The organism is Cohnella sp. GCM10027633, assembly GCF_042675445.1.
In the GTDB taxonomy this organism is placed as follows: Bacteria; Bacillota; Bacilli; order Paenibacillales; family Paenibacillaceae; genus Cohnella.
This window is the reverse complement of sequence record NZ_JBHTGV010000014.1, coordinates 1-57,671: the sequence shown is the minus strand read 5'-3', so window position 1 is coordinate 57,671 and position 57,671 is coordinate 1. Positions and strand designations below refer to the sequence as shown.

The following is a 57,671-nucleotide window of genomic DNA, read 5'->3' as shown; positions in this document are numbered from 1 at the left end:
GCCAAAGAAAAACTTCATCATATCGCACATACATCTATGAAACTTTTAGAGAGGTAATGGTTTTTTTTAACTAAATTAGAACGATCGTTCTCAAATGCGAACCGAAACAACTAACTTTAAAACAAACCTTGCTAAGGAGCGATTAATCATGAGAATTTCTGAACAAGTAGCTTTTGTCACCGGCGCGAACCGAGGTTTTGGCCGCCATCTGGCTCTTGAACTTGTATCCAGAGGAGCTAAGGTGTATGCCGCGGCTAGAAAGCCGGAATCCATTGACATCCCGGGCGTAATTCCAGTCAAACTGGATATCACTAACCCTCAAGAAGTAGCTGAAGCAGCTGTTACCGCGAAAGATGTAACGATTCTGATCAACAATGCAGGCGTATCTACAGGCGCTTCCTTGCTTGACGGCGATCTCGATCACATCCATCTGGAATTCAATACGCACTTTTTCGGCACCCTATCCATGATTCGTTCTTTCGCACCTATCCTTGCGAATAACGGGGGAGGGTCAATACTGAATATTCTCTCCGCCTTATCTTGGTTAAGCATGGGAAGCATAGGAGCATATTCGGCTGCGAAGGCGGCAGAGTGGGCACTGACGAACGATTTGCGCATCAGTCTGTATCCTCAAAAGATTCGAATTACTGGCCTGCATGTTGGATACATGGAGACAGATATGACCTCAAGCGTAAATGCTCCAAAGTCCAACCCTGCGGAGATCGCAAAAATCGCTATTGATGGAATCGAATCCGGAAGCTTGGAAATTATTGCCGATGATACGAGTCGCATGATCCAGAGCGCGTTGGCCGGAGGTGTAGCTGCGATTTATCCGAATTTGGCATAACGGAAGAATGAAATTGTCTAACCTCTTAGCGATGGCGCCCATGATACGCGGCAGAGCGCAAGAGGAAGGGGCAGACCGAACAGGTTTCCGGATCTCTCCGGGGACAACGTTTGGAAAGATAGGCATTCCGCGTAACTTTGTACTTTGGTAAAGGAAGCGAGGGTTATTCCGATTACCCTACGATGGAAGAATTAAAATCTCTGAAGGTGTAATTATATTTGTAGACATTGAATAATCCCTAGACAGCAAGGTGACGTCGGTGCTCCAACCGGCGTCACCTTGTTCCAGTTTACCGTTCTGCTTCTTGAGGGACATCTGCTACTGTCGGGTGCCAGCAAAGGATGGCCTTAAAAGTTTATGTTGAGTTTATATGGAATGATTATAATGGAATTCGCAACAGGCTAGGTTTATTCCGAGAAATGAATCTACATTCCAGGAGGAACAATAGATGAAGTATGTATTACAGCCGCTTACAGACTGGGTTTCAACAAAGCGCGGCATGAGGATCACCATTATTGCTTGGCTTGTCCTTATGATCGTATTAAGTGCTGGACCCAAGCTTAGCGACTACAAAGTGACGAACTTTCAGTCGTTGCCGAACGAAGCGCATTCCATCATTGCCAACGATAAGCTCGAGCAATATTTTCCGAACGATCAGGGTACGCCTGGGATTCTCGTCTTTCATAATGCCAACGGGGAAGTTAATGTAGACGAAGCAACGGCAATAATGGATGCCATTATAGCTGCCGATGTAACTAACGTAGACGAAATCGTTAATATTGCCAACCTGCCGCCGCAAGCGTTAGAATCGTTCAAATCGGAAGATAAATCGACCATGATTGTTCCGATGACTCTAGACCCTGATGCTGACAGTCGTCAGATCGGCGAAACCGTCGATAAAGTCGCGGAGATCGGAAACCTAGCAGCGCAAGGCTTCACGGATACTCTATTCCGCATAACGGGACCTGCCGGAATTGCGGGCGATACGTTAAAGCTATTCGAGCAAGCGGACTTCGTGTTGATCATGGCGACGATCGGAATTATTCTCGTCCTGCTGATCGTCATTTACCGTTCGCCTTTATTAGCGCTCATTCCATTATTAGCAACAGCGATCGTATACCAAGTTGCGAATCAGGTCGTTGGCCTCATGGGGGCAGGCGGGTTAGAGATTAATAACTCGACCACCTCGATTATGAGTATCCTGCTGTTCGCAGCTGTAATCGACTATTCCCTGTTCGTATTCTCGCGCTTCCGCGAGGAGTTGAATCATCACGAGAGCAAATACGATGCGATGAAGCATGCGATGCGCGCGACAGGCACTCCGGTATTCCTCGCAGGCGGCACGATCTTCGCGGCGATGCTCATTCTCTTTTTCGCAAGCTTCCGCGACTACCAGAATTTCGCGCCGATCTTCGGCGTGACGATGGCCATTATCATGCTCGCCTCGATCACGCTATTGCCGGCATTGTTCACGATGTTCGGGCGCAAAGCGTTCTGGCCTAAGGTGCCTAAGTTCGGTACAACGACAGAGGTGAAGCATCGCTTCTGGGGTCCTGTGGCGAAGTTTGTCGTGAACAAGCCAGGTCTGTCGGGCGGACTTGTAGGGATCATCATGCTGGCGACGGCACTCAATATCTTCAGCTTGAATTACGAGTTCGATACCGTCAAGTCGTTCCCGAAGGACTTGCCGTCTCGTGAAGGCTACGAGATTGTCGAGGCTCGTTATGACAAAGGGGAATTAGCTCCTACCTCGATCCTGGTCACGAGCAATGAAACGTTAGCAGAGGATCAGATCGAAGCGCTAAGATCGAGAATGCTTGACGAGAACGGCGTGGCATCGGTCAGACTGGCAGGTGTAACGGAGGATGCCAAGGCGCTCAAATACAGCTTGACGCTTAGCGTTAACCCTTATTCCGTAGAAGCGATCAATGTGATCGAAGAGCTGCGTAAGGACAGCAGTGACATGCTAGCCGACGTTAAGCTGTCCGGAGAAGTTTATTACGGCGGCGTTACGCCGAAGCTTGTCGATGAACGGGACGTGAACAACCGAGACATCCGGGTGATCGTCGTGCTTGAGACGCTGCTTATCCTCGTCTTACTGTACGTATTGACCCGGTCGGTTAAAATGTCGGCTTACATGATGGCGACGATTCTGATCTCCTTCGTCTCGGCATTAGGAATCGGTTTATTCCTAATCGACGTCTTATTCGGATTCGATGCGGTAAGTACTCGCGTTCCTATATATTCCTTCATTTTCTTAGTCGCTCTTGGAATCGACTACAACATCATTCTCGTGTCGCGTTTCCTGGAGGAACGCAAAGTGAGAAAAGCGAAGGAAGCATTAGAGGTTGCGATTCGCAACACAGGCGGTGTCATCTCATCGGCCGGTTTAATCTTAGCGGCAACGTTCTCTGCATTAATGACGATGCCCATCGCGGATTTGTTCGTGTTCGGCTTCATTGTCGCGGTCGGTATTCTGATGGATACTTTCTTGGTTCGCGGGATACTGTTGCCGGCGGTAATATTATTGTTCGAGAAGGATAAGGCGAAGTAAGCTAACAAATGCAGAGACAACCGGCTATTGTCTCGTCAGTTGTATCGCAAGAGGGGGGATCGAGCTGAGGAGAATCATCGTCGTTGATGACGACAAGAACATCCTGCAGCTTGTGGGCATTCATCTCGCACGTCAAGGCTACCGGGTGTTAGAAGCAAGCAACGCCGAAGAAGCGTTGGACTTGATGGAGAAGGAAGTGCCGGATCTGGCAGTCGTCGACGTCATGATGCCCGGTATGGATGGCATCGAATTAACCAAAATCTTAAGTCAAGACTACGGGATTCCCGTAATTCTCTTAACGGCAAGAGGCGAACTGGAAGACAAAACGAAGGGATTCCTGGCGGGCTCGGAGGATTATGTGGTAAAACCGTTCGAACCGAAGGAATTACTGTTTCGCATCGCTGTCATCTTAAGAAGGTTCGAGAAGGAATACCAATCGATCATTCAGGTAGGCAACGTAACCATTGATCGTAAACTATTCGAAGTGTCGACCGGCGATCGTTCCGTTGTCATGCCATTAAAGGAATTTGAACTGCTGGCCTTATTGGCAAGCCGTCCCGGCCATATCATTGAACGCAGTACGATTATGGAACAAATATGGGGCCACGATTATGAAGGAGATGATTATACGTTGAACACGCATATGACGCGAGTACGCGAACGCATAGCGAATCTAGGTGCTTACGTAGAGATCAGTACGATTCGCGGCGTTGGCTACAAGCTGGAAGTTCAACAACCGTGAAGACCCTTTATCGACAATTTATCGTTACGACTCTTCTCAGTATGCTGATAAGTACGATTACCGCTTTCTTCTTGACGAATATGTATTATCAGCGGGTATCCGTTAAGCTGAACGATGAGCAGCACGTAGCGATTGCACAAGAAATTACGCAATACATCGAATCGACTGACCGTCTAGAGCTAGAAAGTTATTTAACTACGCTGGGTCGGATCGGTTATCAGATCTATGTTGCGGGTGAATCGGGCTACTCCCGATTCATCGGTGGTGAGTTTGCGGATAAGGATTTGCCGGAAGACATTAAGTTATCCGTATTCAAGGGGAATGTCTACCACGGGATTAAGGATTTCCCAGGTCATACCTTCATGAGCGGCATGTTCGCTAATAAGTTGGCGAATACGGTCGGACTGCCTTTTCGATATCAGGATGAGAACTTCGGTTTATTCCTTCGACCTGATGTGGATTCGCTCGCTACAGATGTACATGTTATTTTCGCCGGGATGATTATAACTATTGCATTGATTAGTCTTGTTGCAATGCTCGTTGTGGCCAAGCGACTCATTCGTCCGATTACGCAGCTGACAGAAGCGACGAAACAGATCTCGCAGGAGAAGTACGATCATATGCTCGAGATTGACCGGAAAGACGAAATCGGACAACTTGCCAAGAGCTTTAACGAAATGACGCTGCAATTGCAAGAAAACGATCGGTCAAGAAAAGAATTCATTAGCAACGTGTCGCATGACTTTCAGTCTCCTCTCCTCAACATCCAAGGCTATGCGGAGCTCTTGAGAGTTCAATCCCCGACGGAGGAAGAGAGGGCGGCGTATGCTTCCATCATTGAAGCGGAAGCCAAGCGGTTATCCATATTAACAAAGCAACTACTGCTTCTTACGTCATTGGATCAGTCTAACCGTAGATTATCTCGTTCCCTCTATTCGTTGGATCAGCAGCTGAAGAGTTTGTCTCACAAGTATTTGTGGCGTATCGAAGAGAAGGGGATCGAACTCTATTATCGAACTACGCCGGTACAGTTCTTTGGCGACGAGAGTCTATTGGAGACGGTGTGGGACAATTTGTTCACTAATGCTTTGAAGTATAATAAGCTGAATGGATCCATTCGAATCGAGCTGGAAGAACATCATGATGCTGTTACGGTCGTCTTCAGGGATACCGGAATCGGTATGAAGGAGGGTGAACTGCCCCGCGTATTCGAGCGGTTCTATCGAGCAGATGCATCTCGAAGCTTAGAAGGAACAGGTCTTGGCTTGACGATCGTGAAGCAAATCGTGGAATTGCACGGCGGAAGCATTCGGGTAGCTAGCGAACTAGGAGCAGGGACGCAAATCTTCATTACGTTGCCTAAATCAGAACAGAGGAGTGTGCAATGACATGGCTGCTTATCGTAAATGGTTTCTTCGTATAGCTGCAATTTATGCATTGATTGGCGCGATGATCGGTTCCGACATGGCGGGAAGAGAAGATTATGAGTTGGTTCCCGGGCATGCTCATATCCTTGTCGTCGGGTGGTTAACCTTGTTCGCATACGGGATTTTCTACCATGTGTTTAAGGAAATCGGCATGATTAGAATAGCGAAATGGCATGCTTGGTCCAGTTTGATAGGCGGTGGACTGATGCCAATCAGCATGCTCTTCTACTATAAGGTGGAGAACACGTTTACCTTGCTCAGCTTCATATCGACAGCATCTGTCCTGTTGTTAGGTATGATTCTGTTCGTCATCCTTCTGTTCTTCGATAAGAAGATATTTCAAGATAAGGCTAAGAAGAGTCCGGTTCACGGAAACTAAGAAACTGAATTTCCTGCATTACTATGGAGGTAATTGCATGAGTATTTACCATCTGCTCGAAATCGAGTTTGAGTATAACGGACAAAAACAGGTCATTACCCCGATCCTTCTTCAAGATGAGAGCGAAATGATTCTCGTCGACTGCGGCTATCCTGATTTTATTCCTCTCCTCGAAGAAGCGGCTAGCCGTCACGACGTTACTCTTGATTCCGTTACGAGACTGATCGTGACGCATCACGATATGGATCATATCGGATCGCTCGCTGCTTTGAAGCGGACGTATCCTCACATCGAAATCATCGCGCACGAGCTGGAAGCGCCGTACATTGAAGGGGCGAAGAAGTCGTTGCGACTTGAACAGGCGGAGTCAACGATTAACGCGTTGCCGGTTGAAGCCAAGCCGCATGCGGAACAATTCATTCGCTTCTTGCAGTCGATCGAGCCGGTTGCCGTAGATCGGACGGTATCCAATGGAGAAAGGCTTCCTTGGTGCGACGGGATTGAGATTGTCCTCACGCCCGGTCATATGCCGGGGCATATCTCCTTATATTTGCCCGCCACCAAAACACTGATAGCGGCAGATGCCGTCGTCATCGAGGAAGGCAAGCTCGCCATCGCTAATCCCCAATACACGCTGGATCTGGATGAGGCAATCCGCTCCGTACGGCGCTTGCTCGACTACGATATCGAGCAGTTGATTTGCTATCATGGAGGTCTATATCAGGGCGATGTTAAGCAAGCGCTCCAACAACTCATTGATACAATGAGTCGCGTCTCATGATCTCTTCCAAAGCGGAAAACATTCTGCTACAGATCAATAGCAAGACGAAGCTAGGCGACTTACGAACAATCGCGAAGGACATTAAAATCGATCACGAACTCGCGATGGAACTTTGGTCAACCGAAGCGTTTATGCCCAGACTATTGGCGATTTTAACGATGGACAAAAAACTTCTTTCAGAAGATGTGCTGAATCAGCTTGATAAGGATATGCGGATTCACGCATTCGATGAGCGAAACTACTTAATGGATTGGTTACTGGCTAATCAGCTCGCCAAGGACAAGAAGAACATTGCATTAATGAAGTTATGGGAAAATAGTCCTTCTGCCCTTCAAAGGCGAGCTTTCTGGGTATTGAACTTGGCGAGAAAACAGGTCTCTATAAAGATGAGATGGTATCAAAGGGCTGTACTCCCCATTATTTGCCGGAGTTCATTGCGATTGAAGGTAACAAACGAAACAATAATAGTCACCGCTGAAAAGGCAGGAGGTTGCGATGGTAGTAGAAAAAAACGGAGCTGACGGAGAACATTTTCAAGAAGAGCTCATGAATTTGATGGTGCCGATAGAAGGCGGGACTGTTGAATTGCGCGATTATAGGAATCCGAATAAATGGCTTAGTTCCGATTACACCTTATCGGACCCGGGAAGAGGAACGGATCGGAAAGTGATTACGTGGACGGAAACCATCGAACCCTTTTGCGTAATGAAGTATCCGGTCACACGGCGTTTATATCATTTTGTCATGCATGAGGAACTTGCGGCACTTAATGAGAATAACCTGCCCATCACGGAAGTTTCATGGCTGGACGCGATCGTCTTTTGTAACAAGTTGTCCAGATTATTCGATAGGAATGAATGCTACGCAATCACGAATGAAAGCGAGAATACGATATATAACAAAAAAGCGGACGGCTTTCGACTACTAACGGACGCCGAATGGCAGTATGCGTGCAAAGCGGGAACAAAGGGATATCGTTATGACAGCATTGATAAGATTGCATGGTACCAAGAAAACGCCAATGGATCGACTCAACAAGTCGGAAAGCTGCTTCCGAATCCATGGGGACTTTATGATATGGTCGGGAACGTATGGGAATGGTGTTGGGATCTATACGATACTGAACGGTATGGGAACTATAGAATCTTCAGGGGAGGCAGTTGGGCTGAAGTCGAGAACAACTGCGGTTCTACGGTAAGAAGAAAGAGCATGCCGGAATTCAAGATAGACGACCTTGGCTTTAGAATAGCATGCGGGCCGAGCGGTCGGGTCGGCTTCAAATAGGAGGCGGCAGAAGAAACAAAATCACATCAATCGCGTCTAATAAAGATACATTAGATATCGCGTAGGGGAACAACATGAAGCTTAAGCCATCGATTAGACTAACCTCAAGCTTATTAGGCGCATCTTTCATTTGGGCCGGATCCGTCGCCGCACAAGAGCGGTTTACCGATCTCAAGTACTCGCAATGGGCCGCGGACAGCATTGCATACATGGCCGATCGCGGCACGGTTTCCGGGTACGGCAACGGATTGTTCGGACCGTCCCATGCCATTACGCGGGCGCAGGCCGTCGCCTTCCTCGTCCGCGAACTGTATCCGCAGACGAAGGCGGGCACTAAGCCGAATTTCAAGGACGTTACGCCGGCGCACCCGTTCTACGATGTCATCTCAGTCGCTTCGGAGAAAGGGCTTGCCCGCGGATTCACGGACGGCGCCTTCCATCCCGACGAACCGATCTCGCGCGCGGAGACGGCGGCGTTCCTTAATCGCGCTTATGAGCTGACTAACGGAACGCAAGCGGCGCCCCTATCGGATATCGGAGACAGCTGGGCCGCGGATCCGATCCGGACGATGAGCTCCAACGGACTGGTCGGAGGATATTCGGACGGCACCTATCGCCCCGAACGATCGGTTACGAGGGCGGAATTCGCGGTATTCCTATCGCGTGTAATCCGATTCGAACGCAACGCGGCCATCGAGGCGCAGGATTGGGACAAGCTGATGTCTTACATGACGGTTAACGAGCAGGTCGGACAAATGCTCATGCCGTATTTCAAGCAATGGAACGGCAAATCGACCACCTCAATGAACGCGGGGATCGAGATGACCCTGCGCGATCAGAATCCCGGCGGGTTCATTTTGTTCGAGAACAATATTGTTAATGCCAAGCAGGTCGCTACGTTCACTCACGATGTGCAGACGAGGGCGGGAGACATTCCGTTGTTCTTTGGCGTCGATCAAGAGGGCGGCGTCGTCAACCGGTTACCGGGCGGCACGAATCTGCCGGGACAGATGGCGCTAGGCGCTACGGGCGATGCCGATCTTGCAGTGGCCGCAGGCAAGCTTACAGGAGAGGAAATGAAAGCTCTCGGGCTGCAAGTGAATTTCGCGCCCTCGTTGGACGTGAACAGCAATCCGGATAATCCGATTATCGGTATACGATCGTTCGGCTCGGATCCGGACCTGGTGTCGAGTCTGGGCCTGGCGACCATGAAGGGGCTGCGGCAGGCCGGCGTGATCGCGGCGGTGAAGCACTTCCCCGGACACGGGGACACCAACGTCGATTCCCACCTGGGCCTGCCGGTGTTGAATCACGACCGCTCGCGGCTCGACGCGGTGGAGCTTAAGCCGTTCCGTGCCGCGATTGAAGCCGGAGCAGACATGATCATGACGGCTCATATCGCGTTTCCCGCCATAGACAACCAGCATGTGATCTCCCTTAAGGACGGCAGCAGCGTTCCGATTCCGGCTACGTTGTCCAAGAAAGTTCTAACCGGCCTGCTTAGGGAAGAGCTCGGGTTCAAAGGCGTTATCATTACCGATGCATTCACGATGAAGGGAATCGCCGAGCATTTCGGGGAGAAGGATGCCGTGGTTCGGGCCGTCTCCGCCGGCGTGGATATTGTTCTAATGCCCCAAGACTTGGAGACCGCGCACGATACGCTGGTGAAAGCGGTCAAGAACGGGACGATCTCGTCGGACCGAATCCGGGATTCCGTGAGGCGCATTCTGGAGCTCAAATCCAAGTACGGTTTGTTCGATCGCGACTACGACGATTTCCCGACCCGGTTAGCCTCACTGCCGACCGTCATCGGTTCCGCCGCGCACCGCCAAGTCGAACGGACAATCGCGGAACGCGCGGTAACGACGTTGGCCGGACCGATCGAATCGATTCGTCAAGGCGACCATGTCGTAATCGCGGCCGCCGATGAAGACACGGGCAAGCAGCTCGAGAAGCAACTCGTCGCGGCAAGCACTACGCAGCGTCTAACGACGGAAGTCGTCGTGCTCGGTCAGACGAAGACGACGCAAGCGATCGACAAGGCCGATTACGTCATCCTTGCCTCCTATCAATTCCGCAACGTAGCGAGCGAATTCGGCTGGGCGGGTTACCAAGCGATCCTCGACCTGATGAATAAGAAGCGCCAGCGCTATACGCTGCTCTCTCTTGGCAACCCGTACGAGATGCTCTATCTGCAGAACGCGAAATCCGCGCTTGCGGTATACGGGAAGCAGCAGCCTAACCTGGCGGCAAGCGCCAAGGCGTTGTTAGGAACAATAATGGCGCAAGGCGTATTGCCCGTGCAGTTGAAATAACGAATAAGCCGGCACTCTCTTTCCAGAAAAGAACAGCAATCGGGAAAATACTGACATGCGAATAAAGAGAGCGTATACTTAGTATCAAATCGCAATAACATTCTTGAATAATAGGTAGATAACCATGTTGAAACCTTTGGCAAAAGTGGTAGGAGCGGCTTTCATTCTGTTCGCGATGAACGGTTTGATTAACTATGAGCTCATGAAACCGCTTGCCGGCGGGTCGGATGCGTTCAACCGTTTTCGCTACCATATCGACGATGCTGCCTTTATTTTGCTTTTTGCGTTCGTCGCGATCGTGTTCTGGGCAATGTTCGCCGTTCTCCCTCTGGAGCGCGGCTTTCTTTATCTTGGCGTGATCTCGTTAATGACATCGCTTCAGCTGTTCTGGGATTGGGACGAAAAAGCGTTGTTGTTCGGGTCATTTCCGGATATTCCGTACGGGACGTTGGTCATCAAGTGCGGAATGGTGTTCCTGCTCTTCTCGTTAATTGCTTACCTGCTAGGAACGGCAAAACGACCGGTCACCCGCATGCTCCTCTGGGCGCTAGGAGTGCTCTGGACGGCGATTGCGGCAGCCTTGATGATATCGGCCGGGGAATCTTCGTTCGTTGTCCTAAACCGGCTATTCCTGCTTCTCGTTTTTTTGAACATGGCGCTGTGCATATCGCAATTCGTAACGTTGTTACGCCGCGAAGAGCATCGCTCGGAGCTTCGTTTGATCGCGGGCGGATTCGTCGTGTTCGCGCTCGTTCTGCTGCCTGATCCGGTCAAAGATTTGTTGGAGGATATCGAGGGGCGCGGCCTCGGGTATCGCAGGGTATTGTGGGAGCAAGGTTTGGAGGATACGTTCCCATGGGCGTTGCTTGCTTTGTTAACGGCGTTCGGCGTGGTGTTCTTCCGCCGGTTCGTTCAGACGTTGAAGGACAACAGGGCCGTTACCGAAGAGCTCCGATCGAATAACGCGGCGCTTGAGCAGGAAGTCGATACCCGGCTGCGATTGGATCGATTGTTGTCCGAGATGCTTCGGACCTACCGGGTCGCCGATTGGGAGAAATGCGTTATCCGCGAAGGACAACGACATTTCCAGCCGCACGCGTTTGCGTTGGTAAAGTACGATGAAGCGACTCGTTCCGTCGGATTCGAAGGAGCAGCCGGGTCTACTCCTCCTGGGAAGGACATTGGCGAGATGCTGCTATCGAAGCGAAACTCGCTTTCGCCCGGAGAGGCGATGATTACTTCTTCAATGGCGTTAGGTGCGGCGGGAGGCACGGAGGAAACAAGGCTTTTCTTGGCGGTATATGCCATGGATGGCGGACGGATTGCAATTGAAGAACGGGACAAGTTCGCGTTATCGATCATGTCGAAGTACGTGTCGATCTTCTACGAATACTTTCAACTGCTTGAGGGCCGGTTAGCGGAAATGGAGCTGAAGCAAGCCGACCGGGCGCCTTGGTTGTCCAAGTTGTTCATGCAGATGGCGGAGAAGGAAAGGAAACGGCTGGCCTCCGATCTCCACGACGAGGTGCTGCAAGAATTGCTCCATATCCGCCGAGTATTGGATCGAACGCCGACCGGGCAGTGGCTGGATGAAGAGAGGGAGCACATACGTATCGGGTTGGATAATGCCGAGTTTATGATTCGAGAAACATGCCGGGAGCTAATGCCGTCTTTTTTGTCCGATCAAGGCGTGCTGCATGCGGTTTCCAAGCTGGTGGAGAGGACGCGGTTGCGGGCTGATTTTCAACTCGTATTCCAGCCTTGGCCGATCACCGCTTCTCTCAGCGACGAACAGACGACGACGATCTTCCGGGTCGTGCAAGAGCTCATCCATAATGCGATGAAGCATTCGGAAGCGAACCGGGTGACGCTGGCGGTCGGGCAACAAGGAGGGGAACTGCATATCCGGTATACGGACGACGGGAAAGGGATGGAGACGGATGTCGATTTCTCGTACACGAACCGGTTCGGATTAAGAGGCATTACGGAGCGGCTTCGCATGGTCGGAGGGGAAATTGCGGTACAGTCGGCGCCGGGTCAAGGGGTTGCGATCCGATGTTCCGTACCGCTGTAGCCGCCGGACGGGCTATACGTCCAGGTTCAGCCATTTCAGCTCGATCCCTTTCATGACCGCCTCCTGACGGGAGGACGCATTCAGCTTCTCGAACAGATGGGAGATTACGTATTCGACATTGCGCTGGCTCATGAATAGCCGGTCCGCGATGTCTTTATTTTTATGTCCTTGAGCGATCAGCTTCAAGACGGCCACTTCTTTATCCGTTAACGTTCTGTTCGCGGTTCCGGTATCCGGGCTTGGGCTGAACAATCGGTTTTCTTTGGTTCGCAGTTGCTTGGCGAGGTGAAGGGGAAGAACCGTTAATTGTTGCATGGCTAATCGGAGACTGCTTATAAATTCCTGTTCGCCGAGCGATTTCTCCAGGATGCCGGTTACCCCGATCTCGATCAACCGGTCATAATGCTCTGCGATGTCCTCGCCGGTCAATATGACGATCGTCGCCTCCGGACGGCGCTGCAGCGTTGTTTCCGTCAACTCGAAGCCGTTCATTCCCGGCAGCTTCAAGTCGAGCACGAACAGATCGAACAAAGCCTGCTCCATCTGCTCCAATGCTTCCGGCCCGCTTGACGCGACCGTAACGCGGAAGCCGTGCTTCTCCAATAGGATGGCGGTTCCGGCCAAAAACGTCCGGTGATCGTCCACCAATAAAATATGTTTCATACAGGCCTCCCCACGCGATGCTCCTTGGCGATCGATTTAAGTATAGCATGGCGGATTCGTTGCAACACCGCAACAGTGCGAGCGGGACCGAAATAGTCGCCGACCCTAACCGAAGTTCGATTTGCGCGCTTTCCCTTCATCGTTTCGGTGAGCCTCCCATGGATGCCGTGTTACCGTATAAGCATGAACTCTTGGAGGGGATCCGAATATGGAAAAGCGGCTGATCTATCTGGATCGGTTAAAGGTACTCTTGACGGTGCTGGTGGTGCTCCATCATACCGCGATCACTTATGGTGGATCGGGAGGCTGGTTTTATTACGAGCATCGGGACAATGTCGTCGTTAACACGCTGCTGACGATGTTTACGGCCGTTAACCAATCGTTTTTCATGGGATTGTTTTTCTTTATTTCCGGATTCGTAACGCCCGCTTCCTATGATCGGAACGGGGCTGTAAGTTTCCTCAAGGCACGCCTGTTCCGGTTCGGCATTCCGCTGTTGTTCTACATGCTGGTCATCGCTCCTCTTCTGCAATATGTCGCCTCCGGATACGAAGGTTCGTTGGGCACGTTCATACACAAAGAAATCGTTACCGAACCGTTTCAAGGCGTTCTTGCATTCGCGGTAGGGCCGCTGTGGTATCTAGAGGCGTTGCTGCTGTTCTTCGCAGGGTATGCCGGGTTTCGTCGGCTGACCGCCGGCAAAGTACGGGGCAAACGCATCGCTATGACGCCGCGCTTGATAACCGGATATGTCATAATCGTCGCTGCGGCGAATTTCGCGATACGTCTGGTATACCCTGTCGGAGAAGAAGCGTTGAATTTACAGTTGGCTTATTTTCCGGCCTATATCGGCCTGTTCATGGCGGGTATTGCGGCATACCGCGGGCAATGGCTCGAGCAGCTTACCCAAGAGGCGGCGCGGAAATGGAAGCGGGCGGCGCTGTCGCTGATCGTCTTGATGGCTGCAGGGATGGCTTTCGGGGGCGCAATGGATGGCGATGTCTCCGCGTTTATGGGGGGAGCGAGCTGGCAATCGGCTTTCTATGCAACGATCGACCCGTTAATGGGAGTCGGCATTTCCTACGCGCTGCTGGTAGGGTTCCGCAATCGATGGAACGGCGGGGCAACGAAAGTTACCGGATGGCTGTCCGCGAACGCCTTCCTTGTATATATCCTCCATGCGCTTGTAGTCACCTACGTCTCCTTCGCGCTTCGCGGTCTGGATTGGAATCCGATGATGAAATTCGCGATGGTAGGCTGTTCGGCCGTCTTCCTCTCTTACACGGCAGCCTCGTTCATCCGGCGAATCCCCGGCGTGAAGAGGGTGGTTTGAACGTTGCAACCGTGTACAATAAGGGGACAGGGGAACGAATAGTACGAAAAAGGGGGAGTACCGTGCAATTCGAGGAAATATTCACGGTTCATGTGCAAATAGGCAACGTGTCCGAGCTGCGCAATCGTGACGGGGATTCCGTCGTCATGATTCTATTCACGGGTCATGCGACCGGTAAATATTTCGAAGGAATCATACTTGATGGAGGGGTGGATACGCAAGTCATCGGAAAGCACGGCGACAGGCATACCTTATCCGCAAGGTACATTCTTAAGGGAAGAGACCACGCCGGGCAGTCCTGCGAGATCTACATCGAGAATAACGGCAACTTCGACAAGAACCTGAACAATGCGTTGTTCCGAACCTCCCCTAAGATCATTACGAATAGCGAGGCTTTGTCTTTCTTGCATCATGCGTTGCTTGTCGGAGAAGGGCTGTCTACGGAATCAGGAGTAGACATCAAGATTTCCATGGCCGTGCAATAGCCTCGTAGACATAGAACAGCGACGGCCTCCGACGAGAAATCAACGTCGGAGACCTTCGCTGTTTTTTGGCTCGCGAGCGCCTGTCGGGCGTCACTCCGCATCCGGAGCATCGTCCCGTACCACGGACCTCCAAGAGGAGCGGATGACCTCGCGTATCATATCGTTGGATAATTCGAAGATGCCTTGCAGATGGGATTTAAGAATATAAACCAACGATCCGTAATGCATCTGCACCATAACGTGCGGATTGAGCGCGATAAACAACTGTCGTTGAACGGCTTCTTCATACAGCTTGTCCATGGGTCCGCACCAACCGACAGTATAGACAGCCTGCTTCACCTCATCGTATATATAAGGCGAGAATGAATATTGCTCTATAAATTGAAAGCCCTGAGGATATTTGATACCCAGCTCGACTACGCGCATCCAGCCCGATTCGAACTTTTCGCGCACCGTCCGACCTTGCGCTAGGCCTTCGCGCACGTATTCGCCGTTGAACGTGACGATGGCCTTGTACAACTCGTTAACGATGTCTTCCTTGCTCTTGAAGTAATGATAGATGTTCCCGGTCGACACGCCGGATTCCTTCGCCAATAAAGCCATGGAGGTCGCCTGGATCTCTTTCCTTATGATGATGGCGAGCGTGGTTTCGAGGACGGCCCGCTGCACCTTATTGTAGCTATCGAACATGCGCAATCCCCCTTGCCTGTCATTGAATCGAACGTTCGTTCTAAGACAAGCGTACATGTAAAAGGCCTCTTCGTCAAATCGCGGATCGACGGATCGATGTCGGACGGCGAGATGGGGGATTCGGATGCGGTTACCTATCGTTACTTGAAATTTCGGGCTATGGTCTCTAAATATTGTTCGATCGGCATGGCGCTCCTCATTTCCATCAGACCGTTGCCTACCGCCCCGACAACCGTACGGAACTTCTTGCTCTCTCCCGTTGCCTGAGCGACGATGGCATCCACGATGGTCTGGGGATCGTCCAATTGATCGCCGATGTTCCGGCTATCCATCGCATCTAGCAATTTACCCATCATCTCGTCGTAAACCTTGATGTCGTTATCTTGGTTCCAAGTAATGTTGTTCTTGAAGTTGTTGCCCGTGGAGCCGCCCTGTTCGATCAATCTCAGCTCGATATTGAAAGGCTGGAGCTCGTAATACAGACCTTCCGTCAATCCCTCCAAAGCAAACTTGGACATGTTGTAGAGAGACCCTAGCGGCACCGCGGTCGTGATTCCCATGAAGGAGCTGATATTGATGAACATCCCCCCTCCGTTCGCTCTGAAATGCGGCAAAAATCCGCGAATGACATTAATGGGTCCCCTTGTATTAACGGCGAACTGCCAATCTATGGCCTCCTCCGTAGCCAGCTCCAACGGGCCATAAGTGCCCATGCCGGCGTTATTCACGACGACATCGATTTTACCGAAGGCAGCAATGGCTTGTCGCGCGGCTTCTCGGACTTGCTCCGTATCCGTGACATCCAGTTTGAAGATTCGAATATTGTCATAAGAAGTAAGCTCCGTTTCATTCTCCGGCGTGCGCATGGTAGCGGCAACGTTCCAACCCATCCGAGCGAATCGGATGGCGGTTAGTTTACCCAATCCCGAGCTTGTGCCCGTGATAAATACGGTTTTGTTCATCATAAACCCTCCACATGATTAGATTGAACGTTCATTCTATTGTATCGATAATAGATCGAATGTTCATTCTAATTGTAGGGGGCGCGAAGCGACGTGTCAAGCGCAAGGTCATTCGCCATTCCCCAGACGCGTAAACGAAGAATAACGATTCAACTTCGTTCGGCTTTATTCGCGCTCAAGTATTTCCTATGTTGGACGCCCCACTCGTTTAATTGCCTCAGGATGAGCTCCAACGTTCTTCCGTGTTCCGTGATGCTGTATTCCACTCTCGGCGGAACTTCGGGATAGGCCACTCGTTGAATCAGTTCCTCTTGCTCCAATTCCTTTAACTGGGCAGTCAGCATTTTCTGCGTAATCCCCGGAATCCACCTTTTCAAGTCGCTGAAGCGTTTCGTTCCCTCCAACTGCAAGTGGAGCAAGATGATCGGTTTCCATTTCCCGGCGATGATATGTAAACACTCTTCAATGCCGATATTGCAATGATGCGGTTCTAATTTGTCCAATGTTTACGCCTCCGTCGCGATCTTAATGGTGATTATACATACCAACAGGAGTGTCGTCTATTGGATCAGCCTTGCGGCGAAGCGCGTCCCGCCCAAAAGGTTCGTCCATGTAACTATACCACTCTGAAGTGCCTTCTTCCGCAAGCATCGCTCCTATCCCATAATGGAGTCGTTGGGTAACGCGACAACTTGACAGGGGGGATTAGGATGATCGAAGTCAACAAAGCCCATACGCGATACCTGATGGAATATGAGCGCAGCCGGGCTATCATGAGCTTCTCCGCGAATCGGCGATTCGGACCGCTGGTCATATTCAACGACGATGTTATCGGGGCCCGAGACGGAATCGGGATGCACCCGCACAAGAACATGGAGATCGTGACCTACATGGTATCGGGACAAAATTATCACAAGGACAGCACCGGCGCGGAATCGCTGCTGCTGCCCGGCATGGTTCAGGTCATATCGGCGGGCACCGGCATTGTTCATGAGGGCATGAATCCGTCGGAGAGCGAGGAAGAAAACCATCTTCAAATATGGTTTCAACCCGATCGACTCGATATTCCGCCGCAACACCACGAATTCTCTTACGATCAGGGTAAAATGAAAAACCGGCTCTTGCCGATCGTGTCGAACCGAGCCTGGGCCGATGACCGGGTGCTTCCCATTCATCAAGACGTCACCGTCTTCGTCTCCAGGCTGGAGGAAGGCCGCGAGCTTACGTTCACTCAGGCGGCCGGTCGTAACGTCTACGTATTCAATCTTGAAGGCGAACTTGTTCTGAACGACGAGACGCTGTTGGAAAGAAGGGACGCGGCCCAAATTACCGGTCTGCAACGGTTGAACGTATCGGCTGCCAAAGAAGCGCATTTTATGCTCATCGACTTGCCGTAATCGGAGGACGTCCAGGCGGCAAGGATTATTCTAAAGTCCCAACCTGATTTACTCCGAAGATAGAGGATACTTCTCCCGAATGTAGGCCAAGAAAACTTCTGACACCGGCGTCGACTGCTGTCCCTTCTTCCAAACGACTCCGACCGTAAGCTTGCTTGCTGGATCATCCACTTTAACCCATGCCATCGGATAACCGCTGATGCCCAACGTCTTGGGCAGCAAGGAAACTCCGTAGCCCGCCGATACCAATCCGGCGACCATGTCTAATTCGTCCGCGCGATAAACGGTGTTCGGTTCGACGCCGGAACGGGACAGTAGACCCTCTACCGTATAACTTAACGCGCAAGACGGCTTTAAGCCGACATAGAGCACCTCGTGTAGCTCTTCCAAGCGAATGCTATTCTTGTTAGCCCAAGGATGAGATATAGGCATAGCCAGATAAAGCTCGGTCTGTCCTATTAAATGCCAATGAAACGCATCGTTAACGGATTCCAAAGTCGTTATTCCGAAGTCGCAGTCGTTATTAAGGATCCGCAACACCAATTCGTCGATCGTGCATTGATTGAGATTGAAGCGGATACTTGCGTATTGTTCGCGGAACGCGCCAAGCATGACAGGAAAAAGCTCGGCCCCAAGGATATGGGGGAAACATAGCGACAGCATTCCCGACGAGGGATGGATTTGATTCGCGATTTCTTGTTTGGCCTTCTCGATCTCTCCCAGCGCTGTCCGGGCTCGCCCCAACAGAATTTGGCCATAGCGATTCAACACCAAATTGCGTCCACGGCGCTCGAACAGCTCCACGCCGAATTCTTTCTCGAGCGTAGCGATGGAACGGCTTAAAGCAGGCTGCGTGACGGACAGTTCTTTGGCCGCATTCGTCATATGCTGCGACTTGGCTATGGCGATAAAATATTCAAGTTGTTGCCATTCCATTTCTCAACGCCCCTCTCTCATAACAAAAAATCATCGTTTAAATGAGAATTATAAATTAGACGCATTGATAAAACAAGATTAGGATTACAGCTATAACGATCAGTAAGGAGAGAATTCGAATGACAACTTATCGTGCGCTTACGGTGGATTGGCAAGAGTCAAGCTTAAGGTCGGATATCCGCGAATACTCGATGGCCGACCTTCCGAATGGCGAAGTAACGATCCGGGTTTCCTATTCCGGCGTTAATTACAAGGACGGACTAAGTACGATACCGGGAGCCGGCATCGTCAGTCGGTATCCGCACGTACCCGGCATTGATCTTGCCGGCATCGTGATCGATTCGTCCGACCCTTCCTTCAAAGAAGGAGACGAGGTGCTCATTACCGGATACGGACTCGGGGCATCCCATCCCGGCGGATTTAGCGAATATGCGCGCGTCCCCGCGGCATGGGTCGTGCCTATGCCGTCCGGGTTGAGCGCTAAGGCCGCGATGGCGATAGGGACTGCCGGGTTTACGGCCGCGTTATCCGTGCATCGCATGGAGGAGAACGGACTGAAGCCGGGACAAGGTCCCGTCCTGGTGAGCGGCGCTACCGGAGGCGTTGGAAGCTGGGCCGTTTCGATGCTGGCGAAGTCGGGGTATGAGGTGACGGCAAGCACTCGCAAGAGCTCCGAGGTTGAATATTTACGAGCATTGGGAGCGAACGAGACGATCTCGCCGTCGGAGCTGGAAGTACCGGAGGCGAAGTCGCCGGACAAGCAGCGCTGGGCGGGGGCCGTTGATCCCGTCGGAGGACCTTTCTTGACGCACGTCTTGAACTCGGTGCAATACGGCGGCTCCGTAGCGCTTAGCGGCTTCACGGGAGGGGCGGGACTGGCCTCCACGGTTTACCCTTTTATTCTGAGGGGCGTTAATCTGCTCGGCATCGATTCGGTCTTATGTCCGATGGACGTTCGGCGTACGGTGTGGAACCGGATTGCCGCCGAATGGAGGCCGGACGAGACGTTACTGAACGCTGTCGCGAACGAGATTTCGTTATCCGACCTTCCCGCCGCGATCGCTCGAGTGTTGCAAGGAGGCATGCGCGGACGCTCGATCGTAGCGCTGTCCTGACCGGAACAATGAGGGTTAGTACGGAGATTAACTTGACGACAAGGAGAGGATTTAATTGCCGACCGTTCGAAAAGATACTTTCATTAACGTTCCTCCCGAACAAGTTTGGGATGCGGTTAGAGATGTAGGTGCCTTCCATCAGCGGCTCGTTCCGGGTTTTACGGAGAATACGCTTGTGAATGGATATGAAAGAACGCTGATCCTGGCTGACGGTAGCTCGGTAAAAGAATTAATTGTTTCCGTAGACGATCGAGAGCGGCGCATGGCATTCGCCGTCAAGGAAGGACGATTGCCGCTTCTTCATCATCATGCTTCGTTCCAAGTATTCCCTAGTGACCAAGGCGGCAGCATTTTTGTTTGGACAACCGATTTTCTTCCCGCGGAGCTAACGGAAGCTATTCAAGCGCAGGCAGATCGCGTTTCGGAGGTCATTAAACATACAGTCGAAGCAGGTTATAAACACGTCTGACCTTTACTTCGGGGGCAGGATTCGGCGGATCGGTCTATGCTCCGCGTAATAAGCAGTAGAAATTTACCGATTCTCCCTGTATAGTGGAAAATGATGCCAAGGCATACATTCTATTGTCGGAGAGGGATCGGCGCATGAATCCAAGATATCGCAAACGTAACACGGGGGCTTTTACGCTTGTATCGTACTTTGCATTGGCTGCCGGTTTGTTCTTATTCTGTTTGGGCGTATACAACGCCGATTGGGAATTGAACGTGAAAGGGTATTATCTGCTGTGCATGGTGTTGATCACCATTACTTGTATCACGGTGCAGAAGGTCGTTCGCGACAATACGGAGGATAAAGACATCCGGTTGGATAATCCGAAGCACCGGATGAGGAATACGCAAGCCTTCACGGGCATGGCGTTCGCGGGGATGATTATCGGTTATGCCATGTTCTTCATCGGCCTGTACAACGCCCCGTTCGAATTGAATGTCAAAGGCTACTACATCGCCGTTATCTTGTTGATATCCTACAGCGCGATCAGCGTTCAGAAAGTAACGAGGGATAACGCGGAGGACAACGAAATCATCGCCGAGCAAAACGCTAGTAGGGATGTTAGGGGCTAGCGCTCGAACGGTAACATTCATAAGCTGCAAAGCAAGGGCCATCCCGTAGGGATGGCCCTTAAACATGCCTTTGGGTTTCCACAAAAAGGTTGCCACAGCAAACCGAACGGTTTATAATTCTAATTATATATCTTAAAGATATATATGGACCATTAGAGGAGGAATACACCTGAAACGAATAAACACGACCCATTTCGCCATCCTCGGCCTATTGCGGATCCATCCGATGAGCGCTTATGAACTCGTTAAGTTTTCGAAGGAAAGCATCGGGCTATTTTGGAATGAATCCTATGGCCATATCCATAAGAGCATTAAGCAGTTGGAACAAGAAGGATCCGTAACGATCGTGGAAGAGAACGAGACGGGCAGACGCAAAATCGTGTATGGCGTCACCGAGCAAGGCCGTAGACAGCTGGATTCTTGGCTAGCCCAGACACCCGAAGAGTCCGTTATGCGGAACGAATTGCTGATGAAGATTTTCGTGGCCGATGAAGGTCATATCCCGCAGCTTGTCATTCACATCGAGCAGGAGCTGGAAGCGAGTCGAAAGTACGTTCAATTACTAGAAGGCATTCGAACAAGTATTCCTCAGGACAAAGGGATGCAAGCGAAGCTCTGGTTGCTCACCCTCGATTACGGCGAACGCTACCTGCGGATGACGATCGAATGGTGCGAGCACGCTTTGGAACTGTTAAACCGATCGGACAGGAGAGAACGGAATGGATAATCGGCGTCTCCCCCTATGGCCCGTCGCGTTGATTACTCTTATCGTGATCGGGATCGCCCCTCTGTTGTTATGGATTCGAAAAAGCCGACCGCTCGATTTGCAGTTGTTCGAAAGAGACCTCTACAATCAAGAAATCAGCTATCAATTGGCTGTAATTGCACTAGTCATCATTCTAATCGGAATCGTGTACGGGCTGACCGGCAGAACGGGCTTAGCCTATCTGAACTTGAAGAAGCGGGATGGAACCATCCGGCCTGAACCCTGGATCGGCATCCGGCCGAAGGCAACCGAAACCTGGCGTCATCTCGGCTTGAACTTTTCCATCGTTATAACCGCCGTTACGGCCATTGTCATCTACTTTCAAGTCATACATGGCGAGCCTATTCGATTGGATTGGTTTCCGGGTATTTTGTTTGTCCTCGTATTTGCGCTTGCCAATGCCTTCGCCGAAGAAATCATCTTTCGTTTCTCGTTCGTCGCTGTAGTCGCCAAGTATGGATGGTCGCCGTTTGTCGCGCAGGGACTGGCTGCCGCAACCTTTGGTTTGATTCATTATTTCGGCACGCCTGGCGGGATACCGGGCATGCTGATGGCGGGCTTCATCGGTTGGTTCTTGGCCAAGTCGATGCTCGAGACCAGAGGCTTCTTCTGGGCGTTAACGATCCACTTCCTGCAGGATGTCGTCATCTTCTTTGCTTTGTTCATGAAGTAGCTTTCGGCAATGGAGATTCGGGATTATGCAAATCATGAACAGCAAAACACCCGTCGCCGGGTGTTTTTTGTTGTCGTTTTGCCTTCTTTTACCGCCATTTTACCTCGGGCTGTTACGTTGAATTCAACCAGCTCTGGAAGGGGATATCACTCGTGAAATATCGCAATGAACGGAAGTTCCCGAAATGGCTCTTATGCATGCTTATCGTATTGGCTCCTATAACGGGAGTCTTCCAACCTGTCGGATCCGCGTACGCCAACGATGGCTTCGCCGGAGGCACCGGCACGACTGGCGACCCTTATCTCATTGCAACCCCGGCTCAATTCGACTTGATCAGAAGCAAGCCGACGTCGGCCTTCAAGCTGGTCGACGACATCGATCTTGGAGACTATGCGAGCGGCGCCGGTTGGGTGCCGATCGGGAGCCTTACGCTCGCCACCAGGTTCAAAGGCACGCTGGACGGCGACGGCTACACCATCACGAATTTGAGGATAAACAGGCCCGCTACGAACTATATCGGATTGTTCGGGTATGTGTACGGAGGTACGATCAAGAATTTGAACATCGCCGGCGCCGGCATTATTGGCGGCGATAACGTAGGCGTATTAGCGGGATACAGCGAAGGGATCTTCGAGGGCCAACAATCCGCGATCAGCAACAGCGGCGTTTCCGGAGGAAGCGTGACGGGGAAGGGAACGTTAGGCGGCTTGGTCGGTAATAGTTCCCGAGGTACGATTGAATCTAGTTATTCTTCGGCAAGCGTGACGGGATCGGGTTACTCGCTAGGCGGGTTAGTCGGATTCAATGGCTCGTCCTCAACGATCCGTCATTCTTACGCCACGGGGAATGTAGCCATGACCGCCTCCCCGTCTTCAACGCCTGCGCCAACGACTTACGGCTTGGCGATAGGCGGATTGGTGGGGACTAATGCGGCCCTGAACGGTATGACAACCACGATCAGCAATAGCTACGCTACCGGAGAAGCGAAAGGACTCAAGCATGTAGGCGGCTTGGTCGGGCGTAGTTCCGCGGATGCGAATTCCAATACGACGATTAGCAACAGCTACGCCACCGGACGAGCGATCGGAACGGAACGGATAGGCGGCTTGGTCGGGTACAACGATTACGGCAAGATCGACAAGAGCTACGCCATCGGAATCGTCGAAGGCACGGATCAAACGGGCGGCCTGGTCGGAGGCGCGATCAACGAACAGATCAGCTCCAGTTACTACGATAGGGAAAAGACGGGGATAACGGTCGTCAGCGATTATTCCAAGTCTACCGAAGAGATGAAGAGCTTCAACACTTACGCGGGGTGGGATCTCTCCAACGCGTGGAGGATGGCGGAAGGAATTAACGGCGGCTATCCGTATTTGCCGGCTCAGGCTCTCAACGCAGTTACCTCGCTTGGACAAGGGGCCGGGACGACGAAAGCGACGGCGGCCACGCTGCCAGGCCACCGACTGGTTGTTCAGGTGTCTTCGGACGGCAGAGCAACGCCCCGATTAGGCGAATCCGTTCCCGCAACGGATGTGATCGACCCGTACGTATCCGGTTCGGACATCGGCGGAGTGGATGCGACCACGAACAAGTACGTCAATCTCTATGAGACGAATGCCGGCAACAAGGTATTGAAATTCGCCAATATCATGCTGACGAGCGCCGACATACTCACTTATACGATCAACGAGTTGGAAGGCCAGACCTTGTCGTCCTTGACGGTCGGGTATGCGTCGGGATCGCAGCAAGCGAAGACGATCACCGTGACCCGTACCGGCACGGGAGATTTGACGAATCTGTCCGCGACCGTGAGCGGCAACGATTTCCTCTTAACGCCGACGCCGCTGGCCGATACGACGTTGAACGCTGCGACGCCTTCGACGGATTTGACGGTGACGGCGAAGGACGGATTGCCGGTGGGGACGCATACCGCAACGGTTACCGTATCGGCAGACGGCATGGCGGATGAGACGTTCGAAGTCACCCAAGTCGTCGTTGAGCCGGGAGCTCCTGCGCTGCTGACGCCCATTGCGGGCAATGCGCGAGTAACGCTTCAGTGGGACGCGGTAGCCGCGGCAACGGGTTACGAAATCTTCGCAAGCGCGACTTCGGGAAGCTATGATGACGCCGTTGCGGCGGTAGGTTCTAACGAACGGAGCTACGATGTGACGGGGCTGTCCAATGGGGTAACCTATTATTTTACCGTTAAAGCGATGGTTGACGACACGGCAAGCGCCGCTTCCAATGAAGTAAGCGCAACGCCGAAGACGGTTCCGGGGGCTCCGACCGACGTAACGGCAACGGCGGGAAGCGGGCAAGCAACCGTCAGCTTTACCGCTCCCTCGGATGATGGGGGCAGTCCGATTACAAGCTATACGGTTAAGGCATCGCCAGGCAACAGAACAGCCTCGGGATCGGGAAGCTCGATCGTCGTGACGGGTCTGTCGAACGGCACGGCCTATACGTTCACGGTGATAGCCAGCAACGGCGAAGGCGACGGCCCGGCGTCGGAAGCGTCGAGCTCCGTGACGCATCCCATCGGGGTGCCGGTTCTTGAGACTCCCGTAGCAGGCAATAAGCAGATTACGCTCCAATGGGATGCGGTAGACGACGTGACCGGCTACAGAATATACAAGAGCACGGTTCCCGGCACCTACGGAATACCAGCGGATACGTTAAGCAATGCCGCGGACCGGTACGTTTTTACCGGATTAACCAACGGCATATCCTACTATTTTACGATTAGAGCGGTGAATGACGGGGTGGAAGGCGCCGCTTCGGCAGAAGTTAGCGCGATTCCGACCAGAGGCCCCGGAGCTCCGGCAGGCACGTTCGCGGGAGGCGCCGGCACCGATGAAGATCCGTACCGGATCGCAACGGCCGCTCAACTGAATGCGGTCCGAGATTATGCGGCGTATGCTTACAAGCTGACGGCGGATATCTCGCTAAGCGGCTATGCCGACGGCGAAGGCTGGTTGCCGATCGGGGACGTCGATTCGTCTTTCGGAGGCAATATGGACGGAGACGGCCACGCCATCACGGGGCTGACCATTCATAGACCGAATGCCGACTACGTGGGGTTATTCGGATATGTCAGAGGAAAGATCGCGAATCTGAAGCTGGACAATGTCGATATCGAAGGCAAAGACTATGTAGGCGGGTTGGCCGGATACGTCAAGAACGGAACGATCAGCAATAGCGATGCATCCGGGACGGTCGTGGGCCTCAACGATGTTGGCGGCCTGGTCGGGCATGTTGAACGTGGAACGATCGGCAATAGCTATAGCGCGGGGAGCGTAACGGGATTGTATCGGGTAGGCGGCTTGGCCGGATACAATGTGCTGGGAACGATCGGCGATTGCTACTCGGAAGGAAACGTAACGGGAATCGCGGATTCCTTCTACATCGGCGGGTTGGTCGGAAGGAATGAAGGCGTGTTATCCGGAGAGCAGGGAACGATCATTAACAGTTATGCAACCGGAAACGCGGCGGGAGATAATCAAGTAGGCGGCTTGGTCGGCCAGAACCATGCGGCGACGATCCAAGCAAGCTATGCCACGGGAGAAGTGGCGGCAATCTGGTATGCCGGCGGATTGGCAGGCATGAATCAGTACGGAATCATTCGCGACAGTTATACGAAATCGCGGGTGACCGTACAAGAGGGTATATTAGGCGGCTTCACGGGCTATCAGGCGGGAACGACGGTGAACCGCAACTATGCCGCGGGAAGCGTGACGGGCGGAACGACCGATCGGGGCGGCTTCGCGGGCTCGTACGTAGGCGCGATTCCCGGCAGCAACTATTATGATCAAGGAAGAATCGGGTTGGAGGACACCTTCGCGTCACCCGTATCCACGACGTTAATGAAGGCAATGGATACGTACGCGGATTGGGACCTCGACCAGACTTGGGGTATGGATTCGGTTATCAACGACGGCTATCCGTACTTGCGGTACTTGGCTCCCGACCTGCAGGCAACGGCGGCACCGGGGGATATCGGAGGGACGACGACAATATCGGCGACGCCGGACTTCGGCAATCACCTGGTCGTTCGCGTATCTTCGAGCCCGATATCCGTTCCGGGCGTACGCGCTTCCGTTCCCGCAGCGGGTCTGTCGGGCGTGACGAATCCGTACATTGCCGGCTCGAATATAAGCGGCGTCGATGCGTCTACGAATAAGTACGTAGGGGTATACGAGGCGGATGACGAGAACCAGGTCGTGAGATTCACGATCCTTACGCTCACGAGCGAGGACATCCGTCCCCGGACGAGCACGCCGACCGGGCCGGGAACGCCGACCGGACCGCCCGTTACGCCAACCCCGTCAACGTTCGATCTTGGGGATGCGAATACGGGTGCGATACTGCGGGTGATAGCGGATGTACGAACATCGGCGAGCGGGACGACGTTCGCGGATATAGAGGTGGATACGCAGCAGTTGACGCAACTGCTGGATGCGTTGAACGGCAAGAACGCCGCGGCCCGAACCGCCACCATTGCCGTCGAGGGCGGAGCCGATCAAGTGGAAGTGAACTTGCCGACTGCCGCTTTGCTGGGTGCATCGGCGGCGAATGCGCAAGGAACCCTTATTATAGCAACGGATGCGGCCACGTATGAGGTTCCGTTAAGCCTGCTTCGGGAATTATCCGGAAAGTTTACGGGGAGTCATATCTCGATCGCCATTAACAAGCCGGCCGGACAATCTCGGGAGAGAATCATAGCGGCCGCGGAATCTCAAGGACTGCTGCTTGCGAGCAACCCGGTCGAATTCAAGGTGACGGCCGGGGATCAAGAGGTAACCGAATTCGATGGCGTATACGTGGAACGGACGGTCGGCGCGGAGTCCCGTATCGATCCTTCCAAGGCGACCGCGGCGTGGTTCGATCCGATCTCGGACACCTTCCACTTCGTGCCGTCCTTGTTCGAGATCGTCGACGGCAAGACGGTAGTCGTCATGAAGTCGCCGCATAACAGCACGTACACCGTAATCCGGACGGCGAAGACATTCACGGATCTGAACGGACATTGGGCGAAGGCGGATGTCGAATCGTTGGCATCCAAGCTGATCGTAAGCGGAGTGTCGGGCACGAGCTTCGCTCCGAACGGCAATATCACCCGTGCCGAATTCGTAGCCTTGCTGGTTCGCTCTTTGGGGTTGTCATTGGATACGGGGGCGACGGATGCGCCATTCGCGGACGTTACACCCGGCGACTGGTATGCCGGGGCCATCCAAGCAGCCGTTAGAGCGAAGCTGGTCGACGGCTTCGCGGACAATCGATTCAAGCCGAACGACAAGATCACAAGGGAGCAGATGGCGATCATGGTAGCCAGAGCGCTTGCCTTGGCGGGCCGAACGATCGATGTTGCAAGTGAGCAGGACGAGCTGTTGGCCAAGTTCCAAGATCAAGCCTCGATCAGCGGCTGGGCGCGGACCGCTGTCGCGCAATCCGTAGAAGCCGACATCATTGCCGGGATGACGGACAAGACGTTCGTCCCTTCGGCGAACGCCAGCCGGGCTCAAGCGGTTGTCATGTTGAGGCGGTTCCTGCAATACGTCGAATTCATAGACTAAGCTCCCGTTAAGTAAATTGAACCCTGTAACCCGCCAATAGGCGCGGGCTACAGGGTTCAATGCATGACGCCGTGCTTGTCGTTCCGGCAGACGGAATCAGTCAAGCGTAAGGGAAGATAGACTGCCGTTCGTAGCGAAGTCTTTCCCGAACGCGACGGTAGCCGTCGCGGTAACGGCGCCGTTAGGACCCTTGATCGTTACGGTCGGAGCCGAAGAATACCCCGATCCGGGATCGGTCACGGTTACGCCGGTTACGACTCCGTCCTTAACGATCGGGATTGCGGTCGCCAGCGTCCGCTTCCATACGCCTCCGTTCTTCCCGTTATAGCGATAGTAGTTGGATACCTCGTCCAAGCGGTCGTTCGTAATGCCGTAAGGGGCAAGCACTTTCATGAGGGCCGCCTTATTGCTTTGGGCTTCCTCGGCGGTCGGCCCCCGGTCCAAGCCTGCGGGAGTCACGCCGCTGAACGCTTCACGGAACACTTCCGTAGGCACGCCCAGGGCAGCGGCAATGAGTACCACCGGTCTTCCGTGATCTGCCGGATCGGTGTCGAATCCGCCGGAGATGAGGACGGTATAGTCGCCTTGCACGGTTTCGCTAGTACTGTTCGCGGAATTCTTTCCTCTTGGGGCCGAAGCTTCGGGGCGGCATTTTCCGTCCTGTTGCGGCTTCTGCTTCTGCTTGGATGCTTGCGGTGTGGCTGATGTTGCCGGCGAAGCGTTCGTTGCAGTCTGTGCCGCGGCCGTCTCGTTGCTCTGGAGCAACGCGATCAGACCGCTTCCTGCCAGGACGGTTGCCAGCATGCCGGCGATGACGATTTTTTTCATGTTCATCTTCCTTTCAAGGGGGAGGATTATTTGTTTCTTGAGCTCATCGTATCCGAATATGGTGAAAAAACGGTGAAAGCGGGAAACGTTTCGAATATACTGATTTCACGTAGAAGAAAATGGGAATGAGGCTGCGCGATGAAAATCTTGCTGGCTGAGGACGATGTCCGTCTGGGCGAATTGACCGCCCACATGCTGAGGAAAAAAACGGGCGGCCTCGTAGACTGGGTGACGACGGGCAACGGCGCGTTCGATTATGCGACCGCTTCCAGTTACGACGTCGTGGTGCTCGACTGGATGATGCCGGAAGGGGACGGCCGTGCCACTTGCGTAAAGCTGCGCAAGATCGGCTATCGCGGCGCGATATTGATGCTGACGGCGAAGGATGCGTTGCAGGATCGGGTCGAAGGTCTCGATGCGGGGGCCGACGATTACTTGGTGAAGCCGTTCGAGATGGACGAGCTGCTTGCGCGCTTGCGGGCGCTGTTGCGCAGAAGCTTCGTTCCCATGCAGGATGATATCATCCGGATCGGCGATATAGAGCTGCAGCGGACGAATCAGGTCGTCATGCAAGGAGACCGGGCAGTTCAGCTGTCGCCGCGCGAATTCCAGATACTAGACCTCCTGCTGCAGAACAAAGGGCGTACGCTGTCCCGTGAAATCATTTTGGACAAAATATGGGGCCTGGACGCCGACGTGAACCTGAAGGCCATCGACGCGATCGTCAAACTCATCCGAAAGAAGCTCGAGCCTTCCGCTTCGCGGGAGCTTATTCAAAGCGTGAGAGGCATAGGGTACAAAGTCGATGCCTAACGCAAGCTCGTTAAGTTTGTTCGACCGGATGCGTCGCAAGCTGACGCTGCAATACAGCGGCGTGCTGATCGTTTTCCTGACGCTGTTCGTCGTGATCGTATACGTGCTGCTGTATTGGTTGATTTGGAACGACCAGCGCTCTCGTCTGTCCGAGTTGGCAGACGGCGAGATTCGCGTCTTGCAAGACTGGGCGGATCATGACGACAATCCGAACCGGCTGCCACCGCGATCCGTCGAGGACGCCTTCGCGATAAGCGCGGACCAGTCGTTCTATTATTTGATCGCGGAGAACGGCAACGTGCAGCTGGGAGGCGAGACGCAGCCGAAGCTTCGTTCGCAGGTAATGGAACTCATCGGTCAAGGCCGTTTCCTGGAGCAGCGTATAGAGAAGGTAACGCTTCGAACGTTCGACGATCCGTCCGCGAATGAACTTGTTGGCGCTACGGCCGGCGGTAACGCGAAATTTCTCGTGACCGACCGGGATTTATTATGGAACGGAGAACGGATCGGCAAGCTGTACGTGGGCAAGGAAGTTACGTTTCAGCACGACTTGTTCCGCTATTTGCTCGTCCTATTGATCGGGCTGGCACTGGCGTTCTTCGCGCTGGCATTATGGCTTAGCCATTACATGTCGCGCAAAGCGACCGTTCCCGTGGCGCGCTCTTACGATAGGCAGCGGGAATTCGTAGCGGACGCTTCCCATGAGCTGCGCACGCCGCTGAGCGTATTGCTGACCTCGATCGAGGCGCTGCAGCTAGAGTTGGACACGGAGAAGGGCGAGTTTGTCGCGAGAGTACTCGACGGCATGAAAGAGGAGGTTCAATCGATTACGAAGCTGACCGGGAATCTGATGCGCCTGGCGCGTTCCGATTCGGGCGATTCCGCGCTCGAGTATGCCTCGTTCGATGTAAGGCAAGCGGCTATTAGCGTCGTCGATAAGCTGCGGCCGTTGGCCCTGGCTAGAGGAATCGATGTCGAAGCGCACGTTCCCGATGAACTGAAGGTGGAATGGGATGAGGAGAAAATCGTTCAACTGCTCGTGCTGCTGATTGAAAACGCCATTAAATATACGTCCAGCGGCGGATCGGTCGTCGTAACGCTGGCTGACGTCAGGGCAAAAGGAGAACGATCGCTTACGATCGAGGTCAAGGATAACGGGATGGGCATTTCTCAGGAGGCTCTTCCGCGCATTTTCGATCGGTTCTACCGCCAAGACAAAGCTAGAACGCGGCAAACCGGCGGTCATGGTCTCGGCCTGGCGATTGCCAAGGATATCGTGGACAGGGGACGAGGTACGATTCTGGTGGACAGCAAGGAAGGCGAGGGCAGCACGTTCAAGGTATGGATTCCATTGCCGGGACAGTGAGATTTACGCCGGTCTTGTCTACCGATTAACGATATTGGGACCATGGTCCAGTAAAAGTTGCAATTTCGGCTTAGATTTAACAATAAAGTAGTACTTATTAACCACTATGTGATGTTAAAATTGTTGTAGTCTGTACATATGCAGGGGGACATGAATATGAGGTTGGTTACGCGTTCCGATTTCGACGGGTTGGCATCGGCGGTCTTGCTCAAGAAGCTCGGCATGATCGAGGAAATGAAGTTCGTGCATCCGAAGGATATGCAGGACGGCACGGTGGAAATAACGGCGAACGACATTCTCACGAATGTGCCGTATGTTCCCGGATGCGGCATGTGGTTCGACCATCACGCCAGCGAAGTCAAGCGAGTGAAGGAAGAGGGGCACGCATTCAAGGGAGATGCCCGGATCGCGGATAGCGCCGCCCGCGTCGTCTACGATTATTTCGGCGGCAGGGATAAGTTCGGTCCGGCGTTCGACAGCATGATGGAAGGCGTGGACAAGGCCGATGCGGCGAAGTTCGGCAAGGAAGACATTCTCGACCCGAAGGGTTGGGATCTCCTGTCCTTCTTGATGGATTCCCGTACGGGGCTGGGACGCTACCGCGATTATCGGATCAGCAACTACCAGCTGATGGAGAAGCTGGTGGAGTTATGCGCGCTCAAGACGGTGGAGGAAATTCTCGAGGATCCGGACGTGAAGGAGCGGGTAACCCGTTATTTCGAGCTGGATGCCTCATTCCGGGATATGCTCGGTCAATACACTCGGACCGAGGGCAATGTTATCATTACCGATCTTCGGGGCGTGGAAACCATCTATCCGGGCAACCGCTTCCTGATCTATGCGCTCTTCCCGGAGCAGAACGCGAATCTGTGGATCGTGGACGGCTTCCAGAAGCAGAACGTCTCCATTGCCTGCGGCCACAGCATCGTGAACCATACCAGTGCCGTCCACGTCGGCTTCCTGATGCGAGAGTATAACGGTGGCGGGCATGAAGCCGCGGGTACCTGCCAGATTTCCTATGAGGATGCGGACCGCGTCATCGCGGAGCTGACGGAGCGGTTCAAAGCTTAAGAAGACGCAGCGTTCGAAATAATATGCGATGTACCCAGCGCGTGCCGATACGTAATCGGCGCGCGTTGTTTTTATTTTAGAAATATTTTCGAATTGGTTTCGAGGGAGTTTAGACTCCTCCTCTAGACTAAGGTAGTAAGCAAGAGAGGAACCTTACAACCTTATAAGGAGCGGGTAAGAGATGAAGAAGAGAAACCAATGGTTGATGATCGGCGGGGCGGCTGCCGCGGTAACGTTGTTCACGGCGACGGCGTTCGCGTACACGCCGAATACGGAGGGGTACAATGCTTTCAAAGACGTGCTGAAGGCGAATAGCATGTCGGGCCAGACGATCGAGAGCGCGACGATCGACGGAAACTTCGCCGTGACGGTGGACGGCGAGAAGGTACTGGTCTCCAGCGGTACGGCGAAGGTGGCGGACGCGGAAGACGGGCACGTCGTGAGCAGCGACTTCGACTTCGCCCTCATGGGCGTCGAACGCAGCGGCAGTCTGTACAGCGGCGGCAACGACGACAGCTTCTATGCGGTAGACCGTACGCACGGTCTGCACTATCAAGTGATCGATTCGGAAGAGGACAATGACGGCAAGCATCGCGAGCGCCATGATAAGGACGACTTCCAAGGCCGTTCGATGAGCAAGGCGGAAGAAGTGCTTCTCGATTTCGTGGTCGGCGACCTTAAGGATAACTTCGGCGTAACGAACCATGCGGACGGCTCGAAGACGATTACGGTCGACATCGACGAGAAGGATATTCCGCTTCCGCTTCGCCTGCTGATGGACGTGGCGGAGTCTAAGGACGGGTTCGAACGCAAGCATGAAGAGGAAGCGCCGGCGGAATGGGAGCGGATGAAGCAGATTCCGTTCTTCCAAGGCCTTGAGGATATCCGCTTCGAAGAGCAAATACCGGAGCTGACGGAAGACTTCGCGATCGAGCACGTGAAGCTCAAGTTCACGGTGAATGCGGACAATGAGCTTCGGAGCGTGCGAGGCGAGGTCGAGGTAAGCGGCAAGGACGAAGACGGCGTCGCCCATACGGTGGAGATCGAAGGCGCGGGAGACGTCAGCGGCATCAACGCGACGACGCCGGACGCGTACGATCCTGCCGGCAAGAGCATCGAGATCATCGACGCGGCAACGTTCGAAGATCGCGGCTAACATCACGATAACGGGGGGACTTGTCTTATGTTCGAAACGAACGATCTGTCGAAGGTCTACCCTGGCGGCCGCGGTATCCAAGGGCTCAATCTCACCGTGCTTCCCGGTGAGGTTGTCGCCTTATTGGGGCCGAACGGTGCCGGGAAGACGACGGCGTTGCAAGCGATGGCCGGGTGGATTGGAAGCGACCGCGGGACTGCGCGGTTGGACGGCGTCAGCGTCGCCGACCATCCCGAGCGGACGAGGCCGCACATGGGCTTGATGATCGGCGAGCCGACGCCATACCCGTATCTTACGGGTTACGAATATCTCAGACTCTATCATAAGCTGTACCCGGGCATCGACGACGCGCGTATTCGGAAGACGATCGACCTCGTGGGCATGTCGAAGCACCACGGGCTCAAGATCAAGAAGTACTCCACCGGCATGAAGCAGCGGATCGAGCTCGCCAGCGCGCTGCTCCACCGGCCGAAGCTGCTGCTGCTCGACGAACCGTTCTCGGGCATGGACATCGAAGGTCGGCGGGAGATGGCCGCGATATTGCGGGGGCTCGTCGCGGAGACGGGGATGGGCATCATCGTCTCGTCTCATCAGGTGCACGACATCGAGGATTGGATCACGCATGCATGCATTGTCTACGAAGGACGGCATGTCGGTACCGCGAGCGTCGCGCAGATCCGGGAATCGTTCCCGGGCGTAGAAGAATACTACCTGCACGGTATCGCGCAAGTAAGGGGCGGGGCCGCATGATCGCGCAATTGAACTATATCGCGGGCGAAGAGCTGCGTAAGCTGCTCCGCGGAGGCAAGCTGAAGGTGCTGCTGTCGCTCGCCTTCCTGATCGGCGTCTCCTTCGTCTTCATCGGCGACCGGATCGGGCTGGAAGACAACCTCCCGACGACTTCGCTGGAACTGCTGCTGACGTTCGTGTTCCCCTTGTTCATGGCGTCGCTCGGCAGCGATCTCATGATCGGCGAATTCAAGGATCGTACGATCAAGCACGCGCTGAAGTTGCCGGTTAGCCGAGAGTCTCTCTTCCTGGGGAAATTGTTCGGAGGATGGGCCGCCGGGGCATTGATCGTGTTAAGCGCGTTCGTGCCGACGTTGGTCGGAAGCCTGGTGCTCCATGGCGTTCCCGCAGCTTCGGAACTGGGAGCGATTCTGGCGGAGCTCGGCGGCGCGATTCTGTTCTGCGGATTGCTGGTGGTGCTGGCCAACTGCGTGTCCCTATGGACGGGGAGCGGCGGAGTCGGGTTGACGGTAAGCGTCGTGTTATGGATGGCGATGGGAGCCGTCGGCTTGCTCGAGCCGCAGCTGAGCCGATTGTTCGTCACGGACTTCGCGGATTGGGTGCAGCCTCTTCTATACGCAGGCGATGCCGGCGCGTCCATCTCGGCGTTGCTATTTATTACCGCCTACTATATCATGGGCACTATATTGAGCTTACTAGCCTTCCAAAGAAAAGAGATCTAACCGATGTCCATTCGACTGAAGCTCATCTTAACGTATTTCCTCGGCGTCTTGCTGACCGCGGCGATCGTCGCGGCGATCGGGATCGGACTCGTCACGGGGGTCGTCTCGTATTTCGCGAAAGGCATCATTAAGGATCAATCCCCGCGCGAGGCGTTCGGGCGGGGCATCGATCTGTTCGTGGACCTGCGGTATGCGGAGCGGTATAAGCCGGAGGAGCTTGCCTCCCCCGCATTCGCAAGCCAATTAGGGGACCAACTGGCGCCGTTCGGGGGCTTCCTTGTCGTCCGGGATGGCGATCGATGGGACGGCTATGGCGCGCTCAAGGAAGAGGATGCATACCTTGCGCAGCTGCGGGAAGACGTTTCGAAGGGTGGACAACATGCGGACGGCGCGTTCACGGTCAGTTCGTGGGAAGGGCGCGAATTGCTCGCGGTCCGGTACGATTTTCCGATGATCGACGATCCTTTAACGTATTACCTCGTCGTCGACGTGACCGAGATATGGGCGAAGGGCGACCGGTTCCCGTACTTCGTGCTTATCGGCATTGCGGTGTTGCTCGGAATCATTCTCGTCCCGTTGATCTGGATTACGACGAAGGATATCGTTAGGCCGCTGCGGCAGCTTGAACAGGGATCCCGGCGAATCGCGGAAGGGGACCTGAACTTCAGCCTGCATTCGAAGGTGCGCAACGAAGTGGGCAGCGTGATCCGTTCGTACGAGAAGATGCGAAGCGAGCTCCGGCAATCGATCGGCGCGCAGCTGGCGCTGGAGGAGAATCGCAAAGAGCTGATCTCGAACATTTCGCACGATCTGAAGACGCCGCTTACCTCGATCAAGGGTTACGTAGAGGGCATTCGGGAAGGCATCGCGAACGATCCGGAGAAGCTGAGGAAGTATATCGACGTTATTCATGCGAAGACGCTCGACATGGACCGGATGATCGACGACTTGTTCCTGCTGTCGAAGCTTGATCTCGGGCAAGAGAAGTTCCGCTTCGACGCGGTGTCGCTGGAGGAGTTCTACCGGCAGACCATGAGCGAGCTGTACACCGAGTACGAGAGAACGGGCATTCGGCTTACGGGCGAATACGAGTCCGGATCGGACGCCGTCGCGACGATGGATGCCCAGAAGATGAAGCGGGCGATCCTGAACATCGTCGGCAACTCGGCGAAGTTTATGGATAAGAAGGAACCACATATCCACGTGTATTTCGGGAGGCAAGCGGACGCGTGGGTGATCGCGGTGACGGATAACGGTCCCGGCATGGCGCAGAGCGATGTCGAGAGAATCTTCGACCGGTTCTATCGGGCGGACGCCGACCGCAACCAGAACGTGGCGGGCTCCGGGTTAGGTCTGTCCATCGTGAAGCAGATCGTCGCGTTCCATGGCGGTACGGTCAGCGCAAGAAGCGAGCCCGGGCAATCGATGACGGTGATGTTCACGATTCCGATGGTTCAATCTCGAGGGTGACGGGAGAGAGTGCGTGAAGATGGCGAAGCGGAAAATATTAATCGTCGAGGACGATCAAGCGATCGCCGAACTGGAACGGGATTACCTCGAGGTACATGGCTACGAGGTGACCCTTCGGGCGGACGGCCGGCAAGCGCTGGAGGAAGCGTTGGAGCAAGCGTACGATCTGATTATTCTGGACGTTATGCTGCCGGGCATGGACGGCTTCGACATCTTGCGGCGGGTTCGCGAGACGAAGTTCATCCCGGTGCTGATGGTGTCCGCGCGCAAGGAAGATATCGATAAGATCCGGGGACTCGGCCTGGGCGCGGACGATTACGTAACGAAGCCGTTCAGCCCGTCCGAGCTCGTGGCGCGGGTGAAAGCGCATCTCGAACGATTCGACCGGTTGACCGGGGCCGCGGCGGGCGCCGGTTCTTCGCCTGTCCGGAAGGCGCGCGAGCTGAACATCCGTGGCCTTACGATTCAGATCGATGCCAGACGGGTGACGCTGGACGGGCAAGAGATCGCGATGACCGCCAAAGAATTCGACCTGCTGCTCTTCCTCGCGGAAAATCCGGATCGGGTGTATGCCAAGGAAGAGCTGCTGGATAAAGTGTGGGGCATCGATCACTTCGGCGATTCCGCAACGGTCACGGTCCATGTGGGAAAAATCCGCGATAAGATACAGAAGGACCCGGCGAAGCATCAGTATATCGAGACGGTGTGGGGAGCGGGCTACCGGTTCAAGGTGTGACGCAGTCCGTCATTTCAAGCGGCGGTTCTTCGTTATTAAGTTCTCCGGAATAGGAAGGAAACTCCCAAACAAGCAATAATAAGAATCCACAACTGATAAGCATAAGCATTAATCTCTACGGCTATGGACAATCCGGACCACTCCAGAACGCCTGCCGCAATGCCGATTCCGCCGGCAATCGCGAGAGCGGCAGCCCATTTAGGCAAATACCCCGATTGGTACAACGTTATGGCCGTAAGTACAGCCCATACGCCCATGGTTATAAAACCCAGGGTTTCCCCTACAGTCACTCCCAAGTACATGTGGAGGGCATTAAAAACCAATTCTATCGTTTCTTTTTGGCTTACCGTCGAGTTACCGGCAGAAACGTACTGCGAGGCTAAGTAATCCACCGCGAACAACCATCTCGAGAAACCAAGCACGTGGAAGAGAGCGCTGGCAATGCCGACACCGGCTGCTATTAGGCTCATGCTTCGATTCGTACGACTTGTAAGGCGGTAGAACAGCGTAACGATCGGTAGGATAAGCAGGCTAGATACGACCATTCCGATCCAATACGTTTTTATAGTCATACCGCCGTCATGATACTTCTGCAGGATGACTTCAACGGGCTGTCTCAATATATCCGGATACTCGAATCGGATCGCAAGCCCTGTCCAGGAGATCGCTATCAACAGCGGCATTATAAGCAGCAGGACTCCCGTTATTCGCATCTCGTAACGACTCATACGTTCACTCCCATGATTATTGTGTGTTTGATAAAATCATAGGAGGAAATGCGTCCCCTTCAAATGATGCAAAACGCACAAAAGGTATTCCGATGCGAAAGGGAGGAGCCTTCCGATGGATCATGGCTTGTCAGTCGCGCTCGTCCACCCGATTCTCGGTTATTTGGTCAAGAACGGGTATGAACTCGACTCGTTCTACCGATTCGCTTCATTCGATAAGAGGCTCCTTCAAGATACCGAGGCGCGAATCCGGGAAGATGCGTTCGACCGATTATTGGACGCCGCTTCGGCGTTTACGAATGACAAGCAATTCGGTCTTCATCTGGGACAGACGATGGAGCTATCCAGTCTCGGCATTCTCGGTTATGTTCTGCTTAACAGCGATACGATCGGCTCTGCCCTGGCTGCTTACCGGAGATATAACATGATCGTATGCAGCGGAATCGATATGGAGCGGGAAACGAAGCAGGGGCAAACAAACATCCGTTTCATCATTCGCGACCCGCTCAGACAAGCGTCCAGGCATGCGGTTGAAGGCATCGCTAGTTCCCTGTATCACCTTATCCTGAAGCTGGGCTGTCGCAACGTTGTCCTTCATAAGGTGCAGTTTGCCCATGAGGCTCCGGATGATCGGAAGGAATACGGCACTCTCTTCGGGATCAATCCCGAATTCGGAGGCGAAGCTAACCTTATTACGTTGGACAATGAAGGAATGCAGTATCCGATCATGATGGCGAATCGTGAACTGCTACATACATTCGAGGCCTACGCGGAAAAAGCGAGAGGGGAGCTGCTTAACGGCCGGACGTTTGCGGAGCAGGTGTACAAATGGATCAACCGGCGTATGCCGGCTGCGTTCCCGGGCGTGGAAGAGGCGGCAAGACATTTCAATGTTAGCGTGCGGACGCTGCAAGCGAATCTGAAACAGGAAACAACGACCTATAGCTATCTATTCAACAGATCGCGAATGGAGTTTGCGGCACATTACTTAAAAGATCCACGCTTCACGGTTGCCGAGATCGCCTATCTGCTGCAATTCTCGGAGCCCAGTGCCTTTCAGAGTGCATTCAAGCGGTGGACTGGGCTTCCGCCGGGACAATTTAGAGCCCAACCGAATGTCAGCGCATCGTCAAACCACTTTTTTAATAGCGGAGGACAGCTGTACCAATAGAACGGGAATTGAAAAACAATCCGGTCGTATTCCAATACTCACTTTATCCGTACATAGTCCGTCATTCCGGACCATAGAGGGCTCAGGATTAAGGAAAATATAAATTAGTTGGACCCTGTAGCCCGCCATGAGGAGCGGGCCTGCAGGGTCCAACTGTTTACTGCGGAGAAACCGATGAATATACGATCTTTCCTTCGTCTATAAGAATAGTCTATTCATCTCTTATCCGATCCCTAACGAGGAAGAAGGCGTAATCATGAACACGACGAAGTCCAAAGACGGCACAACCCTGGCGTACGATGTCTATGGCAGCGGTCCGGCGCTCCTATACATAACGGGCGCTTCCTGTTTCCGCTCTTTCAAGCCGATCGTGCAAGATGCCAAAGTATTGGCCGGATCCTTCACGGTCTATAATTACGATCGACGCGGGCGCGGAGATAGCGGGAATACGCTGCCTTATTCGCTGGAGCGCGAGATCGAAGATATAGAAGCCATGATCGATGCGGCCGGCGGCACCGCGTACGTGTACGGCCATTCTTCGGGTGCCGTGTTGGCGCTTGAAGCCGCGCTTCGGTTAGGCGGCAAGGTTCGGAAGGTAGCGTTGTACGATGCGTCATACGTGCACGACGAGCAAGAAAGAACCGAATATCGCCGATTAAGTCTGGCCGTCCATAAGCTTCTCGACGCCGGCGATAACGCTGAAGCCATGCGCACCTTCCTGAAGGGAATCGGGATGCCGCGAGCATTCGTATGGCTGCTGCCGCTCATTCCCGGCTGGCGGAAGATGAAAGCGCTGGCGCCGACCTTAGCTTACGATATCGCGCTCACGCAGGATCTAGCTCCCGTCGATAGAGCCGCCGCGCTAGCCGTTCCGGCGCTAATCGGCGTCGGCGAGAAGAGCCCCGCGGGATTGCAGGACGTCGCCCGGCAATTGGCGGAGGCCATTCCCGGAGCGAAGTACGCGCGGCTTACAGGCCAGAACCATATGGTCAGCGCCAAGAAACTGCTGCCGCTGCTTTCGGACTTTTTCGGATAGGACGGAGCTCCCTGCTTGTTGTCTGTTTAACCCCGCCAATACTCCAGATGCGGATAACGGAACGTATTCGACTTCACGCGTCCGCCGATGGCGAGCTCCCCGTCCGGTTGATAGACGAACGGCTCCTCGTCTTGGGCATAAGAGGCGGCGGCACGGCGGTCCAAGCACTCGAGCAGCATCTGCTGCTTCAGTCCGATGTACTCGCGCGTGTGCGGCCCGTAATTCGATTCGATCTCGCCGGGACGGAACTCGTAGTAGACCGTGCGGCGTAACGGATTGCCGTCTCCCGCGGGAGAACCGTGCAGCACCGTGATGTCGTGGAAGATGGCGTCGCCGGCTTCCATCGGAACGGGGATCGCGTCCTCCGTGCTGAAGCGATCGGGTCCGTCTTGGTCGACCCGCGTTTTGCACACTTCTACAGACCACATGTTGCTGCCGGGAATGACCCATAGGCAGGTCGCGAGGTCCGCCGGATCCAAGTAGAAGTCGACGTTAAAAATAGGGCGGGGATCGGTACAACCGGCCGGAACCTCCGCGTCGCGGTGCCAAGGCACGATGATGCCTTCATCCGGCATCTTGAGAACCATCGAGTCCCAGGTCGGAATGAAGTTGCGGCCCTGGAGCTTCTCGACCGAGCGCAGAATAAAGGGGTGGCCGAGGAGCGCCTTCATCGGATCGCTCTTATCAATGACGTACTCGATGCGACGCAGGACGTTGCGGCCGGTTTTGCCGCCCTTGCCGTACAGGTAATCCGGGTCGTCCTGGATGCCGGCGGTGCCTTTGGCTACCTGCTCCGCCATCTCTGCTTGAATCGTCTGAAGCTCTTCCCCTTGAAGCACGCCCTTAATGACAAGAAATCCGTTATCCAGGAAAAACCGGGCTTGCTCCTCCGTAATGCAGCTTTGCGTGCGCGCATCGGCGTAGAGCATATCGATCTGTTGTTTACTCATCGAATCGTCTCCTTTTTTCACTTCAGGAATAGGGGGGGTGGCACTCAAGGTTGCGCTCTCGAGGAAGATTGTATCGGATAAGAAATCGAATGTATTTGGTCCGGACATGGATTCTTGTTGCCAAAATCACTTTCTTATACAATAGAGGGAAGAGGGGGCGATTGTGATCAGCGATGAGAAAACGGGACAATCGGCACTTGGCGGCCCGTCGCCGAGCGAAGCGAGTTCGGACTCGCCGGACCTCCCTTATCCGCCCTATATTACGCTGGCTCATTTGTTCGATGCACCCGGCGGGTGGGCAATTCGCAACCGAACGATGGGGCAGTACGTCCTTCAATACGTCGTGGAAGGGAGAGCGGATTACCCGGTCAACGGGCGAATGTACGCGACCGCTAAAGGCGATCTGCTGTTCCACCGCCCCGGCGAACCGCACTCCATTCTGACCTTGGAGGGGGAGCCGTATGTGTGCCTGTCCTTCGTGTTCCATTTCGGCTCGAATGATTTTCCGTTTCATCAGTTGTTCGGAGAAGCGCACCTGCTCGGGAACTATGCGGGCACTGAGCTGGAGAAAAAACTGAATCGGCTCGTTCACGCGTATCGGCAGCCGGGTTGGTCCTCGCAGTTGCAAGCGCAGGGTCTTCTGCTCGAGGTGCTCGGGGAGGCGGCGGCAGGACTGAATCGGACGCGGGCCGGCTCCACGGTGGAGGCGCGAACGAAGGCCAAACTCCTGCTGCTGCAGCATTACATCCGCGAGCATTACGCCGACAATGTCCAGCACGACGACCTTGAACGGGTAGCCGGGCTGAGCCGCAACTATATTATCGTGCAATTCAAACGGCAGTTCGGGCTAACCCCGATGCAATATTTGACTTGGGTGCGCATCCAGAAGGCGAGAGAGCTTGCGTTGCAGACGAACTTATCGGTCAGCGAGATCGCAAGTCAAGTCGGATACGCCGACGTCCATACGTTCGGAAAAATGTTCAAGAAAAAAACCGGAACGAGTTTGTCCCAGTTTTGTTCGTCCCTCGTAACCTACAAAGTGTAACGAAGTTACGGTAGACAACCTATGAGTTCAGACCGTTGAAATCCACAACCTTGCGAGGGAGTGGATTTTTTCATTTCTGCTCCTGCTGATCACTTTTGATTATATGTCAGAAATGACCATGACAATCAATAGCCATGATTTACGGTGAATTCGGCGGTGATTTATAATTCAGACGGATTCTAGGAATTGCCAGAATACCTAGAATCGGGAGGTGGGACGGGAAAATTGAAAGCGCTTCACGGAACGCGACTCTATTCATGATACGAGGAGTGAAGTGAATGAAGAGAAGGCTTAAGAAGTACATGTCTGTACTGCTTTCGGTTGCCATGGTATGCATGCTGATTCCCGCGGCGGTTGTGTTCGCGGAGGAAGACGGAGGTGCCTCGTCTCCCGCGTTGACGCAAGTCGGAGATGTATTGGATTTCGAGGATGGCCAGCTAGCGGGAACAGTGACCGGCGCACCGGCAGTTGCCGGCTCCGGATCGATTACGGTAGCGGATGATGACTCCAAAGTACTTCGCGTTCAACCTCCGGGAATAGATGCCGATTCGAGCGCGGCCAAACAAGCGAGTTTCTGGTGGACGCTTCCCCTGGATAGCGGCGAATATGACCTTGCCGGCCAAGATCAGGTCGAAGTCGCCTTCGACTGGTGGGTGGATATTACCCGCCCTAGCGCAAACTCACTGGATGTCCGTCTTAACGACGGCGCGGATCAAGTCGTAACGCTGCGAACGGCCGGAGGCGGAACGAACGCGAACTCGCCGGCGACGATATCCTATTATGCCGGCAATATGACCGCGGCTAACGTTCCGGCAATCGGAACCGCCACTGCCGCGTTAGCGGGCGTGCCGCGCCTGACCAAGCTGTCGGCAACCCTCAACGTTGATCTTCGGTTACAAGTGGCGTCGATCAGCGTCACCGACGGCGGCTCGTTGTCCTATGCCACGCCGCAGCCGATCGCAATCGGCTCAGATAATCTGACTAGCTTGAGCATAGGCGCGAGCCGGGCAAGCGGTCAGAACTGGGCAAGGTTCAACGCGGTTACGGGCGTTGATTGGAATGAGAGCAACTACGGCATGCGCGTTGATAATATTCGATTCAAGGCTGCTGCGTCCGGTCTGGAGAAACCGACGATAAGCCCAAGCGAGATAACCATCTCTCCCGCCTCCGCTAACCTGGAGTATGGAGAAGGGTCGCTCGCCGACAAGCATTCGGCTTCATTCAGCGCGGTCGTCATGCCCGTGAATGCGACCGACCGAACGTTTGCTTGGTCGATCAGCGACCCTAGCATCGCTACGATAGCCGTAAACCCGGATAACAGCGTGACGGTGACCGGGATTGGGGATGGCGAGACCACTCTTACGGCCGTATCCCATATGGACGGTTCCATCACGAACAGCGTGCCGATCCATGTAAACTACGTCCCGGCGGTTACCGAACCTACTCCGGACTTCTCCGCCCTGTTAGCGGAAGGGTACACGCAGCAGTTCGGGAGCAATTTTGCCGGCGAAGCGGCTACCCCGCTATGGATATTCGCCGGCGGGACCTACCATACGCTTGCCAGAGAGGACGCTCCTCGTACCAATAACTATTTCAGATTCGCAGCGTCCGGTTCGGGTAACCGCGGCGGCAAGGGAGATTTGCCGTACGCCGTTTCCGGCAGCAAGGTGTACGCGAATCTCGATTGGAAGGTTCCGGCGGTTACGACCGCGCAGAATACGTTTAACCTAAGCTTCCAGGATGGAGCCAATGTGCTTCTTAGCTTAAGAACGGGCACCTATAACGGAGCGAGGACGATCGGGGCGTTCGCGGGCACTTTACCGGGGCCTACCGGCGCTAATCCGGCTAACTTCTGGAGCGGCGACCGGTACCAGGCGTTTGCTTATAACGAAGCGAATATCTGGTATACGGTAGGCATTACGTTCGATTTCGATGCGATGATCGCCACGGTTTCCCTTGTTCCAAGGGATAACGCAGCGGCGGTTCCTTCGGTGCTGACGGTTCCTTTCGAGGGAAGCCAGATTAGCTCGTTCGTTCTTACCGGCGAGCGCGCGGGAGGCAATAACCTAGGCGTCGTGGATAATGGCATCGATAATATGTACTTCTTCACGAAGGAGCTTTCATCGGACACGATAACGGAAGTGCTGCCTTATGACTTCTTGCCTGAGCGCCCCGCAACGGCGGACGTCAATACATGGCAGAGCTGGTTCAAGGCGGTTAACATCGGGGAGGTGGCCGACGAGGCAGGGCTTGACCTGCCGGCAACCGTTAACGTTAGGGTGGCGGGCGGCAGTTCCGCCGAGGTGGGCGTAACCTGGGAACTAACGGAAGTCCCATGGTCTAAGACGGCCGCGGAGTTGGTCTACGACCCGAATAAGCAGGGCGTGTTCGCCTATGTAGGAACGCTTGCGAGCGTTCCCGGCGTAGCGGTCAACAGAATGGGAGTCAAAGCGAAGCTGTACATCGAGAACCGCCATCAAGATCCGATCACTTCCGAACCGTTCTCCATGGAGTGGCTGGACAGAGGCGTAGTCGCCGTTCCGGAAACGAGCGGACAGGGCATTCTCGTAACCTGGCGTCTGCTCGCTTCGGAGTATGAACAGGGTTTAACGTTCAACGTGTACAGGAACGGCGATAAGGTCAACGCGTCACCGGTCTCTACCCTGGATTATGTCGACGCAGGCGGTACAGCCGGAGACATCTACGTGGTAGAGACGGTAAGTACCGGCGCTATGAGCAAACCCGCAATTGCATGGGCCAACAATTATAAGGACATTCCGATGCAAAGACCGGCGGATCGTCCGAACCCGGCGCTCGCTTACGGCGCGACGTCCAATGCGGATCCGATTACTTATACGGCTAACGACGCCTCCGTGGCGGACGTTAACGGAGACGGACAGTATGAGATCGTCGTGAAATGGTATCCGTCTCAGGCGCAGGATCCGGGTCTTGCCAACAGGCACACCGGCGAGACGATATTCGACGCCTATACCCTTGAGGGCAAGCTGCTATGGAGAATCAACCTAGGTATCAACATCGTGTCCAGCGCGCATCACAGCGCGTTCAACTTCTATGATCTGGACCAGGACGGCAGAGCGGAGTTCCCGGTGAAGACGGCCGACGGAACTAGGGGTTATCTGCCGAAGGCGGACGGTACGATCGATGACCTGACGGACGCTCCGGCTTGGGTATTGGGCGACCCCGAAGCGGTATGGGTAGGGGGCCTTCAGAATCCGGCCAACAACAACCAGATCAACAATACGGCGCTCGGCAGAGTTGCTTCCGGACCGGAAACCTTAACGGTATTTAACGGCGAAACAGGCCAGCCGGTCGATACGGTCGATTATTTTGCTCCGTACAACATTACTTCCAACTGGGGCGACGCCAATAACAATCGCAGCGACCGCTTCAACGGAGCGGTGGCCTATATGCCGAAGAACGGAGTTAACGGCGCGGAGCCTTATCCTACGGTAATCGAGGTGCGCGGTCACTACGGCCCGCATTATGCGGCTGCCTATCAGTTCATCGACGGCGAGATTACGGAAGCGTGGACGTTCAAGCTGGCGGATTGGAACGCCGGCACGAATCAAGGCAATCATAATTTGAAGGTAGCCGATGTGGATCATGACGGTTATCACGAGGTTGTGCTTGGCGGCGTCACGCTGGATCAAGACGGAACGCTCTTGTGGAGCACCAACGGAACGAGAGGTACGGCGGCCGCGGGCCACGGTGACGCTTTGCACGTAGGCGCAATGGTACCGGGCAGCAACGAGATCTATGTTTTCCAGCCGCATGAGATGGGACCTCCGAACAATGTAACCTTGGTTCGCGGTTCAACAGGGGAGCCCGTGTGGACTTATGCGGCGAACTTAGGCGATGTCGGTCGCGGCGTCGCGGCCAATGTGACGCCTCTGCCGGGCTACGAGGTGTGGGGAATCGAGACGCCGATGTACAATGTCGCGAGCGGCGAGGTAATTACGGCCGAAGTCGGCGGCATCGGCGTAGCGAACAAGGCTCCCGTTAACTTCATCCTATATTGGGACGGAGACCTGCTTCACGAGTTCTTCGACGGGCCGGATAATCTGAACTCGACGGCCGCGCCAGCCATTACGAAGTTCCAATATGACGTCGCAACCGGGGCAAGCGAGCTGGAGACGCTTCAGACCTTGACCGGAGCCTATTCCAATAACGGGACGAAGGCCAATCCAAGCCTGATCGCCGATCTATTCGGTGACTGGCGCGATGAGGTAATCGTTCGCACCAGTGACAATCAAGCGCTAAGAATCTATACGACGGATACTCCGACGGACAACGTCATCTACACGCTGATGCACGATCCGCAATATCGGTTGGCGGCGAACTCGCAGAACGCGATGTACAACCAGCCGGCGCATGCGAGCTTCTACCTGGGCGAAGACATCCGCGATGACGTTCAGGCGAAGCGGCTTCCGGTACCGAACCTCGTCTATACGGTAGAGCATTCGACGCTTTCGGCAACGACGGCTACGTTCTATACGAATGCGAAAGCCGACATCGCGGTGACGGCGACATTGAACGGCAATACGCTCACGGGAATCAAGAAGGGCGCTGCCGAGCCTACCGACGCCGACTACAGCCTCTCTGCCGTAACTTCGGATGGCAAGCAGACGGTTACGATCAAGAGCGGTTACTTGGCCACGCTGTCGGATGGCGATGTCCTCACCTTCGCGTTCAGCGCTGGCGCGCCTGCTCAGCTGAAGATTGCGGTGACGACGCTGGATCTCCTGTCCGAGCTGGAGAACCTGACGAACGGCTATGTGCAATCGGGCGATGTGGCCGGTTCGATCGTATCCCGATTGAAGAATGCCCTTAAGCAAGCCAAGCATCATGACGAGAAGGGCTCGACGAAGCAGGCCATTCATTTTATCGAGAAATATGCGGATGAGCTTGACCATCTGACGAAAAAAGACACGCTATCCCCTCAGGCTTACACCAACTTATCCTACTATGCAAACCTGTTGCTGGAGCAGTGGCAATCGGCATGACGAATGAGGCCGCCCCTAAGTCAATCGGCTTGGGGGCGGTTTATTCACACTGTCGTATTAGGAAACAACCTCAACCTTCAACGAGTTCCGATCCACGATGATATATTTTCCCGTCGATTTATTCATGACTTGGGACACTTCCTTGGTATGCGCAATTTCGTGCCAATCCTTTTGTATATCCACCGCTATGTTCACTTCAACATTGTTTTCTCCGTATTTGGTCCCGCTATACATTACCTTCGTCATCGTCATCACCCCTTACATCTCTTTGTAATACTTGAGACGATAATACGTGCCGTATCCCAGGATGAACATATAGGCAGCGACCAATAGCAATAACATGGTCAGGTCGATGCCCATTAAGGCCAATGCCGTAATTAAAGCCCCGAATACGAAAATCATCATGTCGTACGCTTTCGCCTTGGCTCGATTGGCGATCGCCACATTGCGCTCGTCATGCTGTTCGATCTCCAGCTGCTTAGCGGCTGCGGGATTATGCTTCGTCGCGAAGCGGGTCATGAGCTGTCCCATGCCGTGACCGAATATGCCTGCGCCAATGCCGACGCAGAGATAAGGCAACGCGCGTAGCACACCTTCCGGATCTTCGACGGTCTTGATGAAGTACACGCCGATGGCTAGCAGGGCTACGCCCGCAACGGTAATCAATAATGACGCAATCGATTTATTCATACGTTCTCCTCCTCCTCGTAAATAAAGATCTCTTCGATACTCATACCGAAATAGCGGGCAATCTTGAACGCCAGAAGGATCGAGGGGTTATAGCGTCCATTTTCCAGCGAACCGATCGTTTGCCGCGACACTTCAAGAGCCGCCGCTAATTCTTCTTGCTTAATACCGCGTTGCTTACGGATTTCTTCTAAACGGTTGTTCAAAGCGTTATCCTCCTCATGGAAAGTTAACTTTCCACAAGTTGAGAATATCGCGTGACGCCAGGAATGTAAAGTATGCTTTCCATTTTGGGGTGACTCGGAAGGAAAGAAGGACTTGGAGTGGAACATATAGAGAAGAACAGAGCAGTTCCCGCCTAATGGGGAACAAGCAACTTCTTCCGGCACGAATCGTTGCGAAGCGATTGTTCGTCTTGCCTATACTCGGAAGTGAGAGGAGGGAAACGGATGGAGTGGCTAGATCGGATGAACCGGGCGCTAGATTACATTGAAGATAACCTGGCCGAGGAGATCGAATTGAAGGACGTGGCCCGCATGGCGTGCTGTTCTTCCTATCAGTTCCAACGGATGTTCTCTTTCATTACGGATGTGACTCTGGCAGAGTACATTCGGCGAAGACGGCTGACGCTTGCCGCGCTCGAGCTGCAGAACGGCGGCGCGGTTAAGGTAATCGATGTCGCGCTGAAGTATGGCTACGAATCGCCGGTCTCGTTCGCGCGGGCGTTCAATGCGCTGCACGGGATCACGCCGGCTATGGCTCGCCAAGAGGGAATTGCGCTTAAAGCCTACCCCCGTCTGTCCTTCCTTATCACGATCAAAGGGGCAGAGGCGATGAATTACAGGATTGAATCGAAGGAAAGCTTCGAAGTGTTCGGTATCGAGGGCGTATTCCGAGTCGATGGGAGCGGGGAAGAACCGCAGACGCCGGCGAAGCTATGGGAGCAAAGCCATGCGAATGGCGGCGTGGTGCGACTTGAAGCGCATGCAGGCGCCTTGCCGCCGTTCGTCAGCCAAGAATTGCATCCCGTTCACGCGGTATGCAGTTACAGGAAGACGGGGCCGGACACGTTCCCGTACATGCTGTGCGCCTTCAAAGAGGATGGCAGCGTCACCGAGGGATACGCAACGGCAACGATACCGGCGCATACATGGGCGATCTTCCCGTCGGAGCCGCATCCGTGGGATCGGTTCGGCGAGACGATCGAAACGCTATACAAACGGTTCTACACCGAATGGCTTCCGACGGCCGGTTATGAGCAGGCGGATGGAATAGAGTTCGAAATGTACGGCGCCAAAGACGGTCTGAACTATATCGAGCTATGGTTCGCGGTTCGGAAAGCATGATTGGATTCAAGGAGCGAATCGCAATCATAAAAGCCATCCCGCGAGGGATGGCTTCATCCGTTATAGACTCGATCGTCTGCCGCTGAACAGGTTGAAGATTAGCGAGATGAGCGCCACGACCAGCAGAAGATGAATTAAATCTCCGCCAACGTGGAAAGAGAATCCCAATACCCAGAATATCAATATAATTACGAATACGGCCCATAACATATGCGATCATCCTTTCCGACGTGGAGTATTTTCGTTCCTTATGTACTCTTATTAACCGATCGGAGGAAATTCAAGCAGGTAATTCTAAGAAAGGACTCCGGAGCGATTACGTTCACGAAGCAGCCCGAACGATGGTATAGTTATGGTCTGCGCATCAAGATTCGACGCAAGGAAGGATGTAAGAACCGTCTCATGGCAACAACGCAACAGATTGAACGTACGCGGGAATCGGACAAGTCCGGCTTCCCGCTCTCCTTGCTCTCGCTAACGGTCGGCGCCTTCGCCATCGGCATGACCGAGTTCGTCATCATGGGCATCTTGCCCAACGTGGCGGAAGACTTGAACGTCTCCATCTCAGCGGCGGGACAGCTCATCACGATGTACGCGCTCGGGGTAGCCGTGGGAGCGCCGATCCTCACGCTGCTGACGCAGCGGATTCCGCAGAAGAAGCTGCTTCTCTTCCTCATGCTCTTATTCATCGCCGGCAACGGCATATCCGTCTTCGCTCCGAACTACGCGGTCCTTATGGGCGCGAGAGTGCTCACGGCCTTCACGCACGGGACCTTCTTCGGCGTCGGGGCGGTCATCGCGGCCAATCTCGTGCGACCGGACAGAAGGGCGGGCGCCGTATCGGTCATGATGGCGGGTCTCACGATCGCGAATATCGTAGGCGTACCGCTCGGCACTTACATCGGTCAGCATATGGGCTGGCGCGCTTCCTTCGCGGCAATCGCCCTGATGGGCGTCGCGGCGCTCATCGGCATCATCCTCGCGATTCCGCCATTGAAGCGGGAGAAGGCGATCGGCATTCGGGATCAAATCGCGGCGCTCATGAGCCCGAAGCTGACGATGCTCTTGCTTATCTGCGTCCTCGGCAACTCGGGCCTGTTCGCGGTGTTCACGTACATTGCGCCGCTGCTCGTCGATATTGCGGGCTTCGCCGAGCATCACGTCGCTTGGATTCTCGTTCTGTTCGGCGTCGGCGTCACCTTCGGCAATATCGTCGGCGGCAGGCTGGCGGACTGGAAGCTGATGCCGTCCCTTCTCGGCACTTACGTCGTGATCGTCCTGGCGCTGACGGCGCTGACATTTACGATACGCAACGAGGTCGCCGCCGTCGTGACGATATTCATCTGGGGCGCGGGATCGTTCGCCGTCATGCCGGGCTTGCAGGTTCGCATCATGAGCATCGCCAAGAACGCGCCCGCGTTGGCGTCCACCTCCAGCCATTCCGCCGGTAACCTCGGCAATGCGTTGGGCGCCTTCATCGGCGGCTGGGTCATCACGCACCTGTCGCTCGGTTCGCTTCCTTGGGTGGGGGCGACACTGGTCAGCCTGGCGCTGGCGGTAGGCGTAATCAGCGTAAGAATGGATCGTCCGCGAGCCGCGAATACGCCATTCCGATAGACGGAGTATCGCCGGAGAAATCCGGCGTACCGCCTTCCATACTGTGATATAATTGACACAGTTAACGGATGAAGATATGATGAATTTATCGCACGAATGAACGAATACGCGCATGAACGAAAGCACGTGATAAGGGGTGTTATCCATGAAGCTTAGCATTCTCGACCAATCCCAGATCGGCGAAGGTTATACCGCTTCCCAGACGCTTCAGCATACAACCAAGTTAGCCCAAGAGGCGGATCGTCTCGGCTACCACAGATATTGGGTGTCCGAACACCATTCGTCCCTTGCGCTGGCTCATTCCAGCCCCGAGGTGTTGCTCGCCCATCTCGGCGCGAACACGACCCGCATCCGGCTCGGCTCCGGCGGCATCATGCTTCCGCACTACAGCTCGTACAAGGTGGCGGAGAACTTCAAGCTACTCGAAGCGCTCCATCCGGGACGGATCGACGTCGGTCTCGGCCGCGCGCCGGGAGGAATGCCGCTGTCCACTCGCGCTCTGCAAGAGGGCCGCATCGGCGACATCGATCGCTATCCGGAGCAAGTATCCGATCTGCTGAATTACCTCTATCAGTCGCTCCCTGCCGGACACCGCTTCTCCGGCTTGCTCGCCGCGCCGGCAATCCAGACCCGTCCGGAGCTGTGGCTGTTAGGCTCCAGTCTCGGAACGGCGCAGATCGCCGCCAGAATGGGTCTGCCGTATGCCTATGCGCAGTTCTTCGGCGTTCCGGGCAGCGAAGAGGCGATCCATTATTACAAGGATCACTATCAGCCGACCGCGCTCTATCCCGAAGCCCGCGCGCTGGCCGCGGTCATGGTCATCTGCGCGGACACCGAGGAAGAAGCATCCCGGCTCGCCCAGAGCACCGATCTGTTCTTCCTGTCCCTCGAGCAAGGACGATTGCTCAATTACTTCCCGTCCGTCGAGACGGCCGAGCGCTATCCGTACACGGATTACGATCGCGATCGCATCCGCCAGATTCGATCGCGCCGGATCATCGGCACGCCCGAGCAAGTGAAGACGCGCCTGCTTCATATGCAGGAGCAGTTCGGCATCGACGAGTTCATGGTCGTGACCATCACGCACGACTTCCAAGCCCGCATCCGATCTTACCAACTGGTAGCCGAAGCGTTCGGCCTTACCCAATAAAATACGCGATTCGCAAGAGATCGAAGGCTGCCGCTGGGCAGCCTTCGTTGCGTCTACAGCGATCTTAAATCCATGTAACGGCCGATCGGCTGAGTTTGCCAGCGCTTCTGCGGACGATAAGCTCGTCGGCCGTCTGGCTTATTATCCGAATGCCGTCCTCGATCTCTTGCTCGTTCGCGCGGATGATGCTGAGGCGCAAGCTGTTCGCGCTCTCCACGCTAGGCAGGTAGCAATGCACCGTAGGAAAGACGTGCACGTCCTTTTGAAGAAGGGCCGCGGTCAACTCCTCTGCCAGGAGACGTGGGGGCAGTTCAAGCTGGGCGAATATGCCGCCGGCCGAATGGCTTAGGCGGAAGCCCTCATTCAAGTAACGGTTACATGCTTCCCGTAGAGCCTTCATTCGCAAGCCGTAGCGCTCTCTCATCAGGGCGGCGTGGCGCCGGAACAGACCGCTGCCCAGATGAATCTCCAAGGCGGCTTGCGACAGGGCTGACGTGCTTAGGTCACTCGACGATTTGTACGTTCGGAACGTAGCGATCAAGGCTTCGGGAAGCACGGCGGCGCCGAGGCGAAGACCGGGCAGCATGATCTTGGAGAAGCTTCGGACGTAGACGACGCGGCCCGAACGGTCGTAGCTGCAGATGGGGTCGTACTTGCCGTCCGTCTCCAAATCCGCGAGATAATCGTCCTCCACGATATACACGTCGTACTTGTCCGCCAGCGCCGCGATCGCTTCTTTGTCCCGACGCGACAAGCTGGTTCCGAGTGGGTTGTGGTACCGGGGAACCGTATAGAAGAACTTAATGGCGTTGTTCCGGAAATGCCGCTCCAGCTCTTCAAGGTCAAGGCCGGATTCCGTTCGAGCGATTCCGATGGCGGTTACTCCGATGAGGCTTAAGATTCTCAACATCCCGGAATAGCAGGGCTGCTCGACCAAGATCGCCGATTTGCCGTTCGGGAACGGCATCGAAGCAAGCAAATGCAGCGCTTGTTGGGCGCCGGATACGACGCAGATCCGATCGGGTCCGGCGAAGAGTTGAGCATCTGCCAGATGCCGGGATATCGCCTCGCGCAGTGACGGAAATCCGAGCGGATCGCCGTAATCGAACAGCCGGTCCCCATATAGCTCAACCGCCCGGTTCAAGCCGTGCTGGATTTCTTCATAGGGGATCACGCCGGCATCCGGCGCGGCTATCGCGAAGTCGATCCGCCCTTCCAACCGATCGTCGGACTTGGAAGAACGTACGATTACGTAGTGGCCGCTCTTCGGCACCGTGTAAATCAGATGTTCCTTTTCTAATTCATCGATGGCTCGGATGACGGTGTTCTTGCTGCACGCCCATTGCGCGCTGAGCTCCCGGATGGACGGCAGCTTAGCGCCCGGCCTGATCGAACCGCTATTGATCCGTTGCTTCAGATCGTTCTTCACGCGCTCGTATATCATGATCCTTCGACCCCAATCTGTACGGGTATAGATGCATAATCTCACGATATTCATACTTATCTGTTCCTATTATACTGAACCCATTACGTATCGTGAACAATAGGAGGCGTACAGATGGAGTGGATTCATGAGGAATTACCTTACAGAATCAGCGACAATGCGGAGGAACTGCAGCCGGACGTGATCGTTGCCTTATTGCAGAACAGTTACTGGGCATCGGAACGGTCGGAAGCGACGCTCTTGAATAGCTGGAAGGAATCGCTATGCTTCGGCGCGTACGGAGCGGACGGCATTCAAGTCGGATTCATGCGGGTCGTCACCGACGGAGCGACTTTCTCCTGGCTGTGCGACGTCATCGTCGATCCGGCGCATCGCGGGGGAGGACTCGGCAAGTGGATGATGGCCGTTCTGGTCGACCATCCCCGCGTTCGCCACACGACGATGTATCTCAATACGCGGGACGCGCACGGGCTCTACGAGAAGTACGGCTTCGTGCGATGGGAAACGATGGTCCGCCGCGCGGTCCGATAACCCTATAACCCCGCCTCGCCACGAACACCGAAGACCCTCCCGATATTTCGGAGAGGGTCTTCGGTTACTGTGTCACTTCGTCATATGTAGTCCGAGTCCCTGCATAACGCATTGTTCGTTCCTCATCGAAGTATTCACATGGTAGCATAAGAGGACAAACACACGAAAGAGGAACCAGTCATGAATCGGTATCTGTTCGCACTCCTGGTCTTCGTCGCGACATCGCTGATGGGATCATCGTTCGCGATAGGCAAAGTAGGTCTATCCTACGTGTCGCCCTTGTTGCTGGTAGGCATTCGCTTCACGCTGGCGGGCGTTATTATGGCCTTGGCGGTCAGGATCGCCAATAGGCGAGTCCCGACGACCGTACAAGACTGGGCCAGAATTTGTCTCATCGGCGCATGCCAGACGACGGCGGTCATGGGATGCATCTTTATCGGCATGCGCACGATTTCGGCAGGAGAGACGTCCATCCTGACGTTCGTTAATCCGCTTCTCGTCGTTGTATTGGGAGTCTTGTTCATGGGGCTCAAGTATCGTGCTTATCAATGGCTAGGGGTTGTCGTCGGCTTCGTCGGCGTGTTCGTTACGTTAGGCTTTCATCTCCAATTATCCGTAGGCACGCTGCTCGGACTCGGATCGGCGTTCGCATGGGCGATCGCGACCTTGCTGGTCAAGAAGTGGGGAGCCCGCTTCGATAACTGGACGTTAACCGCGTTCCAGATGCTATTCGGAGGACTGCTGCTGTTGGTGCTCGCGGTCTGCATGGAAACGCCGCGTCTTGTTCTAAACTGGACTTCGACGGGGGTAATTCTCTACCTCGCGATACTGGGGTCCATCGTCCAGTTCGCGACATGGTACTACCTGCTGAGTAAAGGCGATCCGGGAAGAACGAGCGCGTTTCTGTTCCTGGCTCCGTTCTTCGGCGTGCTTTCCGGCTGGCTCATTCTAGGCGAGGTCATTCACTGGTATTCGTACGCGGGCGGACTGTTTATTTTCATCGGGATATTCCTCGTCAATTGGACGCGCAGGAAAAAAGCAGAATAGAGGCGCGCCTCTACCCTGCCTTTATGTTTACTGCACCAATTGCTCCATATCCGGCTGCAACTTGTTCCGCAGCACATACAGCATGATCGCTCCGACGAGGAACGCAACGGCATCCGCGACGACGAGCGACCAGACGACTCCGTGGAAGCCGTTCATCCGGTTGGCGAGATAGAGCACGGGAATGAGCGTAACGCCTTGGATGACCGACATGACGAACGCGGCGGTTCCTTGCGCGGTCGCTTGGAAGATGCCCGTGAACAACGTGGTCATACCCGTAATGAACAAGGATAAAAACGTAACATGCAGAATGTAGCTGCCCATCTCGATTAATTGCGGGTCGTTCGTGAACAGGCCGATCAAGTGGTCGGAGATCAGATAGACGATGATGCCGAACAAGGCCGCCAGCGCCAAGATCGCCTTGATCGTGAATCCGATCGTATGCTTCATGCGCAGTTTATTCGCCGTGTAAGAGAAGGCGATGAGCGGCACGACGCCTTCGCATAAGCCCATCAGAATGAACTCGGGAAATTGCAGCAAGCGCGACGAAATGCCGTAAGCCGCCGTGGCCTGATCTCCATACGCCACAAGGTAATGGTTCAAGATGAGCGACATGGCGCCCAAGAAGATACTCATGACGAAGACGGGAACGCCGATTTTGAACACGTTGGCCAGAATATCCTTAGACGCCTTGAACCATCGGACGGAGACCGTTAAGAACCGGCTTTTCGCCCCCATATGGTAGGCGTAGAATACGCTCGCGACCAAGTTGGATACGACCGTCGCGGACGCGACGCCGATCACGTCCCAATGGAAGACGAAGATGACGAGCGCATCGAGAATAATGTTCACGACGACGCTCAGAATCATACCGATCATCGACGTGATCGCCGCGCCCTCCGAGCGCACGATATTTTCCAGCGTGAAGAACAAGACGACGACCGGCGAACCAATCAGCATCATCGTGACATAGTCCTTCGTGAATCCGAAGGAATCGAGCGTCGCCCCAAGGCCATGGACGATCGAATCGATGAGCGGGAGGCCGACGGCCATCACGATCAGTCCGAGAACGACGCTGCTGTAGAAGGCGAACGACGACACGTGCTTCACGTCATCGTATCTCTTCTCGCCGAGCAGACGGGAGATGAATGTTCCGCTGCCCATGCCGATCAAGTTGCCCAGCGCCATAATGGCCGCGAACAAGGGCAAGGTTAGCGCGAGCGCGGTCAACATGGCCGTATTGGCCAGCGTACCTAGGAAAAAGGCGTTCAAGATGGCGTAGATAACGCTCATAGACGTGCCCAGCATCATCGGAACGGCGAAGTGGGCGACGGCTTTGGCGACCGGTGCTTTCTCGAAGTAATGGAGGTTTGGTGCTTCCATGCGGATCACTTCTTTCTTCTTGTTGTTTATCTAACGGCGTTAGATTGAACCTTACAGTGTTAGATGTTATCATGATCCCATGGACCTGTAAACAACAAACTTACACTGTTAGATAAAAGCGATCAAAGGGCGGATAACGATGAAGAAGCAGCAGCCTCAAATTTCGGAAGATAAGGTTCTGGACGCCTCGTGGGCGCTTCTGGGGGAGGAAGGAATCGAGAAGTTCAGCATGAGGAGATTGGCCGACCGGCTGGGCATTCAGGCTCCCTCGCTGTACTGGTACTTCAAGAGCAAGCAAGAGCTGTACCAGCGGCTGGCCAACCAGGTGTCGAAAATCATCGTGGAGGAGTTCCGCGCGGACGGGGACTGGAAGGAGCAGTTGACGGAGCTTGCGGTAACGGTACGGCGCGTGCTTAGCCGATATCCTTGCTCGACGCAGCTCATGATGATGACGCTGCCTCACGAACCGGACATCATCCGGTTCACGAACCGCATGCTGCTCTGCGTGGAAGCGACGCCGCTCGAGCCGGAGCAGAAGATGCAAGTCGTTACGACGCTCTTGAACTATGTCTTCTACTTCGTGCTGGACGCTTATCAGCATGAGCGCAATGTGTCCGCCATCCTGAAGGAAGGCGGGGAGCTGCCGGGCGATGGAATGATCCGTCTGCTGGATGCCATGAGCGAGAAGGACGCAGGCCTGTTCCGGAGAATGTTCACGACCGGGCTGTTCGAACTGATGGGGTCCGACCGGGCGTTCGAGTTCGGCGTGAAGCTAATCGTGCTTGGGATCGAGCAGGTGATGGAGGAGCACTCCCGGTAGCATTCGCCAAGTGATATTACGCACTTCACAAGGAACGAATATTGGGTAATATTAACTGATATAAGATTCTGTTGCGCATACTACGAAGTAAGGTCCCGCAACGGAAATAGGAGGCAGCCACATGGAGCGAACTTTTCTGATGATCAAACCCGACGGCGTGGAGAGAGGCTTAATCGGCAAGGTGATCCAGCGCTTCGAGGAGAGAGGGCTTCGGCTTGTAGCGGCGAAGCTGATACAAGTAACGGAGGAGCAGGCAGTCCGTCACTACGAAGAGCATAAGGAGAAGCCGTTCTTCGGTGAATTGGTGGAATATATCACCTCGGGACCTTCGTTCGCGATGGTCTGGGCGGGTGAACAGGTCATACAAGTGACGCGGACGATGAACGGCAAGACCAATCCGGTCGAGGCCGCGCCGGGCACGATAAGAGGAGATTACGCGCTGCGTAAGGGAGTCAACATCATTCACGGCTCCGATGGTCCGGAAAGCGCGGAGAAGGAAATCGCGAACTTCTTCACCCGGCAAGAGCTCGTTAACTTATAATCGCGCGATACGCCGAAGGACGAATAAAGAACGAATCGCGAAGGGGCTGTCCCAAAAGTCATTATTTAAATGACTAAGGGACAGTCCCTGTTTTTTCGATGTTAGTGTGGTCGGACATCTATCTCCTTACGCTGCCGTTACGGTCGTGAAATTTGAATGGGAACCC

Annotated in this window: 51 protein-coding genes and 4 pseudogenes (1 of these 55 running past the window's edge); 40 read left to right on the top strand and 15 right to left on the bottom strand. The window is 54.4% G+C overall.

What is annotated here, in order from left to right:
• The 11 genes and pseudogenes from ACFQZG_RS23220 to ACFQZG_RS23170 form a co-directional block, all read left to right on the top strand.
• Positions 1–57 carry the 3' portion of a TetR/AcrR family transcriptional regulator gene (locus tag ACFQZG_RS23220; protein ID WP_378156905.1) on the top strand. Its footprint begins 522 nt before the window's first position, so the window shows 57 of its 579 coding nt (coding positions 523–579); its start codon lies beyond the left edge, outside the window; its stop codon occupies positions 55–57.
• 91 nt (positions 58–148) lie between these two features.
• Positions 149–847 (top strand): SDR family oxidoreductase, encoded by a 699-nt coding sequence (locus tag ACFQZG_RS23215; RefSeq protein ID WP_378156903.1) that lies wholly within the window; start codon positions 149–151, stop codon positions 845–847.
• 448 nt (positions 848–1,295) lie between these two features.
• Complete coding sequence (locus ACFQZG_RS23210; protein ID WP_378156901.1) at positions 1,296–3,401, top strand: MMPL family transporter; 2,106 nt, start codon at positions 1,296–1,298, stop codon at positions 3,399–3,401.
• A gap of 64 nt (positions 3,402–3,465) precedes the next feature.
• On the top strand, positions 3,466–4,143 hold the full coding sequence (locus tag ACFQZG_RS23205; protein WP_378157043.1) for a response regulator transcription factor: 678 nt from the start codon (positions 3,466–3,468) through the stop codon (positions 4,141–4,143).
• On the top strand, positions 4,140–5,531 hold the full coding sequence (locus ACFQZG_RS23200) for a sensor histidine kinase (protein ID WP_378156899.1): 1,392 nt from the start codon (positions 4,140–4,142) through the stop codon (positions 5,529–5,531). The genes ACFQZG_RS23205 and ACFQZG_RS23200 overlap by 4 nt, the downstream gene beginning before the upstream one ends.
• Position 5,532: 1 nt before the next feature.
• Entirely contained in the window at positions 5,533–5,949 is a 417-nt protein-coding gene (locus ACFQZG_RS23195) for a hypothetical protein (RefSeq protein ID WP_378156897.1), read from the top strand.
• 37 nt (positions 5,950–5,986) lie between these two features.
• Positions 5,987–6,730, top strand: a complete 744-nt coding sequence (locus ACFQZG_RS23190; RefSeq protein WP_378156895.1) for an MBL fold metallo-hydrolase — start codon at positions 5,987–5,989, stop codon at positions 6,728–6,730.
• Positions 6,727–7,208: pseudogene (locus tag ACFQZG_RS23185) on the top strand (DNA alkylation repair protein). Before ACFQZG_RS23190 ends, ACFQZG_RS23185 begins: the two are co-directional and overlap by 4 nt.
• Before the next feature lie 17 nt (positions 7,209–7,225).
• Positions 7,226–8,014, top strand: coding sequence for a formylglycine-generating enzyme family protein (locus ACFQZG_RS23180; protein WP_378156893.1), 789 nt, complete (start codon positions 7,226–7,228; stop codon positions 8,012–8,014).
• 74 nt (positions 8,015–8,088) lie between these two features.
• Positions 8,089–10,329, top strand: coding sequence for a glycoside hydrolase family 3 N-terminal domain-containing protein (locus ACFQZG_RS23175; protein ID WP_378156891.1), 2,241 nt, complete (start codon positions 8,089–8,091; stop codon positions 10,327–10,329).
• Between the two features lie 124 nt (positions 10,330–10,453).
• On the top strand, positions 10,454–12,403 hold the full coding sequence (locus tag ACFQZG_RS23170; protein ID WP_378156890.1) for an ATP-binding protein: 1,950 nt from the start codon (positions 10,454–10,456) through the stop codon (positions 12,401–12,403).
• 12 nt (positions 12,404–12,415) lie between these two features.
• Here ACFQZG_RS23170 and ACFQZG_RS23165 read toward each other — a convergent pair whose 3' ends face one another.
• On the bottom strand, positions 12,416–13,066 hold the full coding sequence (locus ACFQZG_RS23165; RefSeq protein ID WP_378156888.1) for a response regulator: 651 nt from the start codon (positions 13,064–13,066) through the stop codon (positions 12,416–12,418).
• A 208-nt stretch (positions 13,067–13,274) separates the two neighbouring features.
• On the opposite strand from ACFQZG_RS23165, the gene ACFQZG_RS23160 reads away from it, so the two are divergent.
• Both ACFQZG_RS23160 and ACFQZG_RS23155 read left to right on the top strand, forming a co-directional pair.
• On the top strand, positions 13,275–14,399 hold the full coding sequence (locus ACFQZG_RS23160; protein WP_378156886.1) for an acyltransferase family protein: 1,125 nt from the start codon (positions 13,275–13,277) through the stop codon (positions 14,397–14,399).
• A gap of 62 nt (positions 14,400–14,461) precedes the next feature.
• A complete protein-coding gene (locus ACFQZG_RS23155) occupies positions 14,462–14,884 on the top strand; it encodes a DUF3237 family protein (RefSeq protein ID WP_378156884.1) in 423 nt (140 codons plus the stop codon).
• 90 nt (positions 14,885–14,974) lie between these two features.
• On the opposite strand, the gene ACFQZG_RS23150 is transcribed toward ACFQZG_RS23155, so the two are convergent.
• The 3 genes from ACFQZG_RS23150 to ACFQZG_RS23140 all read right to left on the bottom strand — a co-directional run bounded on the left by ACFQZG_RS23150 (position 14,975) and on the right by ACFQZG_RS23140 (position 17,039).
• Positions 14,975–15,574, bottom strand: a complete 600-nt coding sequence (locus ACFQZG_RS23150; protein ID WP_378156882.1) for a TetR/AcrR family transcriptional regulator — start codon at positions 15,572–15,574, stop codon at positions 14,975–14,977.
• 140 nt (positions 15,575–15,714) lie between these two features.
• The gene (locus ACFQZG_RS23145; protein ID WP_378156880.1) at positions 15,715–16,536 is read right to left on the bottom strand and encodes an SDR family oxidoreductase; all 822 of its coding nucleotides are present in this window, start codon (positions 16,534–16,536) and stop codon (positions 15,715–15,717) included.
• A gap of 149 nt (positions 16,537–16,685) precedes the next feature.
• Complete coding sequence (locus ACFQZG_RS23140; protein WP_378156878.1) at positions 16,686–17,039, bottom strand: winged helix-turn-helix transcriptional regulator; 354 nt, start codon at positions 17,037–17,039, stop codon at positions 16,686–16,688.
• A 207-nt stretch (positions 17,040–17,246) separates the two neighbouring features.
• On the opposite strand from ACFQZG_RS23140, the gene ACFQZG_RS23135 reads away from it, so the two are divergent.
• Complete coding sequence (locus ACFQZG_RS23135; protein ID WP_378156876.1) at positions 17,247–17,933, top strand: pirin family protein; 687 nt, start codon at positions 17,247–17,249, stop codon at positions 17,931–17,933.
• Between the two features lie 48 nt (positions 17,934–17,981).
• Here the strand turns inward: ACFQZG_RS23135 and ACFQZG_RS23130 are convergent, their stop codons facing one another.
• Positions 17,982–18,869, bottom strand: coding sequence for a LysR family transcriptional regulator (locus tag ACFQZG_RS23130; RefSeq protein ID WP_378156874.1), 888 nt, complete (start codon positions 18,867–18,869; stop codon positions 17,982–17,984).
• Between the two features lie 119 nt (positions 18,870–18,988).
• Between ACFQZG_RS23130 and ACFQZG_RS23125 the strand changes: the two genes are divergently transcribed.
• The 7 genes and pseudogenes from ACFQZG_RS23125 (at position 18,989) to ACFQZG_RS23095 (ending at position 28,076) form a co-directional block, all read left to right on the top strand.
• Positions 18,989–19,984: an acrylyl-CoA reductase family protein gene (locus ACFQZG_RS23125; RefSeq protein ID WP_378156872.1), complete on the top strand. Its 996-nt coding sequence runs from the start codon at positions 18,989–18,991 to the stop codon at positions 19,982–19,984.
• Positions 19,985–20,039: 55 nt separating this feature from the next.
• Positions 20,040–20,453 carry an SRPBCC family protein gene (locus ACFQZG_RS23120; protein ID WP_378156870.1) on the top strand — a complete coding sequence of 138 codons (414 nt, stop codon included), beginning with the start codon at positions 20,040–20,042 and terminating at the stop codon, positions 20,451–20,453.
• A gap of 134 nt (positions 20,454–20,587) precedes the next feature.
• Positions 20,588–20,770: pseudogene (locus tag ACFQZG_RS23115) on the top strand (YiaA/YiaB family inner membrane protein); the annotation flags it as partial.
• A 57-nt stretch (positions 20,771–20,827) separates the two neighbouring features.
• Positions 20,828–21,064, top strand: a complete 237-nt coding sequence (locus ACFQZG_RS23110; RefSeq protein WP_378157041.1) for a YiaA/YiaB family inner membrane protein — start codon at positions 20,828–20,830, stop codon at positions 21,062–21,064.
• 211 nt (positions 21,065–21,275) lie between these two features.
• Positions 21,276–21,791 (top strand): PadR family transcriptional regulator, encoded by a 516-nt coding sequence (locus ACFQZG_RS23105; protein ID WP_378156868.1) that lies wholly within the window; start codon positions 21,276–21,278, stop codon positions 21,789–21,791.
• Complete coding sequence (locus tag ACFQZG_RS23100; protein WP_378156866.1) at positions 21,784–22,503, top strand: CPBP family intramembrane glutamic endopeptidase; 720 nt, start codon at positions 21,784–21,786, stop codon at positions 22,501–22,503. The genes ACFQZG_RS23105 and ACFQZG_RS23100 overlap by 8 nt, the downstream gene beginning before the upstream one ends.
• Before the next feature lie 152 nt (positions 22,504–22,655).
• Entirely contained in the window at positions 22,656–28,076 is a 5,421-nt protein-coding gene (locus ACFQZG_RS23095; RefSeq protein ID WP_378156864.1) for an S-layer homology domain-containing protein, read from the top strand.
• A 96-nt stretch (positions 28,077–28,172) separates the two neighbouring features.
• Here ACFQZG_RS23095 and ACFQZG_RS23090 read toward each other — a convergent pair whose 3' ends face one another.
• On the bottom strand, positions 28,173–28,904 hold the full coding sequence (locus tag ACFQZG_RS23090; protein ID WP_378156862.1) for a hypothetical protein: 732 nt from the start codon (positions 28,902–28,904) through the stop codon (positions 28,173–28,175).
• A 138-nt stretch (positions 28,905–29,042) separates the two neighbouring features.
• On the opposite strand from ACFQZG_RS23090, the gene ACFQZG_RS23085 reads away from it, so the two are divergent.
• From ACFQZG_RS23085 to ACFQZG_RS23050, 8 genes are all read left to right on the top strand, one after another.
• On the top strand, positions 29,043–29,717 hold the full coding sequence (locus ACFQZG_RS23085; protein WP_378156860.1) for a response regulator transcription factor: 675 nt from the start codon (positions 29,043–29,045) through the stop codon (positions 29,715–29,717).
• On the top strand, positions 29,710–31,083 hold the full coding sequence (locus ACFQZG_RS23080) for a sensor histidine kinase (protein WP_378156858.1): 1,374 nt from the start codon (positions 29,710–29,712) through the stop codon (positions 31,081–31,083). Before ACFQZG_RS23085 ends, ACFQZG_RS23080 begins: the two co-directional genes overlap by 8 nt.
• Positions 31,084–31,239: 156 nt before the next feature.
• Positions 31,240–32,154, top strand: a complete 915-nt coding sequence (locus ACFQZG_RS23075; protein ID WP_378156857.1) for an exopolyphosphatase — start codon at positions 31,240–31,242, stop codon at positions 32,152–32,154.
• A 181-nt stretch (positions 32,155–32,335) separates the two neighbouring features.
• Complete coding sequence (locus ACFQZG_RS23070; protein ID WP_378156855.1) at positions 32,336–33,310, top strand: hypothetical protein; 975 nt, start codon at positions 32,336–32,338, stop codon at positions 33,308–33,310.
• Positions 33,311–33,337: 27 nt separating this feature from the next.
• On the top strand, positions 33,338–34,060 hold the full coding sequence (locus ACFQZG_RS23065; protein ID WP_378156854.1) for an ABC transporter ATP-binding protein: 723 nt from the start codon (positions 33,338–33,340) through the stop codon (positions 34,058–34,060).
• Positions 34,057–34,782: an ABC transporter permease gene (locus ACFQZG_RS23060; RefSeq protein ID WP_378156852.1), complete on the top strand. Its 726-nt coding sequence runs from the start codon at positions 34,057–34,059 to the stop codon at positions 34,780–34,782. The genes ACFQZG_RS23065 and ACFQZG_RS23060 overlap by 4 nt, the downstream gene beginning before the upstream one ends.
• 3 nt (positions 34,783–34,785) lie before the next feature.
• Positions 34,786–36,252, top strand: coding sequence for a sensor histidine kinase (locus ACFQZG_RS23055; RefSeq protein ID WP_378156850.1), 1,467 nt, complete (start codon positions 34,786–34,788; stop codon positions 36,250–36,252).
• Between the two features lie 19 nt (positions 36,253–36,271).
• Entirely contained in the window at positions 36,272–36,988 is a 717-nt protein-coding gene (locus tag ACFQZG_RS23050; protein ID WP_378157039.1) for a response regulator transcription factor, read from the top strand.
• Positions 36,989–37,023: 35 nt separating this feature from the next.
• Here the strand turns inward: ACFQZG_RS23050 and ACFQZG_RS23045 are convergent, their stop codons facing one another.
• Positions 37,024–37,716 (bottom strand): DUF4386 domain-containing protein, encoded by a 693-nt coding sequence (locus ACFQZG_RS23045; RefSeq protein WP_378156848.1) that lies wholly within the window; start codon positions 37,714–37,716, stop codon positions 37,024–37,026.
• Positions 37,717–37,831: 115 nt separating this feature from the next.
• On the opposite strand from ACFQZG_RS23045, the pseudogene ACFQZG_RS23040 reads away from it, so the two are divergent.
• A pseudogene (locus ACFQZG_RS23040) lies at positions 37,832–38,767 on the top strand (AraC family transcriptional regulator); the annotation flags it as partial.
• A 38-nt stretch (positions 38,768–38,805) separates the two neighbouring features.
• On the opposite strand, the pseudogene ACFQZG_RS23035 reads toward ACFQZG_RS23040, so the two are convergent.
• Positions 38,806–38,925: pseudogene (locus ACFQZG_RS23035) on the bottom strand (NAD(P)H-dependent oxidoreductase); the annotation flags it as partial.
• Positions 38,926–39,143: 218 nt separating this feature from the next.
• Between ACFQZG_RS23035 and ACFQZG_RS23030 the strand changes: the two are divergent.
• Positions 39,144–39,923 carry an alpha/beta fold hydrolase gene (locus ACFQZG_RS23030; protein WP_378156846.1) on the top strand — a complete coding sequence of 260 codons (780 nt, stop codon included), beginning with the start codon at positions 39,144–39,146 and terminating at the stop codon, positions 39,921–39,923.
• Between the two features lie 26 nt (positions 39,924–39,949).
• On the opposite strand, the gene ACFQZG_RS23025 is transcribed toward ACFQZG_RS23030, so the two are convergent.
• A complete protein-coding gene (locus ACFQZG_RS23025; RefSeq protein ID WP_378156844.1) occupies positions 39,950–40,873 on the bottom strand; it encodes a phytanoyl-CoA dioxygenase family protein in 924 nt (307 codons plus the stop codon).
• Positions 40,874–41,036: 163 nt separating this feature from the next.
• Between ACFQZG_RS23025 and ACFQZG_RS23020 the strand changes: the two genes are divergently transcribed.
• The gene (locus tag ACFQZG_RS23020; RefSeq protein ID WP_378156843.1) at positions 41,037–41,918 is read left to right on the top strand and encodes a helix-turn-helix domain-containing protein; all 882 of its coding nucleotides are present in this window, start codon (positions 41,037–41,039) and stop codon (positions 41,916–41,918) included.
• Between the two features lie 278 nt (positions 41,919–42,196).
• Entirely contained in the window at positions 42,197–46,942 is a 4,746-nt protein-coding gene (locus tag ACFQZG_RS23015) for a rhamnogalacturonan lyase family protein (RefSeq protein WP_378156841.1), read from the top strand.
• A gap of 57 nt (positions 46,943–46,999) precedes the next feature.
• Here ACFQZG_RS23015 and ACFQZG_RS23010 read toward each other — a convergent pair whose 3' ends face one another.
• From ACFQZG_RS23010 to ACFQZG_RS23000, 3 genes are read right to left on the bottom strand one after another with little or no spacing between them, the layout of a single operon-like run.
• A complete protein-coding gene (locus ACFQZG_RS23010; RefSeq protein WP_378156839.1) occupies positions 47,000–47,188 on the bottom strand; it encodes a hypothetical protein in 189 nt (62 codons plus the stop codon).
• Between the two features lie 12 nt (positions 47,189–47,200).
• Positions 47,201–47,632: a hypothetical protein gene (locus tag ACFQZG_RS23005; RefSeq protein ID WP_378156837.1), complete on the bottom strand. Its 432-nt coding sequence runs from the start codon at positions 47,630–47,632 to the stop codon at positions 47,201–47,203.
• A complete protein-coding gene (locus ACFQZG_RS23000; protein WP_378156835.1) occupies positions 47,629–47,835 on the bottom strand; it encodes a helix-turn-helix transcriptional regulator in 207 nt (68 codons plus the stop codon). The genes ACFQZG_RS23005 and ACFQZG_RS23000 overlap by 4 nt, the downstream gene beginning before the upstream one ends.
• 243 nt (positions 47,836–48,078) lie before the next feature.
• Here ACFQZG_RS23000 and ACFQZG_RS22995 point away from each other — a divergent pair, with 243 nt between their 5' ends.
• Positions 48,079–48,975 carry an AraC family transcriptional regulator gene (locus tag ACFQZG_RS22995; RefSeq protein ID WP_378156833.1) on the top strand — a complete coding sequence of 299 codons (897 nt, stop codon included), beginning with the start codon at positions 48,079–48,081 and terminating at the stop codon, positions 48,973–48,975.
• Between the two features lie 60 nt (positions 48,976–49,035).
• Here the strand turns inward: ACFQZG_RS22995 and ACFQZG_RS22990 are convergent, their stop codons facing one another.
• Positions 49,036–49,185 (bottom strand): lmo0937 family membrane protein, encoded by a 150-nt coding sequence (locus ACFQZG_RS22990; protein ID WP_378156831.1) that lies wholly within the window; start codon positions 49,183–49,185, stop codon positions 49,036–49,038.
• A gap of 192 nt (positions 49,186–49,377) precedes the next feature.
• Between ACFQZG_RS22990 and ACFQZG_RS22985 the strand changes: the two genes are divergently transcribed.
• Positions 49,378–50,592, top strand: a complete 1,215-nt coding sequence (locus ACFQZG_RS22985; protein WP_378156829.1) for an MFS transporter — start codon at positions 49,378–49,380, stop codon at positions 50,590–50,592.
• 145 nt (positions 50,593–50,737) lie between these two features.
• Positions 50,738–51,742, top strand: a complete 1,005-nt coding sequence (locus ACFQZG_RS22980) for an LLM class flavin-dependent oxidoreductase (RefSeq protein ID WP_378156827.1) — start codon at positions 50,738–50,740, stop codon at positions 51,740–51,742.
• Positions 51,743–51,806: 64 nt separating this feature from the next.
• Here the strand turns inward: ACFQZG_RS22980 and ACFQZG_RS22975 are convergent, their stop codons facing one another.
• On the bottom strand, positions 51,807–53,186 hold the full coding sequence (locus ACFQZG_RS22975; RefSeq protein ID WP_378156826.1) for an aminotransferase-like domain-containing protein: 1,380 nt from the start codon (positions 53,184–53,186) through the stop codon (positions 51,807–51,809).
• Between the two features lie 114 nt (positions 53,187–53,300).
• Here ACFQZG_RS22975 and ACFQZG_RS22970 point away from each other — a divergent pair, with 114 nt between their 5' ends.
• Together ACFQZG_RS22970 and ACFQZG_RS22965 are read left to right on the top strand one after the other, a co-directional pair.
• The gene (locus tag ACFQZG_RS22970; RefSeq protein WP_378156825.1) at positions 53,301–53,717 is read left to right on the top strand and encodes a GNAT family N-acetyltransferase; all 417 of its coding nucleotides are present in this window, start codon (positions 53,301–53,303) and stop codon (positions 53,715–53,717) included.
• 180 nt (positions 53,718–53,897) lie between these two features.
• Positions 53,898–54,764 (top strand): DMT family transporter, encoded by an 867-nt coding sequence (locus ACFQZG_RS22965; RefSeq protein ID WP_378156824.1) that lies wholly within the window; start codon positions 53,898–53,900, stop codon positions 54,762–54,764.
• Positions 54,765–54,791: 27 nt separating this feature from the next.
• Here ACFQZG_RS22965 and ACFQZG_RS22960 read toward each other — a convergent pair whose 3' ends face one another.
• Entirely contained in the window at positions 54,792–56,144 is a 1,353-nt protein-coding gene (locus ACFQZG_RS22960; protein WP_378156822.1) for an MATE family efflux transporter, read from the bottom strand.
• 139 nt (positions 56,145–56,283) lie between these two features.
• Between ACFQZG_RS22960 and ACFQZG_RS22955 the strand changes: the two genes are divergently transcribed.
• Positions 56,284–56,964 carry a TetR/AcrR family transcriptional regulator gene (locus ACFQZG_RS22955; RefSeq protein ID WP_378156820.1) on the top strand — a complete coding sequence of 227 codons (681 nt, stop codon included), beginning with the start codon at positions 56,284–56,286 and terminating at the stop codon, positions 56,962–56,964.
• Positions 56,965–57,085: 121 nt separating this feature from the next.
• A complete protein-coding gene (gene ndk / locus ACFQZG_RS22950; RefSeq protein WP_378156818.1) occupies positions 57,086–57,505 on the top strand; it encodes a nucleoside-diphosphate kinase in 420 nt (139 codons plus the stop codon).
• Positions 57,506–57,671 lie beyond the last annotated feature (166 nt).

Coding starts and splice junctions, on each gene's coding strand:
- ACFQZG_RS22995 (WP_378156833.1), top strand. CDS start 48,079: ATGGAGTGGCTAGATCGGATGAACCGGGCGCTAGATTACATTGAAGAT.
- ACFQZG_RS23005 (WP_378156837.1), bottom strand. CDS start 47,632: ATGAATAAATCGATTGCGTCATTATTGATTACCGTTGCGGGCGTAGCC.
- ACFQZG_RS23030 (WP_378156846.1), top strand. CDS start 39,144: ATGAACACGACGAAGTCCAAAGACGGCACAACCCTGGCGTACGATGTC.
- ACFQZG_RS23160 (WP_378156886.1), top strand. CDS start 13,275: ATGGAAAAGCGGCTGATCTATCTGGATCGGTTAAAGGTACTCTTGACG.
- ACFQZG_RS23130 (WP_378156874.1), bottom strand. CDS start 18,869: ATGGAATGGCAACAACTTGAATATTTTATCGCCATAGCCAAGTCGCAG.
- ACFQZG_RS23100 (WP_378156866.1), top strand. CDS start 21,784: ATGGATAATCGGCGTCTCCCCCTATGGCCCGTCGCGTTGATTACTCTT.
- ACFQZG_RS23080 (WP_378156858.1), top strand. CDS start 29,710: ATGCCTAACGCAAGCTCGTTAAGTTTGTTCGACCGGATGCGTCGCAAG.
- ACFQZG_RS22970 (WP_378156825.1), top strand. CDS start 53,301: ATGGAGTGGATTCATGAGGAATTACCTTACAGAATCAGCGACAATGCG.
- ACFQZG_RS23150 (WP_378156882.1), bottom strand. CDS start 15,574: ATGTTCGATAGCTACAATAAGGTGCAGCGGGCCGTCCTCGAAACCACG.
- ACFQZG_RS22965 (WP_378156824.1), top strand. CDS start 53,898: ATGAATCGGTATCTGTTCGCACTCCTGGTCTTCGTCGCGACATCGCTG.
- ACFQZG_RS23215 (WP_378156903.1), top strand. CDS start 149: ATGAGAATTTCTGAACAAGTAGCTTTTGTCACCGGCGCGAACCGAGGT.
- ACFQZG_RS22990 (WP_378156831.1), bottom strand. CDS start 49,185: ATGTTATGGGCCGTATTCGTAATTATATTGATATTCTGGGTATTGGGA.
- ACFQZG_RS23175 (WP_378156891.1), top strand. CDS start 8,089: ATGAAGCTTAAGCCATCGATTAGACTAACCTCAAGCTTATTAGGCGCA.
- ACFQZG_RS22975 (WP_378156826.1), bottom strand. CDS start 53,186: ATGATATACGAGCGCGTGAAGAACGATCTGAAGCAACGGATCAATAGC.
- ACFQZG_RS23085 (WP_378156860.1), top strand. CDS start 29,043: ATGAAAATCTTGCTGGCTGAGGACGATGTCCGTCTGGGCGAATTGACC.
- ACFQZG_RS22985 (WP_378156829.1), top strand. CDS start 49,378: ATGGCAACAACGCAACAGATTGAACGTACGCGGGAATCGGACAAGTCC.
- ACFQZG_RS23045 (WP_378156848.1), bottom strand. CDS start 37,716: ATGAGTCGTTACGAGATGCGAATAACGGGAGTCCTGCTGCTTATAATG.
- ACFQZG_RS22960 (WP_378156822.1), bottom strand. CDS start 56,144: ATGGAAGCACCAAACCTCCATTACTTCGAGAAAGCACCGGTCGCCAAA.
- ACFQZG_RS23065 (WP_378156854.1), top strand. CDS start 33,338: ATGTTCGAAACGAACGATCTGTCGAAGGTCTACCCTGGCGGCCGCGGT.
- ACFQZG_RS23090 (WP_378156862.1), bottom strand. CDS start 28,904: ATGAAAAAAATCGTCATCGCCGGCATGCTGGCAACCGTCCTGGCAGGA.
- ACFQZG_RS23165 (WP_378156888.1), bottom strand. CDS start 13,066: ATGAAACATATTTTATTGGTGGACGATCACCGGACGTTTTTGGCCGGA.
- ACFQZG_RS23180 (WP_378156893.1), top strand. CDS start 7,226: ATGGTAGTAGAAAAAAACGGAGCTGACGGAGAACATTTTCAAGAAGAG.
- ACFQZG_RS23060 (WP_378156852.1), top strand. CDS start 34,057: ATGATCGCGCAATTGAACTATATCGCGGGCGAAGAGCTGCGTAAGCTG.
- ACFQZG_RS23075 (WP_378156857.1), top strand. CDS start 31,240: ATGAGGTTGGTTACGCGTTCCGATTTCGACGGGTTGGCATCGGCGGTC.
- ACFQZG_RS23055 (WP_378156850.1), top strand. CDS start 34,786: ATGTCCATTCGACTGAAGCTCATCTTAACGTATTTCCTCGGCGTCTTG.
- ACFQZG_RS23170 (WP_378156890.1), top strand. CDS start 10,454: ATGTTGAAACCTTTGGCAAAAGTGGTAGGAGCGGCTTTCATTCTGTTC.
- ACFQZG_RS23070 (WP_378156855.1), top strand. CDS start 32,336: ATGAAGAAGAGAAACCAATGGTTGATGATCGGCGGGGCGGCTGCCGCG.
- ACFQZG_RS23025 (WP_378156844.1), bottom strand. CDS start 40,873: ATGAGTAAACAACAGATCGATATGCTCTACGCCGATGCGCGCACGCAA.
- ACFQZG_RS23110 (WP_378157041.1), top strand. CDS start 20,828: ATGAGGAATACGCAAGCCTTCACGGGCATGGCGTTCGCGGGGATGATT.
- ACFQZG_RS23195 (WP_378156897.1), top strand. CDS start 5,533: ATGGCTGCTTATCGTAAATGGTTTCTTCGTATAGCTGCAATTTATGCA.
- ACFQZG_RS23135 (WP_378156876.1), top strand. CDS start 17,247: ATGATCGAAGTCAACAAAGCCCATACGCGATACCTGATGGAATATGAG.
- ACFQZG_RS23125 (WP_378156872.1), top strand. CDS start 18,989: ATGACAACTTATCGTGCGCTTACGGTGGATTGGCAAGAGTCAAGCTTA.
- ACFQZG_RS23145 (WP_378156880.1), bottom strand. CDS start 16,536: ATGAACAAAACCGTATTTATCACGGGCACAAGCTCGGGATTGGGTAAA.
- ACFQZG_RS22955 (WP_378156820.1), top strand. CDS start 56,284: ATGAAGAAGCAGCAGCCTCAAATTTCGGAAGATAAGGTTCTGGACGCC.
- ACFQZG_RS23210 (WP_378156901.1), top strand. CDS start 1,296: ATGAAGTATGTATTACAGCCGCTTACAGACTGGGTTTCAACAAAGCGC.
- ACFQZG_RS23190 (WP_378156895.1), top strand. CDS start 5,987: ATGAGTATTTACCATCTGCTCGAAATCGAGTTTGAGTATAACGGACAA.
- ACFQZG_RS23010 (WP_378156839.1), bottom strand. CDS start 47,188: ATGACGAAGGTAATGTATAGCGGGACCAAATACGGAGAAAACAATGTT.
- ndk (WP_378156818.1), top strand. CDS start 57,086: ATGGAGCGAACTTTTCTGATGATCAAACCCGACGGCGTGGAGAGAGGC.
- ACFQZG_RS22980 (WP_378156827.1), top strand. CDS start 50,738: ATGAAGCTTAGCATTCTCGACCAATCCCAGATCGGCGAAGGTTATACC.
- ACFQZG_RS23015 (WP_378156841.1), top strand. CDS start 42,197: ATGAAGAGAAGGCTTAAGAAGTACATGTCTGTACTGCTTTCGGTTGCC.
- ACFQZG_RS23050 (WP_378157039.1), top strand. CDS start 36,272: ATGGCGAAGCGGAAAATATTAATCGTCGAGGACGATCAAGCGATCGCC.